A 57,671-nucleotide genomic window follows, 5' to 3' on the forward strand; every position below is an offset into this window, starting at 1 on the left:
CACAGCACCTTCACAAACAAGCCCACATATCTGCCTTCACGTGCAAGCCCACTTCTCCCCTACGAAAACGGCCACCACGCCGTCACAAACAGGCCCACGCCGCCGCCTGCACGGGCAAGCCCGTTACGCACCCTCACGCGAAGCCCACACCCCGTCTCGTGCACGCACGGCACCCCCTTCACCGGAGGAAGGCGAACTCCTTCTGGAACTCCGCCAGACGGCTGCGCAGCGCTTCGACCGAGGGTCCCGCCCGGAGTACATCCCGGGAGACATTCGGTACCGCCGCCCGCCACAGTGGGCGCGGCAGCAGTGCCCGGACCTTCTCCGCGGTGCCGCCCTGCGCCCCGACCCCGGGGAGCAGGACCGGCCCGTTGAGCATGGTGAGATCCGGGATCTCGGGGAGTGTGGCGCCGACCACCACCCCCACCGACCCCGGCTGCCCGGCGGGGTTGAGCTGGGCGGCGTCGTCGACCACCGTCTGCGCGACGGTGCGGCCACCGACCGTCGCCTGTTGTATCTGGGCGGCTTCGGGGTTGGAGGTGGCGGCCAGGACGAACACGCCGCGGTGGTTGGTGTGGGCCAGCTCCAGGGCGGGACGGAGGGCACCGAAGCCCAGGTAGGGCGATACGGTGACCGCGTCCGCGCCCAGCGGACCGTCGGCGAGCCAGGTGCGGGCGTAGGCGTCCATGGTGGAGCCGATATCGCCGCGTTTGGCATCGGCCAGCACCAGGGTGCCCGAGGCGCGCAGCACCTCGATGGTGCGTTCGAGCACCCCGATCCCCGCGGCGCCGTAGGCCTCGAAGAAGGCGACCTGTGGTTTGACCACCGCCACCGTTCCGTCGAAGGCTTCGACGCAGCGCTCGGCGAAGGCCTCGAGCCCGGCGGCGTCCTCGGACAGGCCCCAGGCGCCGAGCAGGGCGGGATGGGGATCGATCCCGACACAGATCGGCCCGTGGGTGTTCATGGCGGCGGCCAGCCGCTCACCGAACGTCGTGGTCGTCATCGCCCGCGCCCTCAGCCGCGCAGCGCCGAGTGCAGTTCCTGCAGCGACCGCACGCCCAGCCCGCCGTTGATACTGGCCTCGATGCCCTGGACGGCTGCCGCGGCGCCCTGGACCGTGGTGATACAGGGGATGTTCACCCCGACCGCGGCGCTGCGGATCTCGTAGCCGTCCACTCGGGGGCCGGAGTTGCCGTAGGGGGTGTTGAAGACCATATCGACTTCCCCGTCGCGGATCTGGTCCACGATGGACGGCTGCGGGGGTGTGTGGCTGCCGCCCGCCGGGGAGACCGGATCCGAGTGTTTGCGGACCTGCTCGCAGGGGATCCCGTTGCGGCGCAGCATCTCCGCGGTTCCGGCGGTGGCCAGGATACGGAAGCCGAGATCGTGCAGGCGTTTCACCGGGAACACCATGGCGCGTTTGTCCCGGTTGGCGATGGAGACGAACACGGTGCCCTCGGTGGGCAGCGACCCGTACGCCGCGGATTGGCTCTTGGCGAAGGCGGTACCGAAGTCGGCGTCGATGCCCATGACCTCTCCGGTGGATTTCATCTCCGGGGAGAGCAGCGAATCCACCTGGCTCCCGTCGGGACTGCGGAAGCGGTGGAACGGCAGCACCGCTTCCTTCACCGCCACCGGAGCGTCCAGTGCGACATGCCCGCCGTCGCCCTCGGGCAGCATGCCCTCGGCGCGGAGTTCGGCGATGGTGGTGCCGAGCATGATCCGCGCGGCCGCCTTGGCCAGCGGTACCGCGGTGGCCTTGGAAACGAACGGAACGGTGCGGCTGGCGCGCGGATTGGCCTCGAGGACGTAGAGGACATCGTCCTTCAGCGCGTACTGCACGTTCAGCAGACCTTTGACGCCGATCCCCTTGGCCAGCGCGATCGTGGAGTGGCGCACCGCCTCGATATCGCTGCGGCCCAAAGTGATCGGCGGCAGCGCGCAGGCCGAGTCGCCGGAGTGGATACCGGCTTCCTCGATATGTTCCATGACACCGCCCAGGAAGACCTCGTCGCCGTCGCAGAGCGCGTCCACGTCGATTTCGATGGCGTCTTCCAGGAACCGGTCCACCAGCACCGGATGTTCGGGGCTGAGTTCGGTGGCACGGGAGATGTAGCCCTCGAGGGACTGCTCGTCGTACACGATCTCCATACCGCGGCCGCCCAGCACGTACGAGGGGCGCACCAGGACCGGATAACCGATCTCGGCCGCGATCTTACGGGCCTGCTCGAAGGTGGTGGCGGTACCGTACTTGGGGGCGGGCAGCCCGGCGGCGATCAGCACGTCACCGAATTCACCACGGTCCTCGGCGAGGTCGATGGCGGCGGCACTGGTACCGACCACCGGCACCCCGGCGGCGGTGAGGCGTTCCGCGAGCCCCAGCGGGGTCTGCCCGCCGAGCTGCACGATGACCCCCGCGACCGTGCCGGACTCGGATTCGGCGTGGTAGACCTCGAGCACGTCCTCGAAGGTGAGTGGTTCGAAGTACAGGCGGTCGGCGGTGTCGTAGTCGGTGGACACCGTTTCCGGGTTGCAGTTGACCATGACGGTCTCGTAGCCGGCCGCCGACAGCGTCTGCGCGGCGTGGACGCACGAGTAGTCGAATTCGATGCCCTGGCCGATACGGTTGGGCCCGGAACCCAGAATGATCACCTTGTCGCGGTCGGGCTGCGGGGCGACCTCGGATTCGGCCGCGGGGTCGAGTTCGTAGGCCGAATAGTGGTACGGGGTCTTGGCCTCGAATTCGGCGGCACAGGTATCGACAGTTTTGAACACCGGTCGCACCCCGAGCCGGTGCCGCAGGGCCCGCACACCGCCCTCACCGGCCAGTTCCGGCCGCAGTTCGGCGATCTGGCGATCGGAGAGGCCCTGGTACTTCGCCCGCCGCAGCAGCGATTCGTCCAGGACGGGAGTCTCCAGCAGTTCCGTGCGCAGGTCCACCAGCCCGGCGATCTCGGCGACGAACCACGGGTCGATCCCGGAGGCTGCGGCGACGTCCTCGATGCCCGCCCCGAACCGCAGGGCGCGTTCCACCTGGTAGATCCGGCCTTCGGTGGGGGTGCGCAGATCCGCCAGGATCTCCGCGATCGCGGCGTCGATATCGGCCTGATCGGTGGAGGCCGGTGCCCATTTCCCGTCGGCGGCCGTCCAGAACCCGACCGCTTTGGTTTCCAGCGAGCGCAGCACCTTACCGAGCGCCTCGGCGAAATTGCGGCCGAGCGACATGGCCTCGCCCACCGATTTCATGGTGGTGGTCAGGGTGGGGTCGGCGCCAGGGAACTTCTCGAACGCGAATCGCGGCGCCTTCACCACGACATAGTCGAGGGTGGGTTCGAAACAAGCCGGGGTTTCCTTGGTGATGTCGTTGACGATCTCGTCGAGCGTGTACCCGATGGCCAGTTTGGCCGCGATCTTGGCGATCGGGAAACCGGTGGCCTTGGAGGCCAGCGCCGAGGACCGCGAGACGCGCGGGTTCATCTCGATGACGATGAGGCGGCCGTCTGCGGGATCCACCGCGAACTGGATATTGCAGCCGCCGGTGTCCACTCCCACCTCGCGCAGGATGGCGATACCGAGATCGCGCATCTTCTGGTATTCGCGGTCGGTGAGGGTGAGGGCGGGGGCGACGGTCATGGAGTCGCCGGTGTGCACCCCCATCGGGTCCACATTCTCGATCGAGCAGACGATCACGACATTGTCGCGTCCGTCGCGCATCAGCTCGAGTTCGTATTCCTTCCAGCCGAGGATGGACTCCTCGATCAGCACATTCGCGGTCGGTGAGGCGGCCAGGCCGCCGCCGGCGATCCGGTCGAGATCGGTATCGTCGTAGGCCATTCCGGAACCGAGCCCGCCCATGGTGAACGAGGGCCGCACCACGACCGGGAAGCCCAGTTCCGCGACGGTTTCACGGACCTCGTCCATGGTGTAGCAGACCTGGGAGCGGGCGCTCTCCCCGCCGACCCGCGCCACGATGTCCTTGAATTTCTGCCGGTCCTCACCGCGCTGGATGGCATCGAAATCGGCACCGATCAGCTCGACCCCGTACTTCTCCAGCACGCCGCGCTCGTGCAGCGCGACGGCAGTGTTCAGCGCGGTCTGCCCACCGAGGGTGGCCAGCAGCGCATCGGGACGTTCCTTCTCGATGACCTTTTCGACGAATTCCGGGGTGATCGGTTCCACGTAGGTGGAATCGGCGAATTCCGGATCGGTCATGATGGTCGCCGGATTGGAGTTGACCAGCGAGACGCGCAATCCCTCGGCGCGCAGCACCCGGCACGCCTGGGTGCCCGAATAGTCGAACTCACACGCCTGACCGATGACGATCGGGCCCGAACCGATGACCAGAATGTGTTCGAGGTCGGTACGGCGTGGCATCAGGCTCCCTCCATAAGACCGGAGAACCGGTCGAACAAGTACGCGGCGTCATGGGGCCCGGCGGCCGCTTCCGGGTGGTATTGCACGGAGAAGGCGCGGCCGTCGATCAGGCGCACCCCCTCCACGACGCCGTCGTTGGCGCAGACATGGCTGACCTCGGCTTTGCCGAACGGGGTGTCGAACTGTTCGCCGCGCTCCCCCTCCAGCGCGAACCCGTGGTTCTGCGCGGTGATGGAGATACGGCCGGTGTCGTGTTCGACGACCGGGATATTGATTCCCCGGTGCCCGAATTTCATCTTGTAGGTGCCGCGGCCCAGTGCCCGGCCCAGAATCTGGTTACCGAAGCAGATACCGAACAGCGGCAGTCCCTTGTCGAGGATGCCCTGGGTCAGGGCGACGGCGGTGTCCGCGGTGGCCGGGTCGCCCGGACCGTTGGACAGGAACGCGCCGTCGGGTTTCAGTTCCAGAATCTCGTCCAGGCTCGTCGAGGACGGAACCACATGCACCCGCATACCGCGGGCGGCGAACATCCGCGGCGTGTTGGATTTGATCCCGAGGTCGACGGCGACCACGGTGAACCGGGGAGCGCCCTCCGGTTCCACGGTGTAGATCCGGTCGGTGCTGACCTCACCGGCGAGATCGGCGCCCAGCATGGACGGCTGGCCGGTGACCCGGGCGAGCAGTTCCTCGGTATCGGCGAGCGCCGGGCCGGAGAAGATTCCCGCCTTCATCGAGCCGCGGCTGCGCAGATGCCGCACCACCGCGCGGGTGTCGATGCCGGCGATACCGACGATGTTCTGCTCTTCCAGCTGTCCCGGCAGGGTGCCGTTGGACCGCCAGTTCGAGGCGCGGCGCGCGGGATCGCGGACCGCGTAGCCCGCGACCCAGATCTGCTGTGATTCGTCGTCCTCGTCGTTCCAGCCCGTATTGCCGATCTGCGGGGCGGTGGCCACCACGATCTGCCGGTGATAGCTGGGATCGGTGAGGGTTTCCTGATACCCGGTCATGGCGGTGCAGAACACCGCTTCGCCGAGGGTCTGGCCCACCGCGCCGTAGGCGGTCCCGCGGAAGACCCGTCCGTCTTCCAGAACCAGGGCTGCGGCCGTTGTTGTCGTCATTTCTCGTCGTCTCCCGTCGTTGCCCGCGCCCAGGCCGGATACACCGTTTTGTCGTCGCCGCGGAACCCGGTGTCGATCTCGGTCCCGGACGGCAGCGTCCAGCGGATCACCAGGACGCCGCCCTCGCTCATGACCTTGCCCGCGTGTCCGCGTTCGGTGCGGATCGCGGAGATGGATTCCTCCGGGATCCAGATCGCGGACGCGCCCTGCCGTTCCAGCAGAATTCCGTGTTCGAAGCGGGTGAGCTCCGCGGTCGCGCGGAAGCCGAGGTCACCGACCGCGATCCGGTCCTGCCAGCTCGGCGCGATGGTGCTGCCGAGGTAGAGGCCGGTGGTCGGGTCCAGCACCTGCGCGCCCGTCTCCGCCGGTACCGGAGGCAGGTCACCGATACGGTCGGCCTGCCGGGCGGCACGGTTACGCCAGCCCCGGTACATCAGATAGACGAACAGTGCCCACAGCAGCAGGCAGCCGATAACCCACAGTGTCCGCTCCATCAGCGCTCTCCTACTCGTACACCCGCGGGGGCGGCGGCCACTCCGTCGCGGGCGGTGATCCGGCCGCGCAGCAGCGTGGTGGTGACCCGTCCCGGCAGTGTCATCGCCTGATAGGGAGTGTTGCTCGCGATACTCGCGAGATCTTCGCCCTGCACGGTCCAGGTGGCCTCGGGGTCGACCAGTACCAGGTTGGCGGGCTCGCCCTCGGCGATCGGACGGCCCTGATCGTCGAGGCCGACGATCTCGGCGGGCCGTTCGCTCATCACCCGGGCGACCCCGCGCCAGTCCAGCAGACCGGGCCGCACCATGGTCTCCACCACGATGGACAAGGCGGTTTCCAAGCCGAGCATCCCGGGCCGGGCCGCGGCGAACTCGCAGCACTTGTCCTGTTCGGCGTGCGGGGCGTGATCGGTGGCGACACAGTCCACGGTGCCGTCCGCCAGCGCCTGCCGCAGCGCCTCGGTATCGGAGCCCTCGCGCAGCGGCGGGTTCACCTTGTTCACCGCGTCATAGGTTTCCAGGCGGGCGTCGGTCAGCAGCAGATGATGCGGCGTGACCTCGGCGGTGATCGAAATACCTTGCGCTTTCGCCCATTTCACCAATTCCACGGTGCCGGCTGTGGAAGCGTGGCAGATGTGGACCCGTGCGCCCGCGTCCCGGGCCAGCAGCGCGTCGCGCGCGACAATGGACTCCTCCGCGGCTCGCGGCCACCCCGCCAGACCCAGCCGGGCCGCCGTCGGTCCTTCGTGCGCCACCGCACCGGAGGTGAGTCGTGGCTCCTCCGCGTGCTGCGCGACGAGTACGCCCAGCGAGCGGGCGTACTCCAGCGCGCGCCGCATGATGAGCGGGTCGTGCACGCAGTGCCCGTCGTCGGAGAACATGCGCACCGCGCCCGCGCCGGTGGCCATGGTGCCCATTTCGGCGAGCTGCGCACCGGCCAGGCCCACCGTCACCGCACCCACCGGATACACGTCGACCAGCCCGACTTCCTGCCCGCGCCGCCACACATGGTCGGTGACCACCTGGGTATCGGCGACCGGCGAGGTGTTGGCCATGGCGAAGACCGCGGTGTAGCCGCCCAGCGCCGCGGCGGCGGACCCCGATTCGATGGTCTCGGTATCCTCGCGGCCGGGTTCACGCAGGTGGGTGTGCAGATCCACGAATCCGGGCAGCAGCACCTGCCCGGCGCCGTCGACGATTTGGGCATCCTCGGCCGGCAGGCCGGTCCCGATCCGCCCGATCACCCCGTCGGTGATCAGCACATCCACCGGTTCCCCCTCGCCGTAGAGCCGCACTCCGGTGATCAGCACGGTGTCACCCGACTCGCTCACGCTGTGTTCTCGGGGCGTGCGCGAGGGCCCGCCGTGGTTACGCTCCGCTGCCGACTCCGGTCCCGACTCGCTCACGCCGCGGCCTCCTGCACGCCGACCAGCAGGCGGAACAGCACCGCCATCCGCATATGGACTCCATTCGTCACCTGTTGCAATACGGCGGCGCGCGGCGAATCGGCCACCGACGACGCGATCTCCATACCGCGCAGCATCGGGCCGGGGTGCAGCACTACCGCCTGTTCGTCGAGCAGCGCCAGCCGGCGTTCCGAGAGGCCGTAGCGGATCGAGTACTCGCGGGCCGACGGGAAGAATCCGCCGTTCATCCGCTCCGCCTGGACCCGCAGCATGAGGACGGCGTCGGCGCCGGGCAGTTCGGAATCCAGGTCCGTCGAGACCCGCACCGGCCAGCCCTCGACGCCCACCGGCAGCAGCGTGCGCGGCGCGACGAGCACCACCTCCGCGCCGAGCGTGGACAGCAGGAACGCATTGGACCGGGCCACCCGGCTGTGCAGGATATCGCCGACGATCACCACCCGTTTACCGGCGATATCACCGAGCCGCTGCCGCAGGGTCAAGGCGTCGAGCAGTGCCTGGGTGGGATGCTGATGGGTACCGTCACCGGCGTTGATCACCGCGGGGACCGAACTGCCCGACTGCCGCGACCAGTCCTCGAACCAGCGGGTGATCTGATGGGCCGCGCCGGAGGCGGGATGCCGCACGATGAGCGCGTCGGCACCCGCGGCGTGCAGGGTGAGCGCGGTATCGCGCAGCGACTCCCCCTTGGCGACCGAGGAGCTGCTCGCGCTCACATTGATCACATCGGCGCTCATCCATTTGCCCGCGACCTCGAAGGAGACCCGGGTACGGGTGGAATTCTCGAAGAAGACCGTCATCACCGTGCGCCCGCGCAGGGTGGGGAGTTTGCGCACTTCGCGACCCAGCAGGGCCTGTTCGAATCGTTCGGCTTCGTCGAGCAACCCGGTGGCGGTGGCGCGATCCAGGTCGGTCACCGTCAGCAGATGTCTCACTGTCCCTCTCCCTGATGCAGGAAAACCCCGTCGCGGCCGTCGTGTTCGGACAACAGCACCGAGACGTCCTCGGTGCGCGCGGTGGGCACGTTCTTGCCGACGAAATCGGCGCGGATCGGTAGTTCGCGGTGGCCACGGTCCACCAGGACCGCCAGCTGGACGGCACGCGGCCGGCCCAGATCGCGCAGCGCGTCCAGAGCGGAGCGCACCGTACGCCCGGAGAACAGCACATCGTCGACGAGCACGACCAGCGCGTCCTCGATGCCGCCCTCAGGGACCGAGGTGCGTTCCAGCGGCCGATGCGGTTTGGTACGCAGATCGTCGCGGTAGAGCGTGATGTCGAGCGAACCGAGCGCGGGCCGGACTCCGGAAAATTCCTCGATCTTGGCGGTGAGCCGATGCGCGAGGGTGGTGCCGCGGGTCGGGATACCGATGAGAACCACCCGGGGCGTAGCGGGATCGCCCGAATCCAGGGCGGTGCGTTCGATGATCTGATGCGCGATCCGCGCGACCGTGCGGCCGACATCGGAGGCGGAGAGCAGTTCGCGCCCTGTCGCAACCCATTCCGGGGTGTGCCGCTCGGGAGGTGGCGTCGCCTCGGCAGCACCGCGTTCTTCGGGCACGGCCATACCGACCTCCTTCCCCGCCTCACTGGACGGTCCGTTAAAGGATGTCTTACGCCGAGCAGCCTATCAGCCGCCCAACGGGGACTTTCACCAGGTGAGGACCGGACTCGAAGTGTGAGTGCGACCACCTCCGCGGGTGCGGCCGGCGGGTGTGACGGCGGTTACCGATCATTCACGAATGGCGAGCACCGTGCCCATTCCGGGAACCTCACCGAGACCGGGGCGCGCGTAGGGAGCGACGAGGTCGTTCCAGGCGCAGAAGGTGGTGTGCCAGCCGTGCATGGTGAACCACGATTCCGCGTCCGGGCCCAGGCCGTTGACCGGCCGTGCGGCGTCGGAGTCGGCGGATACCAGCTCCCGTAGATCCCGATACCGCGCCGCGGCGCTGTCGACCTGGAACCGGCCGATATCGAAGCGACTCCCCGGCGCCGACAACTCGGTCACCGTTTCGATCACCGTCTGCGCGTCCCGCCGGGGAAGGTAGTCGAGGACCCCTTCGTCCACCCACAGCGTCGCCACATCCCGGCGGAACCCGCGCGCCGGCAGAGCTCGCGCCCAGTCGGCACGCAGATCGGCCGCGACCACCCGGCGGACACATTCCGGCCGGGCCCGGTGCGCGGCCAGGACCGGCTCCTTGAAAGCGAATAGTTCGGGGAGGTCCACTTCGAAAAACACCGTCTCGGCGGGCAACCCGAGCCGGAACGCCCGGGTGTCCAGTCCGGCACCGAGCAGGACGATCTGCCCGCACCCCGCGGCTACCGCCGCACCGAAGCTCTCGTCCACGACCTTCACCGCGAGGGACCGGCCTTCGTAGAACTGGTCGGCCAGTACCTCGAGCCGCGCCCAGCGATCGTCGTCGAATGCCGTACGAGCCGCCGCGACGAAGGCCGCGGCGAAGGGATCGTCGTAGAGCCGGTCGGACCGGGCGCTCTCGCGGGCCCGGATGACTGCTACCCCGATCGCGGTCATGGCCACCCCGGCAGTCGGTACCTGGACAAAAGGATCTGCCATCCGAACTCCCCTGAAAACTTACCTGCCGACCGGCTGGTAACCGGTTACAGCGGAGACGTTAGGCTCTGCCCTGCGAACCGTCAACCAGAAGAAGGGGGCGCAGTGGGCACTCGGCGCAGCGATACCCGCGACCGCATCCGTGCGGTGGCAATGGAACTGTTCGCCGAACAGGGCTACGAGAAGACCTCGTTGCGGCAGATCGCCGAGCGGCTCGAAGTCACCAAGGCCGCGCTGTACTACCACTTCCGCACCAAGGAGGACATCGTCGCGAGCCTCTCCGACGATGTCCGCAGTGGTATCGACGAGCTCGTCACCTGGGCCGCGGGCATCCCCGCGGGCCGGGCCCGCGCCGAGGAGATCCTCGACCGGTACGGCGCGCTGCTGCACAGCACGGGCCGCGACATGGTGCGGTTCATGCACGAGAACCAGCCGGCGTTCCGAGAACTCGGTTTCGGGGTGAGCCTGCGCTATCAGTTCCGGCTGCTCGCGGATCTCATGACCGAACCCGCACGGGATCCGCTCGATGTGTTCCATGCCCGCCAGGCCCTGCTCGCCATCAGCTGGAGCACGGCGATGATGGGCGATCTCCCGCTGTCCGACGACGAATGCCACCGCGCCGCCGTGGATATCGCACACGAACTGCTACGCCGCTGCCGGCTCGGGTGACCGCACCGCCGACAGGGCCGCACGGTCGAACTACTCGCCGAGTTCGGCCGGCGAGAACCGGTGCCCTCATTCCTCCGTATGCGTGAGCACGGCCGCGGCCAACTCCTCGTGTACCTCCTCCGGCAGCGTATGACCCATACCCGCCACGATCATCAGTCGTGCCCCGGGGATCCGCTCGGCGATATGCGCGCCGTGGCCGGGTTTGGCCGGCTCATGGCTGCCTTCGACGACCAGCGTGGGCGCCTGCACCCGATGCAGCACGCCCACCGGTTCGAAATCCGGCTGCGCCGCCGCAGCCAGCCGATGGTTGGCCACGGCCGACAGATCGCGGGCGCGATCGTGGATGCGTTCCTGCAGCCGGCGTGCCGCGTCCTCGTCGAACGGCAACCCGGTGCCGTGCAGTACGCGCTGCTCGGCGACCATGCCGTCGATCCGGTCCTGCCGGTTGTCCGGTGGCGAGCCGGCGAGCAGGGTGCGGTAGAACGCGACGAACTCCGGCGTCGGCTCGGGCAGGCTCCCCGCCTGCTGCGGCTCTCCCAGTATCGCCCGCATGAGGACCGCTCCTTCACCGCCGCCGAGCGGCGAGGAACCGATCACGGTCAGCGAGCGCACCCGCTCCGGCCGCTCCACGGCGATGAACTGGCCGAGCAGCCCACCCGCCGAGTGGCAGACCAGATGCGCGCTCCGCAGGCCGTGCGCGTCCAGGACGCGGTAGACGTCGTTTTTGATTTCGTTCCACGTGTACGGATGCGCCGCGAAATCGACGGTGTCCGACCGGCCGGTGTCGCGATGGTCGTACCGGATCACCCGGCGACCCCCGGCGACGAGGCGGCCGACGAACTCGTCCGGCCACAGAATGCCCTGCGACATCGATCCCATGATCAACAGGATCGGCGTTTCCGTCGCGGCGCCGAATTCTTCACTCCAGAGATTCACGTCGTGCACGGGGTGTCCTCTTCTGTAGACGCACCGGTCGCGCCGGTGTCGATTCGAGCTGCGTTTCGCTTCGTACTGCCCCGTCCCGGGCGGGGCGGACTTCCGGCTCCGCCTCAGCGGGCGCCGCGCCGGCCGGTCCGGGGTCCTGCATCGCGAGCGATTGTCCGCGGAGGTACGGGACGAGCCACGAACCGCTGCGGATTGTTTCGAACGGGGTAGGTGCTGCGCTGCTTTCGCATCTCGGTTGCGCCTTTCGTGTACCGGTGTGCACCGGGCCTTCGAGGGGACGGTGCCGGGGGGCTACCCACCGCTACCACCTCAGGTGTAGTACTCTGATCGAAGTAGTTTGAACGGTAGTACTACAGATGGAGTGGTGTCAAGTGGTCCGCACGAATCCCGAACGCCGCCAGGCGTTGCTGGACGCATCGATCGAGGTCCTGGCCCGAGACGGAGCCCGGGGACTGACCTTCCGCGCGGTGGACAAAGCGGCGGAGGTACCCGCCGGAACCGCCTCCAACTACTTCAGCAACCGCGACGATCTACTCGTCCAGGTGGGCCACCGGTACTACGAGCGGTTGATCCCGGACGAATCGGCCATGGCCGCCCTGCACGGACCACGCACCCGCGAGACGGTCACCACGCTCATGACCGAGGTCGTCAGCCGCGTCACCCACTTCCGCACCGGCTACCTCGCCCTGCTCGAACTCCGATTGGAAGCCACCCGGCGGCCCGAACTACAGGCCCTGCTCACCGAGCGCGTGCGCGCCGATCTGAACTTCAATATCCGCAACCACCTGGACTACGGGATGCCCGGCGACGAGGACACCGCCGTCCTACTGTTCCTCGCCCTGAACTGGCTGATTCTCGAACGACTCACCCTGCCCGGCGTATTCACCGAGGAGCGGGCCCGCGAGCTGGTGCGTACGGCCGTGGCGCGCGCTATTCCCGTCACCGCCGATTCCTGATATCCGCCCGTCGGCGCGTCGGTTCCGCCCGGGCCGCGACCACCGCACCCGGATGCGCGCCACAGACCACTCGACGGGCGGCACGGTTCGCGCCGGGGCAGACCGCGCCGAGCCCGGAAGCTCGGCGCGGCCGCGGATCGGCGTTCCGCCGCACGGACGACCGCCGGTCCGGCCCGCGCGGCCGGTGCTCATTCCGCCGGACGAGCAGGATCGTCCTGTCCGCCGCCGAACACTTCGTCGACGAGTCGTCGTGTCGCCTGCTGGAACGCCGCCGAGAGCGACAGCGCGGCATCGTCCACATAGTTCAGCGTGCCGGTCAGTGTCGCGGCGCCGTCGGGCGTGCTGTACATCAGCGCCGCATGCCCCCCGGCGCCGCCGTTGTGCATGACGAGGGTGCCGCCGCCGGCGATCTCCTGAACGAAAACTCCCAGGCCGTAGCCCATCCCGGGGATACCCGTCGGTCGCGGAGCCCGCATCTCGGCCAGCAGGTCGCCCGGTAGGAGCTCGCCGCTGTTCAGCGCGGCAATGAAGATGTGCAGGTCCCGGCTGGTCGAGATCATGTCACCGCCACTGGAGATCCAGGAGGGATTGTGTTCGGTGACGTCGATCGTCCGGTCCGCGCCGGCATCCTCGTAGCGGTAGTAGGCGTGCGCGTGCGGCTCGGGGATCCCGGTCTGCGTGGTCGGGGCTATGGTGCCCGTCAGTCCCAGCGGTCCCGAGATCAGCCGCTGCATCTCCTGGGCGAGTGGGCGTTCGGTGACCTTCTCCACCAGCAGACGCGCCACCACGTAGTTGGTATTGGAATAGTTCCAGTCCGCCCCCGGCTCGAATCGCGCCGGCTTCGACAGCGCCAGCCGGACCAGCCCCTCGGGCGCATAGCTGTGAAACCGGTTGTCCACCCATTCCTTGCCCGAGATGGTGCAGGCGATCCCCGGCACGACCGTGCCGTCGCTGTGATACTCCCCGGTGAAGTTGAAGAGTCCGCTGGTGTGCTGCAACAGCATCCGCACGCTGATCCGGGGGTCGAACCCGAACTCCGGCAGATGGTCCCCCACCGAGTCGTCCAGCCCGATACGTTCCTCACCCACCAGCCGCAGCACCAGGGCCGCGACGAAAGTCTTGGTATTGCTGCCGATCCGGACATAGCCGTCGATCGGCGGCGGCACCGAACCGCCCAACTCGGCCACCCCCGCGCTGCCGGCCCATTCGCCCAACTCGTCGTGCACCCGCACCGTGATCCCGGTGAGACCGGATTCGACGATCTCCTCCAGCGCTTTGCGCAACGCGGGGCGATCCGGCCCGCCGCCCGCCGGCTCACGGGTGACTTCGTGCCGATCGGGCGGGGTGACGGACACGGCAATGCGCTCCTTCGACGGTGCTGCGGCGGATTTCGATCGGTGGGACACCATGTCCGGTCCGGTCGCGCTGTTGGCTGTGCTGCTCATGGGATCACTGTCGCCGGGTCCGCTGACACCGCCCTGACGTCGGTCTGACACCGCCGCTGACACGGCATGAGCCCCGTTCAGAGCAACGGATCGACCCGATGGGAACATACGTTCGAATTGCAGGGTAATCTGTCGGCATGACACTGCAGGGCTCGCTGTTCGACGGTTTCGGGGCGGCGGAACTCGCCCCGCTGACCGGCATCGGGCGCACCCCACTCACCCACGGCGCCTGGGTCGATCTGCGCCCCGGCTGGCTACGCGGCGCCGACGACCTGTTCGAGCAGTTGGCCGCGACCGTACCGTGGCAGGCCGAGCGCCGGCAGATGTACGACCGGGTCGTCGACGTACCACGACTGCTCTGTTTCTACGGCGAATCCGACCCGCTGCCGGACCCTGTCCTGGCGAAGGCCCGCGAAGCCCTCAGCACCTACTACGGGCCCGAACTCGGCGAACCGTTCCGCACCGCGGGACTCTGCTACTACCGCGACGGCCGCGACAGCGTGGCCTGGCACGGCGACACCATCGGACGCGGTGCCGCGCACGACACCATGGTCGCCATCCTCACCCTGGGCGCCCCGCGGCCACTGCTGCTGCGACCCCGCGCCGGCGGGCCGAGCCTGCGCTTCCACCCCGGCCACGGCGATCTGTTCGTCATGGGTGGCTCGTGTCAGCGCACCTGGGAGCATGCGGTACCCAAGACTCGGCGGGCGACCGGACCGCGGATCAGCGTCCAGTTCCGGCCGCGAAATGTGCGCTGAACAATCGCTACGGCGCGCGTAGTACCGCGCGCACCTGCTGATCGATCGCCGCCAGCAAGCGATCGGTCGATCCGGCACGAACCATATCCGGCACGGTTTGGCCCGCCAAGCCGTCCAGCAGCAACCTGCCGACCGTCTCCGCGTCCAGATCCGGGCGCGCCTCGCCCAGCAACGCGGTGATATGGGCGCGCCAGAACCGATGGAACTCCTCGGTGCGCGGATGTGGCGGCACCACCCGGTAGACCTCCATGAGCGACAGATTGTCGATCACCAGCCGGGCCATGGCGGCGAAGAAGGCGAGCAGCCGGTCACCGGCCGGGGCCCCGGGCCCCAACGGCGGGGGGCCGTCGGTCACGGCGGACATCAGGGTCACCGCGCTTTCGGCGACCATTTCGTGCAGCAATCCGGCACGGTTGCCGAAACGATGGAAGATCGTCCCTTTCCCCACACCGGCGGCCGCCGCGACCCGGTCCATGGTGACCGCCTCCGGGCCGTACTCGGCGAGCAGCGCCGCGGTCGCATCCAGGATGGCGCGCCGGTTACGGGCGGCGTCCGCGCGTTCTTTCGGAATTGTCGCACCACCTTCCTTGACAACTTGACCGGCGGTCCATATCTTGAGCATTCGATATCTGGACCGTCAGTCAAGTTATGGAGTTCCAATGCAGGCAATCGTAATGACCGATATCGGCGGGCCCGAGGTGCTGGTATCCCGGGAAGTCCCGGAGCCGACCGCCGGGCCGGGCGAAGTAGTGATCAGAGCCGAGGCGATTCCCGTCCTGTACCCCGAAACCCAGCTGCGGTCCGGCGCGTTTCCGATGGCCGCGCCGCCGCCGGTCGTCTTCGGCTTCCAAGCGGCCGGAGAGGTGATCGCCGTGGGCGAGGGCGTGGGCGCCGAGTACCTCGGGCGGCGAGTGGTAGCCGCCACAGACGGGACGGGAGCGTACGCCGAATCGGTCCGCGCGAGAGCGGACGCCACGACCCGGATTCCCGCGGGCGTCACCGCCGCCGACGCGGCGGCGGTGATGATGAGCGGTTCGGTGGCGCTGGCACTGCTGGAAGCCGCGGCACTCACCGGCACCGAGACAGTGCTTGTCGAGGCCGGTGCCACCGGAGTGGGCGCGCACCTGGTCGAATTGGCCCGCGAATTCGGCGCGGCCCGGGTGATCGCGACCGCGGGCGGCCCGGACAAAGTTCGGCGCGCGAAGGAGCTCGGCGCCGACGAGGTGCTCGACCATCACGACGAGCACTGGCCCGCACAACTGCGCGAAGAGCCGGGCCGCACGATCGATATCGTGTTCGACTCGCTCGGCGGCCCCTCGGCGGCCGCGCTACTCGCGACCATGACACCCGGCTCCGGGCGAATGCTCAGCTACGGCTGGCTGTCCGGGGAACCCGCCCTCGTCTCGGCGGCCGACCTCATCCCGCACGGGCTGACACTCACCGGATGCTCCGGCCCCGCCTGGCACGGACGGGTGGGCCGCGCCCGCACCGCGATCCTCGAGCGGGTGCCGGCCCTGGCGGCGCCGGTCGAGACGTTCATGCCGCTCGACCGCGCCGCCGCGGCCCATGAGCTGCTGGAATCCCGGGCACCGCTCGGCAAGATCATCCTGCGGCCGGGCCGGGCGGCGGACTGATCAGCGCGTCAGGACGAAGAAGTACGGTTCGGCCAGACCGCACATATCCATGACGCCGAGCAACCTGTCGTCATCGAGCCGGCGGAAATGATCGATGATCGGCAGATGGTCGTAGACCATGGCGGCGCTGACCACGCCGCGGTACTCGATATCGCGTAACCGGGCGGTCGCTTTACGGGTACGCAGCAGCGGGCCGAGGGTGCGCAGATTATTACGGACCGGGCGCAGCCAGTGCGCCGGAATCCGGCCCGCCAGGGAGAGCGGCACCCGGCGCGGATCCACCGCGAACACGGTGCCGCGCTCATCGGTGAACAGCAGCGGATGCACCTGGTCGGGCGCATCGAACTGTTTGCCGTACCAACCGGATTCGGACAGAATGCCATCCATCGGGTGACCGGTGGGCAGCTCCGAACCGCGCCAGCGCCCGGTGGTCACCTCGTCCCCCCGTGCGGCCGGCAACCGGTCGAAGATCTCCCAGGCCTCCGCGGCGGTGCATCCGCCGTCGGGCAGGGTGACACGCGCGTTCTCGGTCATGGTCCGCACTCCTCGACATCTGGGACGTTGCGATGAACAGCCTATCGCCCTCTCATCGAGTCGCACGGCGGACCCGGGCCAGAGCGAGGTCCGGTCCGGGCTCAGCCGGTGATCTCCCATTCGTGCACCGTGATCGCCGACGAGCCGGTGGTGTGCAGCGGATCTGCGTACACCGCCGCCTCGGCGGCCGCGAGCGAATCCGCGAGCACGAGGTGCGCACCGCCACTACCGTCCGTGAACGGGTCACTCGACTGCAGCATGTCCTTCGCGCGCAGGTCGGCGAGGAACCGGCGGTGCGGTGCGGCCAGGCCGGAGTCCGGAGGGCCGGCGCCAGGCACTTGCGCCTCTCAGTCCTCCGATTCCGGCTCACCGGCGCGCCCGGCGGCCGCGGCGGCCGCGCGGATCTGCGGAGCCACCAGCACCACCTGCCCGAGCACCCCGTTCACGAACCCCGGTGAATCATCGGTGGACAGCTCCTTGGCCAGTTCCACCGCCTCGTCCACCGCGACGATCGGCGGGACATCGGGCGCGTAGAGCAGCTCCCATACCGCTACCCGCAGGATGGCGCGATCCACCGCGGGCAACCGGGGCAGCGTCCAATCCTGCAAATACGACTCGATGGTCCCGTCCACCCGGTCGAGTTCTTCGGCGATACCGTCCACCAGGGTGCGGGTATAGGCGTGTACCGGCGCCACGCCCTGGTCGCGGGCCGCGAGCTCGATCCGCTCGTCGGCCAGATCGGCGGGATCGACATCGCGGGCCTCGGCCTCGAAGAGTAGGTCCACCGCCCGGCGGCGCGCCTTGTGGCGGGCGCCGAGCTTCTTGTAGGCGGATTTCTTGTCCGCGGACTGATCGGGCACGTCAGGAGTTGACGCGGCCCAGGTAGCTGCCGTCGCGGGTATCGATGCGGAGTTTGTCACCGGTGTTGATGAACAGCGGGACCTGGACCTCGGCACCGGTCTCGACGGTGGCAGGCTTGGTGCCGCCGGTGGAGCGGTCGCCCTGCAGACCGATATCGGTGTGGGTGACCTCGAGCTCGGCGGTGACCGGGAGCTCCACGTACAGCGGCGCGCCCTCGTGCATGGCGACCTGCACGGTCATGTTCTCCAGCAGGAACCGGGCCTGCTCGCCGATGGTGCTCTCCGCGATGGCGATCTGGTCGAAGGTCTCGCCGTCCATGAAGACGTAATCGGAGCCATCGTGGTACAGGTAGGTCATATCGCGGCGGTCGACCGTGGCGGTCTCCACCTTCACGCCCGCGTTGAAGGTTTTGTCGACGATCTTGCCCGACAGCACGTTCTTCAGCTTCGTCCGCACGAACGCGGGACCCTTGCCCGGCTTCACATGCTGGAACTCGACGATCTGCTGGAGATTACCGTCGATCTTCAGCACGAGGCCGTTCTTGAAGTCGCTGGTGTCCGCCACTGTCTTCGGGTCTCCTCGGTTCTCGGGCGATCGTCGTCATCCGACGACGATCAGATCTTTGCTGGTGTTGGTGAGCAGTTCCGGGCCCCCCTCGCGCACCACGAGCGTGTCCTCGATCCGGACCCCGCCGCGGCCGGGAAAGTACACACCTGGTTCGACGGTCACCGCCACGCCAGACTGGAGTGTACCCGTGCCGGTTTTGGCGATTCCGGGCGCTTCGTGGATGCGCAACCCCACCCCGTGCCCCAGCCCGTGGACGAACAGCGGACCGTGACCGGCGGCCGCGATGACCTCGCGGGCGGCGGCGTCCACATCGGCGCACGGCACACCGGGCTGCAGCGCCTCACGGCCGGCCCGCTGGGCGGCGTACACCAGGTCGTAGACCTCACGCTGCCAGGACGCGGGTTCGCCGAGTACGAAGGTCCGGGTCATATCCGAGTGGTAGCCATCCACCACGGCGCCGAAATCGATCTTCACGAAATCACCGGCGACCAGTACCGCCTCGGTGGGCCGGTGATGCGGAACGGCGGAATTCGCCCCGGACGCGACAATGGTCTCGAAGGCGATCCCGGCCGCCCCGCGCTCGAACATCGCCCATTCCAGATCCCGGGCCACCTGACGCTCGGTACGGCCCGGCCGCAGCGCCCCGGTCTCCAGCAGTGCCGCCAAGGCCCCGTCACCGACGGCGCAGGCGCTGCGCAGCCGGTCGATCTCGTACCCGTCCTTGACCATGCGCAACTGCTCGACCAGGCCCGGCGTCGCCACGAACTCCAGACCGGAGCCGAGCTCGAGCAGCGCGCGGTACTGATCGACGGTCACGATATGGCTCTCGTACCCCAGCCGCCCGAACTGCCACTCCCCCGCCAGTTCCACCACCCGGCGCGAGACCGCCCGGGCGATCTCGGCACGCAGATCGGGAACCTGCTCGGCGACCTGGGTGTCGTAGCGGCCGTCGGTCGCGATCACGGTGCGGTCCTCCGCGCCCGGGGTGTCCCACGAGTGCACCAGCAGCGCGGCGTTCGATCCGGTGAATCCGGTGAGATAGCGGATGTTCACCAGATCGGTGACCAGCAAGCCGTCGATCTCGTTCTGGACCAGCAGGTTGCGCAGTGCACCGCGCCGGGCAGCGTAATCGGGCCGGACCCGCGGGCCCCGACCGGCATCAGCAGACATGGCATAAAAGTACCGCCGACCCGGCCTGCGCACACGGGCCGACCGGACCACGGGCGGTTCCGAAGATGAGGACCACTCGCTGTTCACACCTCGGCCACGGCGGCACACGTTATCCACAGATCGCTTTCCCCGCCCCCGGCAGGGCCCGCCGGCGGCGATCGTGGACGGCATGACGACCCTCGGCTTCCTGACGTTGACCGTCTGGTGCGCGGCGCTGAGCGTCGGCGATATCCGTTCCCGACGCCTACCGAACTTGCTCACGGTGCCCGGAGCCGTCGGCGTGCTCGGTTACGCGGCGCTGACCGGGTGCTTCCACACCGCCGCCTGGGGTGCGGCACTGCTCGCGACTCCTTATCTGCTGATCCATCTGACACGCCCGGCCGCGCTCGGGGCCGGTGATGTGAAACTGGCCGTGGGACTGGGTGCGGCCGCCGGGCTGGGTGGCGGGCAGGTCTGGGTCTGGTCGGCCGTCGCGGCACCGGTGTGTACCGCGATCGCCGGAGTGGGCGCACTGCTCGGATCCCGGGCGGGCCGCCGGATGTTCGGCGGCCGGTACCGCTTCGCCGACCCGCGGGCACCCGCACCGGAACACGCCGGACGCACGGTCCCGCACGGTCCGTCGATGTGTGCGGCGACACTTCTCGGACTGGCCCTGTGGTGACCCCGCGGCAATCCCGGCGACGGTGCACTTCCCGGGGCGATGAGCACCGCCGACCGCCTCCCCCGTCCGTCGCGCCGACATGGGAAGATGGTCGGCGTGCTGCGCTGGATAACTGCTGGAGAATCCCATGGACCCGCTCTCGTCGCCATCCTGGAAGGGATGGTCGCCGGTGTCGAGGTGACCTCGGAGGAGATCTCCGCACAGCTGGCGCGCCGACGGCTGGGCTACGGTCGCGGCGCCCGGATGAAGTTCGAGGCCGACAAGGTCACCGTGATCGGCGGGGTCCGCCACGGCCGCACCATGGGCGGGCCGATCGCCGTCGAGATCGCCAATTCCGAATGGCCCAAGTGGACCACCGTCATGTCCGCCGACCCCGTCGACGAGGCCGAACTGGCCGAACTGGCCCGCAACGCCCCGCTCACCCGCCCCCGCCCCGGCCATGCCGACTACTCGGGCATGCTCAAATACGGTTTCGACGACGCCCGCCCGGTGCTGGAACGCGCCAGTGCCCGCGAAACGGCGGCCCGGGTCGCAGCCGGAACCGTGGCGCGGGCCTTCCTCCGCCAAGCTCTCGGCGTGGAGGTCGTCTCCCATGTGATCTCCATCGGTACGGCCGCGAACACCACCGGGGTGGTCCCCACCGGCGCCGATCTGGCAGCGATCGACGAGAGCCCGGTGCGCGCGTTCGACGCCGACGCCGAGGCGGCCATGATCGTCGAGATCGAGGCGGCGAAGAAGGACGGCGACACGCTGGGCGGGGTGGTCGAGGTCGTGGTCACCGGACTGCCGATCGGACTCGGCTCCTTCACCAGCGGCGAGAACCGGCTGGACTCGCGGCTCGCGGCGGCGCTCATGGGTATCCAGGCCATCAAGGGCGTCGAGGTCGGCGACGGTTTCGAGACAGCGCGGCGACGCGGTAGCCAGGCCCACGACGAGATGCGGCCCGGCAGTGACGGCGTCCTGCGCTCCACCAACCGCGCCGGCGGTCTCGAGGGCGGGATGACCAATGGGGAGGCCCTGCGCGTACGTGCGGCCATGAAACCCATCTCCACGGTGCCGCGCGCGCTGGCCACGGTCGATATGTCCTCCGGCGAAGAAGCCGTGGCGATCCACCAGCGTTCCGATGTCTGTGCCGTCCCGGCGGCCGGGGTGGTCGCCGAATCGATGGTCGCACTGGTGGTGGCCCAGGCCGCGCTGGAGAAATTCGGCGGCGATTCGCTCGCCGAGACGGTCGGCAACCTCGATGGCTACCTGAAGCGGATCAGCGGGCGCCCCCACCTGAACCCGGGCGATACCGTCGCCGACCCGGCGTAATGACCGAGCAGACCGGTCCGCACGGCCCGCTGGTAGTGCTGATCGGCCCGCCCGGGGCGGGCAAGACCACCATCGGCCGCAAACTCGCCCGGGAACTCGGCGTCGAGCTCTACGACACCGACGCCGGGATCGAGGAGGCGACCGGCCGGACCATTCCGGAAATCTTCGCCGACGACGGGGAAACCGAATTCCGCCGGATCGAGGAAGAGGTGGTCGGCGACGCGCTCGCCACGCGCCGCGGTGTCGTTTCCCTCGGTGGCGGCGCGGTGCTTTCCGAACGCACCCGGGCCCTGCTCCACGACCGGACCGTGGTGTACCTGGAGATCAGCATCGCCGAGGGACTGCGCCGCACGGGCGCCGGTACCCACCGGCCGCTGCTGGGCGGCGCCGACCCCGGCACGAAATACCGGGAACTCATGCGGGCCCGGCGGCCGCTCTACCGCGAGGTGACCTCGGTCCGGGTGCGCACCGACGGCCGCAGTCCGGGCCGCGTGGTCCGCTCGATCCTGGGGAAGCTCGCACTGGAGTCGGTCCGGGTGGCCGCCGACACGCCCGACCCAGCTCTTCCCGGAGGCGCAGGTACCCCGCGCACCAGCAGGTCCCGGGCCCGTCGGCGAGCCCGGGCGCGGGCGCGCCGGGCCGCGGCACAACGCGCGGCGACCCCCGCCGAGGCCGGTACTCCGGCCGCCACCGGAGACGATGTCGCGGCACCGGACACCCCGGGAAGCAGCCCCGGAACATCACCGGCCACCGAGCCCACGCAGGCCGCCGACAACGATCTGCGCACCCCGGGCAGGTCCCGGCGGGCGCGCGCCAGACGGGCCCGGGCCCGGCGGCAGCAACGAGAACAGGCCGAACAGCCACAAACAGGATCGGAGCAGCACACGTGACAGAACCGACGCGTATCGAGGTCCGCACCGCACAGCCCTATCCGGTGATCATCGGCCGCGGTTTGCTCGGGGACCTCGTCGAGGCGGTCACCGGCGCCGGCGGTGTACGGACCGTCGCCCTGTTCCATCAGCCGTCGCTGGTCGAGACCGCCGAGGTGGTGCGCACCACGCTGGCCGAGGCCGGCCTGGACGCCCACCGCATCGAGATCCCGGACGCCGAGGCGGGCAAGGAACTCGCCGTCGCCGGTTTCTGCTGGGAGGTACTGGGCCGGATCGGCCTCACCCGCAACGATGTGGTGGTGAGCCTCGGCGGTGGCGCGGCCACCGATCTCGCCGGATTCGTCGCCGCGACCTGGATGCGCGGGGTGAAGGTCGTCCACGTACCCACGACGCTGCTGGCCATGGTGGACGCCGCGGTGGGGGGTAAGACCGGTATAAACACCGAGGCCGGGAAGAACCTCGTCGGCTGCTTCCACGAGCCGTCCGCGGTGCTGGTCGATCTGGTGACCCTGGAAACCGTGCCGCGCAACGAGATCGTGGCAGGTATGGCGGAGATCATCAAGGCCGGGTTCATCGCCGACCCGGTGATCCTCGACCTGGTCGAACAGGACCCACAGGCCGCGCTGGACCCGACCGGCGAGGTACTGCCGGAGCTCATCCGCCGGGCAGTGGCCGTCAAGGCGGAGGTGGTCGCGGCCGATCTGAAGGAGTCCGCGCTGCGCGAGATCCTGAATTACGGCCACACGCTGGGCCATGCGATCGAACGCCGGGAACGCTACCGCTGGCGGCACGGCGCGGCGGTGTCGGTGGGCTTGGTCTTCGCCGCGGAATTGGGCCGGCTGGCCGGCCGGCTCGACGACACCACCGCCGACCGGCACCGCAGCATCCTGGAGAGCGTCGGGCTGCCCACCACCTACGATCCCGACGCGCTGCCGCAACTGCTGGAAAGTATGCAGACCGACAAGAAGACCCGTTCCGGCGTGCTGCGGTTCGTGGTGCTCGACGGACCGGCCAAACCCGGCCGGTTGGAAGGTCCCGACCCGGCCCTGCTCGCCGCCGCGTATTCGGCGGTCGCCGGCTCTGGATCCACCGGAGGTAGCGCGATCCTGCTGTGAGACCCGTGGGCCGCGATACGGCGAAGCAGTTGTAGGGCCGCGATCGCGGCCCTACAGCACGGTACGCATCCTGTCCCCGGGGGGACTCGACCGATCCAGGCCCTCATCTCGGTGCCGACACCAACCGGGTGCGGCGGGCGGCGGCCGTGACCCCAGGCAATTCCGCCGGTCCGAGCCCGTCCCGCCCGCCGCAGCGGGCACCTTGCCGGCGGGTGCGGGCTCGTCGGACAGTCAGGCGGGCGAACCGAGTGCGGGCGTGATGCCGCCCGCCGAACGCTCGTTGTCGCGGCTGCCCAGCCGCCGTCCGATGGCCACCCCGACGAGTCCGGGTACGAAGACCAGCAGGACGATGAACGCCGACGCGGCGGTGGCCTCGAACAGCAGGCCGCCGTCGCCCAGGTCGACCTTCGGCAGGAAATCGAGTAGCCAGGACACCAGCCCACTGCCCAGGCCGGCGACCACCGCGGTCTGCAGCCACCGAATCGTCAGATCCGCGCCCTGTTCGGGGTTCGGGTGCTCGTGGCGGTCGGCCCGGCCGTCGCGCACACCCCAGGCCACCGCGGCACCGATCAGCACCACCAGGCACAGCAGCCGCAACCACACACCGTAGGTCGGGATGTAGCCCATCGCGAACCCGAGGAGCACCCGCAGGGCGACGGCCAGCCCACCGAGCGCCAGTGCCCGCAACAACCACGCAGTCATGCCGATCACCATAACGCCCCCGCGCACCGGACTAGAACCCGTTACAGATATTCGCCGAGTCCGGTGCGCTAGCGGTGACCTCCGCCGAGATCGGCGAGCGCGGCGGCCATCGCTTCCCGGGGTGCGGGGCGGCCGGTGAACTGCTCGACCTGACCGTAGGCCTGTTCCAGTAGCATCTGCAGACCACCGATCACCGTATGCCCGGCGGCGGCGACCGCCTCGGCCAGCGGTGTGGGCCACGGGTCGTACAACGCGTCGAGTACCACGGGAGCCGCGGCCACCGATCCGGCGACCGCCGCCGCGGCGGCGTACGGGACGGTACTCACCGCGGCGTCCGCGCGGCGGCAGACATCGGCCAGCTCCGGCGCGTCGAATCCGATCACCCGGACGGCCACGCCGAGCCGCTCGGCGAGTTCCCGCGCACCTGCCGCGCGGCCGGCATCACGGGCGACGATGGTGATGGTCGTGGCGCCGAGTTCGGCCAGCGCCAGCAGCGCGGGCCGGGCGGTGCCCCCGGCGCCCAGCACCACCGCCTCGGACAGTTCCCGCACCCCGCCGCCCCGCAGCGCGCCCAGTACCCCGTCCACATCGGTGCAGTCGGCACGCCAGCCGGTCGCCGTCTGCACCAGAGTGTTGGCCGAACCGACGAGTACCGCGCGTTCGGTGCGCACCTGCGCGTATGCGAGGGCCGCCTCCTTGCCCGGCATGGTCACCGACAATCCGGCCCATTCCGGGCCGAGTCCCGCCACCAGACCGGGCAACCGGTCGGCGGTGCATTCGATCCGCTCGTAGGTCCAGTCCAGGCCCAGGGCACGGTACGCCGCCAGATGCAGCTGCGGGGATTTCGAATGGGTGATGGGGCTGCCGAGCACAGCGGCGCGGCGCGGGCCCGCCGGTTCAGCGCCCACTGTCCAGGATCCCGCTCTCCAACGCCAGTTCGATGTTCTGCAGATGTTCGGAGTAGCTCTGGGTGAACAGCGTCGTCCCTTCCTTGTCGACCGTCACGAAGTACAGCCACGTCCCTGGCTCTGGCTCCTCCATGGCCTCCAGCGCCGCGATCGAGGGCGAGGAGATCGGGGTCGCGGGCAACCCGGCCATGGCGTAGGTGTTCCACGGGGTGGTCTGCCCGCGATCGGCGTCGGTGGTCGCCACCTCGGTTTTGTCGAGTGCGTAGTTGACGGTGGAATCGAACTGCAACGGCTGGTCGATCTCCAGCCGGTTCACGATCACCCGGGCCACCTTGCTCATATCCTGCGGTAGCGCCTCGCGTTCCACGAGGGAGGCGCCGATCAAGGTTTCGTACGGGCTCAGCCCGTTGATCCGGCCGGATTCCAGCAGCCCGGTGGACTCGTAGCTGCGGGCGCTCTCGGTCACCAGCTGCCGCAGGATGTCGAGCGCGGAACCGCTCGGATCGAAATCCCAACTGCCGGCGGCGATGAGGCCCTCGAGCTGGCGGGCCCGGTCGGGCACCGTGCGGACCGACTCCACGGCCCATTCCGGGACGCCGAGCGCGGCCGGATCGGCGGTCGCGCCGGCCTGCTCGAGTTCTTCATAGGTGACACAGCGGCGTTCGGGTTCGGCACCCACACAGCTGGCGGCGGCGATCTTGGTGTAGATGCCCTCCTTGCGCGCGCCGGTATTCACATCGTGCTGATCGTGTAGTTGCCGGCCTTCGGAGACGACGACATTGCCGACCCGTGATCCGGGCGTGACGAGTGCCGCGACCGCGTCCGCGGCCGGACTGTGCACCGGGATCGCGTAGTAGCCGGGCTGGACCGAGTTCATCCCCTCGTCCTGCACGGCGGCCTCGTAGAAGGCGGCGGAACTGGCGACGATTCCCGCCTCCGCCATCGTCGAAGCGATCTCGGTGGCGGTATCGCCGGATTTCACCTGGACCACCACGGGCGCACCGGCGGGCCCGGCGAAATCCTCGGCCGGGGTGTAGCGGTTGACCAGCTTGTACACCCCCGCCCCGACGACCAGCACCAGCAGGACCCCGGCGGCCACCCAGATCAGCCGCCGGCGGCCGCCCTCTTGTTTACGGGCGGCCTTCCGGGCCGCTGCCCGGCCGCCGCGGGCCGGCGCGGTCCGCGGGCCGGCGCGGCGGCGCGGGCGCGGCTCGGGTTCGGGCTCGTCGTCGAAATCGTCGTCATAGTCGTCTTCGTCCACATAGCGGGGAATGACGGCGGTGTCGTCGTCCTCATAGGGATCCCAGCCGTCCTCGGGTTCGTCGGCCCAGTCCGGCTCGTCGGCGACCGGTGTGGCGGAGGCCCGGCGGGACCGCTCCCATGCCTTGTCGTCGCGGCGATATTTTCGCTCGGCCTCACGCTGCCGGAATTGCGCTTCCGCCCGCGCCCATCGATCCGTCATTCATCGTCTCCGGACAACGCGGTACGTGCCGCGTCCTCGGCCGACCTCATCACAGAACTCCGTTCGTCCAACCAGCTCTGCAGGATCGACACAGCAGCAGCCTGGTCGATCACCTGCCGCTGTCCGCGCGCTCGAACACCGCTGTCCCGCAGAGCGCGTGCAGCAGACACCGTAGTCAAACGTTCGTCGGAAAGCCGGATCGGCACTTCGGGCAGCGAGTCGCGCAATCTTCCGGCGAACTCTGTCGCCATGCGCGCCGAGGTCCCTTTCTCGCCGCGTAACGTGCGGGGCAGCCCGACGATGATCTCCACCGCTTCGTACTCGTCCGCGATCGCCGCGATACGCGCGATATCGGCGCCCGGTCCGGCAGTGCCGGCCCGGGCGCCCCGCGGCGGCCGCCCGGCGCGCCGGGAGCCGGTATCGCGGGGCACGGTCTCCACCGGGGTCGCGAGGATTCCGTCGGGATCACTCGCGGCGACCCCGATCCGCACACTGCCCACATCGATGCCCAGCCGTCGGCCCCGGCCCGGATCCGTGGCAGGATCGGGCCGGTCGACGGGCGGGTCGTCCAGCGAGCCCACCGTCATCAGCCGGCGTGCGCGCCGATGTGATCGCGTACCGCCGCCAGACCCGCGTCGATACCCGACGGGTCCGAGCCCGCGCCCTGCGCCATCTCCGGCTTACCGCCGCCGCGGCCGGAGATCCGTGGCCCGAAGACGGCCACCAGTTCACCGGCGGCGAAACCGAGGGCCTGGGCGGGCTTGTTCACGGTCACCACGAACGGCACCTTGCCCTCGTTATTTCCGAGCAACACCACGATGGCGGGGGTGGTACCCAGCCGACCCCGGATATCGGTGGCCAGAGTACGCAGATCGCCCGCCGCGACCCCCTCGGGCGCGGCGGCCGCGACCAGCAGCACATTCCCGAGGCGTTCGGCGGAGTCGGCATAGGAACCCGCCGACGACAGCACGGCCGCGATCTTGGTCCGCTCGAGTTCCTTCTCGGCGACGCGCAGCCGGTCCACCAACTGCTCGACCCGCCCGGGCACCTCGTCCGAGGGCACCTTCAGCATCGAGGCGACCCCGGCCAGCAACGCACGTTCCTTGGCCAGATATTGATAGGAGTCCAACCCGACGAACGCCTCCACCCGGCGCACGCCCGAACCCACCGACGACTCGCCGAGTAGGGTGATCGGGCCGATCTGCGAGGAATGACCCACATGGGTACCACCGCAGAGTTCCATAGAGAACGGTCCGCCGATCTCGACCACGCGGACCCGGTCGCCGTAGTTCTCCCCGAACAGTGCCAGCGCGCCCATTTCCTTGGCCTTGGGCAGATCGGTGACGAAGGTGTTCACCGGGAAATCCGCGCCGACGCCGTCGTTGGACACCGCCTCGATATCGGCCTTCTGCTGCTCGCTGAGCTGCCCCTGCCAGTTGAAGTCGAACCGTAGGTAGCCCGGTTTGTTCAGCGAGCCCGCCTGGACCGCGTTCGGCCCCAGCACCTGGCGCAGCGCGGCGTGCACCATATGGGTACCGGAATGCCCCTGGGTTGCGCCGCGTCGCCAGCCCGGATCGACCTGGGCCAGCACCACATCACCCTCGGTGATCTGCCCCTCTTCGACGGTGCACCGATGCACCCACAGCTTCTTCGCGATCTTCTGCACATCGTTGACGACGAGTTTCGTCCCCGCCGCGGTGATCGTGCCGCGGTCGGCGATCTGACCACCGGATTCCGCGTAGAGCGGGCTGCGGTCCAGGATCACCTCGATATCGGTGCCCGCCGGCGCGGTCGGCACCCGGACTCCCTCGGAGATCAGGGCCAGCACATGGGCCTCGGAGGTCAGCTCGTCGAAACCGGTGAACTCCGTATCGCCGCGGTCGACCAGGTCCTTGTACACCGAAAGATCGGCATGCGCGTGCTTGCGGGCGTGCGCGTCCTCCTTCGCCCGCCGCCGCTGCTCGGCCATGAGCGTGCGGAAGCCGTCCTCGTCCACCGAGAGGCCGGCTTCCGCGGCCATCTCCAAGGTCAGATCGATCGGGAAACCGTAGGTGTCGTGCAGGGTGAAGGCGTCGGCGCCGGAGATGGTGCCGGTGCCGCCACGCGGGGTCGCCGACCTGACCTGCTCCGCTGTTTCGTCGAACAGCTTCGAGCCCGTGCTCAGGGTTTTTCGGAACGCCGTCTCCTCGCCGACCGCGACGGTTTCGATCCGAACGTAGTCGGTGGACAGCTCGGGATACGAGGGCGCCATGAGCTCGCTCACCACCCGCATGAACTCGCTCATCACCGGCTGTTCGGCGCCGAGCAGGCGGGCCGAGCGGACGATGCGGCGGAGTAACCGGCGCAGTACGTAGCCGCGGCCGTCGTTACCGGGGTTGACGCCGTCGGCGATCAGCATGGCCGAGGTGCGCGCGTGGTCGGCGATCACCCGGAACCGGACGTCGTCGGCGTGTTCGACACCGTAGGAGCGGCCGGTCAGTTCCTCGGCCTTGTCGATGATGGGACGCAGCAGATCGGTTTCGTAGACATTGTCGACACCCTGCAGCAGCAGGGCGATGCGCTCGACGCCCATCCCGGTATCGATGTTCTTCTTCGGCAGGACCCCCACCGGCGGAAAGCCCAGTTTCGGGCTGTCCTCGCCGCGGATATCCTGCATGAAGACCAGGTTCCAGATCTCCAGGTAGCGGTCCTCGTCGGCGACCGGGCCGCCGTCGCGGCCGTACTCGGGCCCACGGTCGTAGTAGATCTCCGAACAGGGCCCGCCGGGACCGGGCACGCCCATATCCCAGTAGTTGTCCTTACCGTCGCGGAACTGGATCCGCTCCGCGGGGATACCGGCCACCCGGCGCCAGATCTCGGCGGCCTCGGGATCGTCCTGGTAGGCGGTGACCCAGATCCGCTCCGGGTCGAATCCGTACCCGCCGTCCTCCTGCGCGTTGGTGATCAGCTCCCAGGCGAAGCGGATGGCGCCTTCCTTGAAGTAGTCGCCGAACGAGAAATTACCCGCCATCTGGAAGAACGTATTGTGCCGAGTGGTGACGCCGACTTCCTCGATATCACCGGTGCGCACACATTTCTGCACGCTGGTCGCGCGCGGGAACGGCGGCGTCTGCTGACCGAGGAAATACGGCTTGAACTGCACCATGCCCGCGTTCACGAACAGCAGGTTCGGGTCGTCGAGAATCAGCGATGCACTGGGCACCTCTGTATGCCCGGCACTTACGAAATGGTCCAGGAACCGCCGTCTGATCTCGTGGGTCTGCACGAATATCCAGCCTACCGGTGCCGCGCACCCGAATTGTCACCGAGCCGGGTTTCCGGGGCGCAGCCCGCGCACGATCCGGCGCAGCGTGCTCACCCGGGGCCCGACGGCCCGCTCGTGACCGTGATCGGTGGGGTGGTAGTAGTCCACGCCCACGAGTTCGTCCGGCGGGTATTGCTGGGCGAGGACCCCGCCCGGGTCGTCGTGCGGGTAGCGGTAGCCCTGGGCATTGCCGAGCCGCTCCGCGCCCGCGTAGTGCCCGTCCCGCAGATGCGCGGGCACCGTGCCCGCCTTCCCGGCGGCCACATCGGCCATGGCCGCGCCGATGGCCGCGACCACCGCGCCCGATTTCGGCGCCGTCGCCAGATGGATGGTGGCCTGCGCCAGCGCCAGCCGGGCCTCCGGCAACCCGACCAGCTGCACTACCTGGGCCGCCGCGGTCGCCGTCTGCAGCGCGGTCGGGTCGGCCATGCCGATGTCCTCACTGGCATGGATCATCAGGCGGCGGGCGATGAAGCGCGGGTCCTCCCCCGCGGTCAGCATGCGGGCCAGATAGTGCAGCGCCGCGTCCACGTCGGAGCCGCGGATCGATTTGATGAACGCGCTGATCACGTCGTAGTGCTGGTCACCGGCCCGGTCGTAGCGGACGGCCGCCTTGTCGATACTGGCGGCCACGAGGTCGAGATCCACCGTCCCGTCCAGCGAGGATTCCGCCGAGGCCTCCAGCGCGGTGAGGGCCCGCCGGGCATCACCGCCGGCGATTCGCACGATGTGGTCGAGTGCCTCGCCGGTCACCGTGTACTGCCCGTCCAGACCGCGCGGATCGGCAATGGCCCGCGCGAGCACAGCCCGGATATCGTCCGTCCCGAGTGAGTGCAGCTGCAGCACCAGCGACCGCGACAGCAGCGGGGCCACCACCGAGAACGACGGATTCTCCGTGGTCGCGCCGACCAGCAGCACGATGCGGTTCTCGACGGCGGCCAGCAATGCGTCCTGCTGTGTCTTCGAGAAGCGGTGCACCTCGTCGATGAACAGCACGGTCTGCTCGCCCGCGGTGAGTCGCCGCCGCGAGATATCGATGACCGCCCGTACCTCTTTGACCCCGGCCGACAGTGCCGACAGGGCCTCGAACCGGCGCCCGGTGGCATACGAGATCAGCGACGCGAGCGTCGTCTTCCCGGTGCCGGGCGGCCCGTACAGCAGCACCGACGCCGCGCCCGACCCCTCCACCAGCCGCCGCAGCGGCGAACCGGGGCCCAGCAGATGCTGCTGCCCGACGACCTCGTCGAGCGAGGCGGGCCGCATCCGCACCGCGAGCGGGGCACGCGCCCCGCCGTCCCGTGCGGTCTCGCCCGTGAAGGCGATATCCGGCGCCCCCGCACCGGGCATATCGAATAGACCGTCACTCATGCCAGCGACCGTACCGCCCGACGCCGACACTCCGTCCGGCACGCGTACAGCATCCCGGGGCGGAGCCGGCGCCCATGGAGCGCGGGCGGTGCCGGGGCCTACTCAGCTGAAATGTTCGTCGAGGACCGCGCAGACGGCTTCGGCGAAATCACCGACGGCGTCGTTGCCGAGGCATCGCGCGTCCTCGGCCAGACCGGCCCACCGGTTGAGCAGCGCGTCCGAGCGCGGTACCGACAGGCCGTGTTCGCGGGCGGCGGCGATGCGCGCGTGGTCGGCCGGGAGGAACCAGTAGGTGCTCAGCCATACCCAGATCAGCCGGGCCTCGAGGATCTTGTCCGCGAGCAGCGCGTCGTCGGCGAGGGCCGGCCAGACGCCGACCACTTCGGCGCGCCACGCCTCCACCATCTGCAGGGCTCGTTCGCGGGAGAGTTCGATATCGCAGAGGCATCCGGGGAAGGAGACCAGTGCGTAGGCGATATCGAGGGTGGCGTCCCGGAACCCGCCCCATTCGTAGTCGAGGATGCGGGCGCCTTCTTCGTTGAGGATCACATTGTCGGGGCACAGGTCCGACGGGCTGAACGCCCGGAACCGGCCGCCGGTGAACAGGCGCGCGCCATGCGCGATCTGTTCGCTCACCTCGTCGGGAACCTCCATGCCGAGTTCGCTCCGCAGCAGCGCGGGCATCTCCGCGACCGCGGCCTCCGCCTGCTGGGCGATTCCGTCGACCCGGTGCACGACATCGACACGGCGCAACAGAGCCACGAAATCGGGTTCTCGGCCCACGGTGGCGGCGTGCATCCGGCCGAGCGCCTGCGCGAACGCCATCATGGCATTGCGGGTGGCCGGTTCGGTCCCCGAACGCAGCACATCGGTGAGTTTGGTGTTCTCCCCGAGATCGCTGAGGACGAGCAACCGGTCGGGCAGGCTGTGCGCGATCAGGTAGGCGCCGGGACGCTCCCCGCGACTCAGCGCGGTGGTGAACTGGTAGGACACCGCCTCCCGGAGGAAGGCCGAATCGACGCTCGCCACACCCGGGGTGACGGTCACGTTCTTCGGGTCCGAGACCGACCCGCGCACCTGCTTGATGATCAGGGTGCGGGGTAGCGAGAAAGCGTTCTCGGCGACCCGGACGCGGAGGACGGTCGTCCGTCCACTGCCGCTGAGTTCGGTGGGGTCGCTCAGCTTCACCGGAGCACCCATTCGCTTTGTGAGCAACTGCTGTGCTGCGGATACGACTTCGGTGGCTCGTTCGGCCAGTAGTGCAGTCATCGCACCTCAAGTTACTCGCATTCGGTCACTTCTAGCGAGCGGTTGAACAACCTTTCCGTGTCGTTCGGCGTGTCCGCCGCGCTCCCCGCCGCTCGACCGGCCTGCTTGACACTGCTGTGCCGGTCGGGTTTTCTCGATCTGAACTGCTGTGCGCCACACCGGAAACCAGCTGCGTCGAAAGGTATGCCAGCGTGACCGACACACCGCGTTCCGCCCCGGCCTCTCCCGGCGATCCGGCAGGTGAGCAGCCCCCCGCCCCGGGTGGTCGGCGGCCCGCCCCCGTGCCCCCGGGCGGCAGCGCCGTGGTGAGCAGCGACACCCCGCTCCCCGGTACGCCACCACCGGCCGGCAAACCGCCCGCGACCGGGCAGGGCACCGGGGCGGAAACGTCCGGCGCCCCGGGCCACGCCCCACCGCCCGGGGCCGGCGGCACACCGGGCCCAGCGGGCACCACACCACACGGCACCACCGAAGCCGGCGATGTCTCCGGTCAGCCGGTGTACGGCCCGCCCGGCACCGGACCGGATCCCAACACCCGGACCTACGGCTATCAGGCCTATGGCACCGGGTTCCCGGGCCGGCTCGATATCGGCCATGCGCTCAGCTACGGCTTGGAGAAGTTCAAGCTCAACCCGGGCCCGTGGGTCGCGGTCACCTCGCTCGGCCTGATCATCTATCTGCTGGTCTGTCTGGTCGTGCGGACGGTGGAGCCGCGCTCGGCACTCGCCTTGTTCCTGATATTCGCCGCTGTCATGGCCGGATTGTGGCTGCTACAGGCTGCCATGGTGCGGGGGGCCCTGTACGAAACCGACGGTTATCGGCCGGGTTTCGGCTCCTACTTCTATCTGGGCAGTATGGCGAACGCGTTCCTGACCGCGCTGCTCGCCTTCCTCGCGACCACCCTGGCCTCCGCGCTGTGCCTGCTCCCGGGGATCGCGGTGGGGATCGGCTGCATGTTCTCGCTGCACTTCGCGATCGAACAGGGACAGAGCCCGGTGGAGGCCATCAAGTCCAGCTTCCTGCTCGTGCTGCGGGACCCGGTACGGGTGCTGCTCCTGGTGCTCACCGTGATCGTGGTGACGGTACTGGGTCTGCTGGCCTGCGGGCTCGGCCTGCTGGTTGCGGGCCCGGTGGCGACGATGGCGGTCACCTACGCGTATCGCACGCTCACCGGGGGCCCGGTTTCACCCGTGTAGCGCCCTAGGCGCCGCCGGCCGGAGCCGCGGCGTGCACCGCGCCGTTGCTCTCCGCCCCCTTCTCCTTGACCTGGGGTGCGGCGTCGAGACCGGCTTCCTTGCGCTGCAGCGCAGTGATCGGCGCCGGCGCGTCGGTGAGCGGGTCGACACCGCCGCCGGTCTTCGGGAAGGCGATCACCTCGCGGATGGAATCGAGGCCGGCCAGCAGTGCGACGATGCGGTCCCAGCCGAAGGCGATGCCGCCGTGCGGCGGGGCGCCGAAGGCGAACGCGTCCAGTAGGAAGCCGAATTTCTCCTGCGCTTCGGCTTCACTGATGCCCATCACCCCGAACACGCGCTCCTGCACGTCCTTGCGATGGATACGGATACTGCCGCCGCCGATCTCGTTACCGTTGCAGACGATGTCGTAGGCGTAGGCGAGCGCGGCGCCGGGATCGGTGTCGAAGGTGTCCAGCGATTCCGGCTTCGGCGAGGTGAACGCGTGGTGCACCGCCGTCCACGCCGAATGGCCGAGCGCGACATCACCGCTCGCGGTGGCGTCGGCGACCGGTTCGAACAGCGGGGCGTCCACGATCCAGACGAACGACCAGGCGTTCTCGTCTATCAGCCCCACCCGGTGGGCGATCTCGGAGCGGGCCGCACCCAGCAGCGCCCGCTGCGCCTTGGCCGGACCCGCGGCGAAGAACACGCAATCTCCCGGTTCGGCGCCGACGTGCGCGGCCAGGCCGGCGCGTTCCTCCTCGGTCAGGTTCTTGGCCACCGGTCCGGTGAGGGTCCCGTCCTCGCCCACCAGTACATAGGCCAGGCCCTTAGCGCCGCGCTGTTTGGCCCAGTCCTGCCAGGCGTCGAGCTGCCGCCGCGGCTGGCTCGCACCACCCGGCATGACGACCGCACCGACATAGGGCGCCTGGAACACCCGGAACGGGGTGTTCGCGAAGTAGTCGGTGCACTCGGTGATCTCGACCCCGAAGCGGAGGTCCGGTTTATCGCTGCCGAACCGCCGCATCGCCTCGGCGTAGGTCATATGCGGGATCGGCGTGGGGATCCGGTACCCGACGAGGTCCCACAGCGCCACCAGGATGTCCTCGGCCAGCAGGATGACATCCTCCTGCCGGACGAAGCTCATCTCCAGGTCGAGCTGGGTGAACTCGGGCTGGCGGTCGGCGCGGAAATCCTCGTCGCGGTAGCAGCGCGCGATCTGGAAGTAGCGTTCGATACCGCCCACCATGAGCAACTGCTTGAACAACTGTGGGCTCTGCGGCAGGGCGTAGAAGTTACCGGGCTGCAGCCGGGCGGGCACCAGGAAGTCGCGGGCGCCCTCGGGGGTCGACCGGGTGAGCGTCGGAGTTTCGACCTCGACGAACTCGTGCCGGGCCAGCACCGCGCGGGCGGCGGCGTTGACCTTGGACCGCAGCCGGATGGCATGGGCGGGACCCTCGCGGCGCAGATCCAGGTAGCGGTACCGGAGCCGGGCCTCCTCGCCGGGCTGTTCGTCGAGCTGGAACGGCAGCGGCGCGCTCTCGTTGAGGACTTCCAGTTCTTTGACATCGACCTCTACCGCGCCGGTCGGGAGTTCCGGGTTCTCGTTACCCGCGGGCCGCTCTTCCACCACGCCGACGATCCGCACACAGTATTCCGCCCGCAGCCGGTGCGCCTGCTCCGCCGCCGGACCTTCGCGGAACACGGCCTGCGCCACCCCGGACGCGTCGCGCAGATCGATGAAGATCACGCCACCGTGGTCCCGCCGCCGTGCCACCCAACCGGAGAGGGTAACGGTCTGACCGGCCTGTTCACTTCGCAATGAACCGGCCAAGTGGGTGCGCAGCACGGTATTCCTTTCGACGGTCGGAGCACACCGGGACGGCCTCCGGATGCGGTTGCCATCGTAGTGGGCCGCGCCGAGCGGACGTAAACGGATATATTGCGAGCACCCGAGCACGCCGCGGTGAACACGTTCACAGACGGGATCAGCCATGACCTTCAACGAGGGATCACAGATCGACCCCGGTCGCGCCTCATCGGGCCCGGGCCCGGGCCGGGGCGGGAAAATCGCCCTCGGTGGTGGCGCCGGCGGCCTGATCATTCTGGTGCTGGCCCTGCTGCTGGGCGGGGATCCAGGATCGATGCTGGGCCAGTTCACCGGGGTCGAGGATGCGCAGCAAGGCACCGGGGAGACCGCCGGAACTCCCGAGCACTGCCGCACCGGCGCCGATGCCAACAAGTACGTGGACTGCCGGGTGGTGCTCACCGCGCAGAGCCTGGACTCGGTCTGGTCGGCGGAACTGCCCGGACAGACCGGTGTCGCCTACGCCGAACCCGCTATCCGCCTGTTCACCGGAGGCATTTCCACCGGCTGCGGGTACGCGAGCAGTGCAGTGGGCCCGTTCTACTGCCCCGGCGACCGGACCGCCTATTTCGATGTCGGTTTCTTCCAGGAGCTGGTGGAACGGTTCGGGGCGAGCGGTGGGCCGCTGGCCCAGGAGTACGTGGTGGCGCATGAGGTGGGCCACCACATCCAGAACCTGCTCGGCGATATCGGCCGCGCGCAACAGGATCCCCGGGGCCCGGAGTCCGGCGCGGTGCGCACCGAACTGCAGGCCGATTGCTACGGGGGTCTCTGGGCCCACTACGCGGACAAGACGCCCGCGCCGGGGTCGGATACACCGCTGCTGATGCCGCTGGCCGATACCGATATCCAGGATGCTCTGTCGGCCGCCTCCGCGGTCGGTGACGACCGGATCCAGGAAGCCGCGACGGGCCGGGTGAACCCGGAGGCGTGGACACACGGCGCCTCCGACCAGCGCCAGAAGTGGTTCCTCGCCGGATACCGCACCGGCGAGGTGGCGGCCTGCGACACCTATTCTGCCGGCGATCTGAGCAACCCGGCGGGCCTGCGCTGACCCGCCGGGACGGCCGGCTCAGAACTGGTTGTCGTAGCCCGCGTCCGCATCGGCGTCCACCGCGCCGATGACCTCCGGCGCGGATTCACCGAGCGGTCCGGTGAGGTCGTCGTTACCGGTGGGACTCCGGTAGGGATCGACCGTGCGGGAGTGTTCGTCGTCGTTGTTGCGCTGCCCCGCGGCGCCGCCCGGTGACCCCATGAACGAACTGGACGCGGGCGTGGTGGCGGCGGAAGGCATACCCGTCACCGGCACACCGGGGCGGACCACACCCGTCAGCGGCGTCTGGCTCGCCCCGGGCAGCCCGGGCAGCGACGGCGAACCGGGCGTACCCGGTGTCCCGCCGGGCGAACCGGTGGACAGGCCCGGGCTTCCCGTGGTGAGTCCGGGGCCGCCGGGCGTGGTGCTCGGGCTCCCGGAGTGCAGGCCGGCCAGGGTGGTGGCGGCCGGGTCGTCGCCGGCGCCCAGTGCCGATTCGAGTGCCGAGGTGTCGGAGGCCATGCTCTGCGCCTGCTGCATGATCGGCTCGCCGACGCTCTGCGCCACATTCTGCGCGACCTCGGCAGCCTTCTGCCCGTCCACACCGAGCAGGTTCTGCACCATTCCGCCCAGTTCCGCCGTCTTCCCGGCGAGATCGCCGCGGGTGGCGTTGGCGACGATCACGGCCTGTCCCAGATGCTCGGTCGCCGAGGCGATGAGGGCGGTCTGGGCGGGCGGCGTCATGACCACCGGGGCGAGTGCGACCGCCTGTCCCAGGAACGAGGTGGCGATGGTGTTGAGCTGTGCGTTGCCCTGCTGGACAACCGCGGCGGCGGCCTGGGTGAGGGCGGCGATATCGATACCGCGCCGACTGGTCTGCAGCCCGGAGTTGTTGGCCTCCTGCCCGGCGGTCTGCGCGGTCTGCGCGGCGTCGCTCTCCCAGACCTGTCCCATGGCGGTCAGGCTGCTCTTGCCCACGCTCATGGCGACCTCGATGATCTGGGAGGACTGGCTCAGGATCGCGGTGGGATCCAGGGCGCCGATGACCCCGGTGCCGAAACTGCTCAGCAGGTCGCGGATCGGCTGGAACAGCACATCGATACCGGGCAGGGCGGGTAGGGCGGCGCCACCGAGCAACGCTCCCACCGGATCGGCGGGCAATGCCGGGGCAGCCGCCGCCGGTGTGGCTCCGGCCGCGGCGGCGGCACCGGCGGGGGCGCTCCCGCCGGTGGCCGTGTTCAGCACCTGCCCCAGCACGCCCTCGGCGGTCTCCAGCACCGGCGCCGCGGCCTCGTTGACGACTCCCAGCAGCTCGTTCGCCCGGGCGGAGGCCTCCGTGGCGGCACCGGAAAGGATGTCCTGCACTCCGGACGCCTCCCCGCCCGCACCGGACAGCCCCGGCAGACCCACCGCGGGTACGCCGGTCTGTGCCGCATCGTCGGAGATTCGCCGGGAGAGCACGAATTCCGGTGCGTCGACGGGCTGCTCGCCCTCGGGCAGCCGAGCGAGCGGAATATCCTGAACGGCGGCAGCCGGGTCGGGCGCGACAGCCGGCACAGCCGTTTCCGGAACATTCACGGGGACGTCCGGGGCCGCCTGCCGGAGCTCGGGGGCGATCAGGCCCGCGGAGGCGGTGGTGTCGAGCGGTTTCACAGGCCGCCCCCGGCCGCGCCCAGCACACCGGCCGTACCGTCGTCGGTGGCGTCGTAGTTGAAGGCGGAGGTGAAGGCGGCCTCCGAGAGCTTCTGGTATTTGGCCGACAGATCGTTGATATCGCGCGCCTGCAACACCTGGGCGGCGGCGAACATGGCCAGATAGTCGGCACCGATCAAACCGAAAACCGGTGTGAGGGCGGCGACATTGGCCACGGCGTCGATATTGCCGGCCGCCGCGATCTCGGTCCCGATTCCGGAATTCGTGATTCCGAACGCTCGCAGCGCTTCGGTCGCTACCGAGAGATCACTCATCGGGCTCCCCCCTGATTCTTCGTGAACATCATTGTGGTCACCGTGTGGAACGTGTCGTATGCCGCAACGACGCACACCCCTTGCGGCACCGAATGGTTGCCGCCCGAATATAGCCCACTCGACCTGCCGCACACGAGACACGACGGCCGCGCTAAACTAGAACCTGTTGCAAATTAGAACGAGTTCTATATTCTCGTCCCATGAAGGTCGCAGTGACCGGCGCAGCCGGCTACCTGGGTACGAATCTGCTCCCGCTGCTCGCCGAGCGGGGTGACGAGATCGTCGCCATCGACCGGGTGGCGCCTCGGCAACCCGGTGCGGCGAACATCTCCTGGGTGAGCGCCGACGTCCTGGACCCCGAATCCATGCGGGCCGCGCTCGACGGCGTCGAGATCGTCTATCACCTGGTCGCGGTGATCACCCTCGCCGACAAGCACGATATGGCCTGGCGGGTGAACACCGAGGGCGTGCGCGTGGTCGCCGAGGCCGCCCATGCGGCCGGAGTACGGAGGTTCGTGCACGCCAGCTCGATCCACGCCTTCGACCAGTACAGCTGCGGCGGCAATATCGACGAGACGACACCGCGGTCCACCGACGCGGGCCTGCCCGTATACGACCGCTCCAAATGGGCCGGCGAGATCGCCCTGCGCACGGTGGTCGACGCCGGTCTGGACGCGGTGATCTGCAATCCCACCGGCGTTTTCGGCCCGGCCGATCACGGCAGCCCGCTGTCGCGTATCAACCGCTCGCTGCGCGACGCCGCGCGCGGCCGCATCCCGGCCATGATCGACGGCGGTTTCGACCTGGTGGACGTCCGCGATGTCGCGCGCGGCCTCGTCCTGGCCGGTCAGCACGGCCGGACCGGGGAGAACTATCTGATCGGCGGCGAGATGATCTCCATGCTCGATCTGTGCCGGATGGCCGCCCGGCACGGCGGGAAGAAAGGGCCGCGCTTCTCCATCTCCCCGAGACTCGTTTCGGGCCTCATTCCCGTGATGGAGCCGATCGGTAAGCGGCTGGGCACCGATATCGTCTCCAAGGCCGCGCTCGGCGCGCTGGTTTCGGCGCCGCTGGTCGACCACGGCAAGGCCGGCCGGGAACTCGGCTACCGACCGCGCCCCATCGATGACACGGTACGTGACCTGGTCGCGTTCTTCGCCGACCCGCACGGCCCACTGCCGGATTTCACCCCGACTGCTTGACAGCACATAGAACGCGTGTTCGACTGGTCCGGTGCGGTGGCAGAACCAAACCCTGGACGCCGACGACGGCGCGCTGCCCGGACTGGACCGGGCCGGATTCGCCCGCACCGTACAGACTCCCGAATTCGACGGCATCACCTTCCATGAAGTGCTCTGCAAGAGTGCGCTGAACAAGGTCCCCGACGAATCGAATCTGCCGTTCCGGTGGACGGTCAATCCGATGCGCGGGTGTTCGCACGCCTGCCGCTACTGTTTCGCGCGCGGGTCGCACGAATACCTGGATCTCGACGCCGGAACGGATTTCGATACCCAGATCGTCGTAAAGACCAATATCGCCGCCGTGCTGCGGCGCGAGCTCACCCGCCGGTCGTGGCACCGCGAGAAAGTGGCGCTCGGCACCAACACCGATCCCTACCAGCGCGCGGAGGGCCGGTATCGGCTGATGCCCGGAATCATCCGCGCGCTCACCGATTCCGGGACGCCGTTCTCCCTCCTCACCAAGGGAACCCTCCTGCACCGGGATCTGCCGCTGCTGACACCGGCCGCGCGGGAGGTGCCGGTGGATATCGGTATCTCGCTGGCCCTACTGGAACCCGAGCTGCATCGCGGATTGGAACCGGGCACCCCGTCGCCGCGCGCCCGGCTGGACCTGGTGCGCGCCTGCAGCGACGCGGGTTTCGCGGTGAACGTCATGGTGGCGCCGGTGATCCCGTACCTCACCGACGGCCGGTCCCAACTCGACGAACTGTTCGGTGAGCTGGCCACGGCCGGTGCGGCGTCGGCGGTCGTGCTGCCGCTGCACCTGCGCGGCAGCACCCGGGGCTGGTTCCTGGGCTGGCTGGCCGAACACCATCCGGCACTGCTGCGCCGCTACCGCCAGCTGTACCGGCGCGGCGCGATGGTCGCCCCCGAATACGCCGGCTGGTTGCGCGAACGAATCGATCCGCTCCTGGAGCGGCACGGCCTACTCCCCGAACGCGAAGCCGAACCCCGCATTCCTCCCCCGGCCGAGCCCCGGACGGCCCCCCAGCTCGAGCTCTTCGCCTGACCGGGCCCGGTGCCGCGTCTCCCGGCCACTGCGGGTGGGCGAGTGCGGTCACGTCGTGGGGCACAACCTGCCGACACACCGGATAGACCGGCCTTCGAACACGCCGACGTACCGTTCGAACGTGCGCGTGCCGCGGACGAGGTCGGTGATCCGCAGCGGTATCGACCGGCCTCTCAGGGCGGAGAAGCAGCCCATGCCCGGGAGGCGGGCTCCTCCGATGGGCCGCATACGGCGGGGCCCAGGTCGTAGCACCTCCCGCCTCGGCGCATCTACCCTGGTGGTATCAGACAAGCACGACGCAGGAACACCTCGTTCCGCTTCCGCCGCCGACCCGGCCGTACGCTTTTCCGGCGCGGCGACCCCGCGCCGGGGTAGGTTGGCGACCGGCAGCTCATTTCGACGAGGAAGTGAAGCACGCATATGGTTTCGCACCACGACAACATCGGCCGCCCCGAGACCGAATCCCCCGGGAACGATTCCGGCACAGCGGTATTGGACCGTGTCGTCATCCGCTTCGCGGGCGACTCGGGCGACGGTATGCAGCTCACCGGCGACCGGTTCACCCATGAGGCGGCGGCCTTCGGCAACGATCTGGCCACCCAGCCCAACTTCCCGGCCGAGATCCGGGCACCGCAGGGGACGCTGCCGGGTGTGTCGTCGTTCCAGATCCAGATCGCCGACCACGATATCCTCACCGCCGGCGATCAGCCGGATGTACTGGTCGCGATGAACCCGGCGGCGTTGAAGGCCGATCTGGGCGAGTTACCGCGCGGCGGCACCGTCATCGTCAACACCGACGAGTTCACCAAACGCAACCTCACCAAGGTCGGGTACACGACCGATCCGCTGGCCGACGACAGCCTCGGTGAGTTCGTGGTCCACCGGGTACCGATGACCTCGCTCACGCTGGCCGCCACCGAGTCCACCGGGGTCGGCAAGAAGGACGGCCAGCGCGCCAAGAACATGTTCGCACTGGGTCTGCTGTCCTGGATGTACGGGCGCCCCATCGGCGGTACCGAGAAGTTCCTGCGGGAGAAGTTCGCCGCGAAACCGGATATCGCCGAGGCCAATATTCTCGCCTTCCGGGCGGGCTGGAACTACGGCGAGACCACCGAGGCCTTCGCCACCACCTACAGCATCGCCCCGGCGGTCCTGCCCACCGGCACCTACCGGCAGATCACCGGTAATACGGCGCTGGCGTACGGCCTGATCACGGCCGGTTCGCTGGCGGGCCTGCCCGTGTTCCTGGGGACCTATCCGATCACCCCGGCCTCCGATATCCTGCACGAGCTGAGCAAACACAAGAACTTCGGCGTCACCACCTTCCAGGCCGAGGACGAGATCGCCGGGATCGGTGCCGCACTGGGCGCATCCCTCGGTGGCGCACTCGGGGTCACCAGTACTTCGGGTCCCGGCCTGGCACTCGAGAGCGAGACCATCGGTCTGGCCGTGATGACCGAACTTCCGCTGGTGATCATCGATGTGCAGCGCGGCGGCCCGTCCACCGGGCTGCCCACCAAAACCGAGCAGGCCGACCTGCTGCAGGCGCTGTACGGACGAAACGGCGAGTCGCCGGTGGCCGTGCTGGCGCCACGCTCACCCGCCGACTGTTTCGCCATCGCGGTGGAAGCCGCGCGGATCGCCCTCACCTACCGGACCCCGGTGCTGTTGCTGTCCGACGGTTCGATCGCCAACGGTTCCGAACCGTGGGCCATCCCGTCGGTCACCGACCTCGATCCCATCGACCCGGGCTTCGAGACCGACACGGAGGGCGAGTTCCGGCCCTATGCCCGTGATCCGGAAACTTTGGCGCGTTCGCTGGCGGTCCCGGGCACGGCGGGCCGGGCCCATCGGATCGGGGGTCTGGAGAAGGCCGACGGTAGCGGCGATATCTCCTACGATCCGGCCAATCACGATCTGATGGTGCGGTTGCGGCAGGCCAAGATCGATGGGATCACCGTGCCGCCCGCCGAGGCGGACGACCCCGACGGTGCGGCCGAGGTCCTGGTGGTCGGCTGGGGCAGCTCCTACGGACCGATCGGTGAGGCGTGCCGGCGGGTGCGGCGCCGGGGCGGCCGAGTGGCCCAGCTGCATCTGCGGCATCTCAACCCGCTGCCGCCCGGTCTGGGTGAGCTTCTGCGCCGGTACCCCACAGTGGTCGCCCCGGAGATGAACGGCGGCCAGCTGGCCATGCTGCTGCGCGCGAAGTACCTGGTGGACGTCCAACCGTGGACCAAGGTCGCCGGTACGGCGTTCGCCGCCCAGGAACTGGTGGGCGTCATCGACGCGGCACTGGACGGCACCCTGGCCGGACTCGAGCACGACAAGGCCCGCGCCGCACGGGCCGGGGCCACGTATCGCACGAACGGGGGCGCATCATGACCATTATCGAAACATCGCTGACCGGCACCGAGCTGGGACTCACACCGGTCTCCGGGCTGTCCGGGGTGCCGACGGCCGACGGCCCGCAGAAGGCCAAGGACTACACCTCCGACCAGGAGGTGCGCTGGTGCCCCGGCTGCGGCGACTACGTCATCCTCGCCACCGTGCGCGGTTTCCTCGCCGACCTCGGCCTGCGCCGGGAGAATTTGATGTTCGTCTCCGGAATCGGCTGTTCGAGCCGCTTCCCCTACTACCTCGACGCCTACGGTATCCACTCCATCCACGGCCGCGCGCCGGCCATCGCCACCGGTCTGGCGGTAACCCGCCCGGATCTTTCGGTCTGGGTCGTCACCGGCGACGGTGATGCCCTCTCCATCGGCGGCAACCATCTGATCCATGCGCTGCGCCGTAACGTCAATATGACGATCCTGCTGTTCAACAATCGGATCTACGGCCTGACGAAAGGCCAGTACTCCCCCACCTCGGAACCGGGCAAGGTGACCAAATCGACCCCGATGGGTTCGGTGGACCACCCGTTCAACACCCTATCGGTCGCCCTGGGCGCCGAAGCGACCTTCGCCGCCCGCGCCCTGGACTCCGACCGCACCGGCCTGAACGAGGTGCTGCGCGCCGCGGCCGCACACCGCGGCACCTCCTTCGTGGAGATCCTGCAGGACTGCCCGATCTTCAACGATGGCTCCTTCGACGTGCTGCGCCGCGGGGACAGCGAATCCCGGCTGATCCGCCTGCGCCATGGGGAACCACTGCGGTTCGGTGCCGACGGTGAATACGCCGTGGTGCGCAGAGGTTTCGGTCTCGCCGTGGTGCCGTCGGCGAATGTGCCCGAGGACGAGATCGTGGTGCACGACGCGGATACCGACGATCCCGAGTACGCCTACGCGCTGTCCCGGCTCTCCGATCAGGACCTGGACCATGTGGTCACGGGTGTCTTCCGGGCGGTGGACCGGCCCACCTACGACGACGGCGTCCGGGCCCAGACCGCGGCGGCGCGGGAACGGTTCCCGGTGGCCGGCGATTCGCTGCAGAACCTGCTCACCGGTTCCGAGACCTGGACGGTGGGCTGAGCGCACGAGGCCGCGCTCAGTACAGGGTCGCGATCTCCTGGTCGGTGAGCACGATGGGAGCGACGTAGTCCTTGGCCCGGGTCAACGTCACCGCCCGGTACAGCGGCCGCTGCGGCAGCGGTGCGTCGCGGGCCTCGGCGCGGAGCTGATGGACGAGTAGGTCGGCGACCGCGAGTGCCGCGGGCAGTGCACTGCGCGTCAAGGCGTCCGCCAGCCGCCGCAGTCCCAGCAGGTGCAGCTCGCGGCCGCTGCCGGCGTCGGTGTACATGGCCAGCGGGACGATCTGCCGGTCGGGACCGGCGGTGAGACGCAGTACCAGGCGGCTGAGCCGTCCCGGGTACACGAGCAATTCCACGCCGGTGACGGCCGCGATATCGAGTGACCGGGTACCCAGCAGGGTGCGGGCCTCGACGACGGCCCCGTGCAGCGACAACCGCCGCCGCTGGACTGCCACGACATATCCGACAGCCGGTACCGCCACGACCAATGCCGCCACCAGCCCCACCGGCGGGCCGAACAGCAATCCGGCGAGTACGCCTGCCCCGAGAGCGAGCGCGACCGCGACCAGCGCCAGCCGCCGCAGCACCGGGCCATAGACCTCGGGGGCGACAAGGTCCAGCCCGATTCGCTGGTCGGGGTCGGGTGGGGGTGCATCGGTCACGGCGCGCATTTCGGTCCGGGAACAGGGTCCACCGGACAGTACTACGAGCCTTCGGCCCGCGCGTATTGCACAATCGCTCGGTTCCGGCGACCGGTGTTCCGCCGGACGATTCCCCCGGGGCGGGTGCCGGAGCTCGCTCCGGCCCCGTGGCGGCCGATCGGACTACCGCGTGGTCAGCGTGGCGACGATCGCGTCGAGGGCGATCTGCCGCTGGTCCCCGGTCCGCATATCCTTCAGTCCGATGGTCCCCTCGGCCAGATCGCGATCGCCCAGGATCAGGGTGGACTGCGCCCCCGACCGGTCCGCGGCCTTCATGGCGCCCTTCACCCCGCGGTCGCCGTAGACCAGATCCACCCGGACCCCCGCGGCGCGCAGTTCACCGGCCAGCACCACCATGCGCTGTTTCGCCGCCTCGCCGAGTGGGACACCGAACACCTCACAGCGGGCCGGATCACCCGCCGTGACCCCCTCGGCGGCCAGCGCCAGGATCGTGCGGTCGACGCCGAGACCGAAGCCGATCCCGGACAGTGCCTGCCCGCCCAGCTCGGCCATGAGTCCGTCGTAGCGGCCGCCGCCACCGATCCCGGACTGGGCACCCAGGCCGTCGTGCACGAATTCGAAGGTCGTCTTCGTGTAGTAGTCCAACCCGCGCACCATGCGCGGATTCAGGACATAGGGCACACCGAGCGCGTCGAGGTGCGCGAGCACCTGGTCGAAGTGGGTTTTCGCGGATTCGGACAGGTGGTCGATCATGAGCGGCGCCGTCGCGGTCATCTCCCGGACCTCGGGCCGCTTGTCGTCGAGCACGCGCAGTGGGTTGATCTCGGCGCGGCGCCGGGTCTCGGCATCGAGGTCCAGTCCGAACAGGAACTCCTGCAGCCGCTCGCGGTACTGCGGGCGGCAGGTCTCGTCACCGAGCGAGGTGATCTCCAACCGGAACCCGCTCAGGCCCAGGCTGCGGAATCCGGCATCGGCGATCGCGATGACCTCGGCATCCAGGGCGGGATCGTCTACGCCGATGGCCTCCACACCGACCTGCTGCAACTGCCGGTACCGGCCCTTCTGCGGCCGCTCGTAGCGGAAGAAAGCGCCGGCGTAGCTCAGCTTGACCGGTAGCTGGCCGCGGTCCAGGCCGTGCTCGATCACCGCACGCATCACTCCGGCGGTGCCCTCGGGGCGGAGAGTGACGCTGCGTTCGCTGCGATCGGAGAAGGTGAACATCTCCTTGCTCACCACATCGGTGGACTCGCCGACACCCCGGGCGAACAGTTCGGTGTCCTCGAAGACCGGCAGCTCGATATGCCCGTACCCGGCGAGTCGGGCGGCCCGGAGCAGACCGTCGCGTACCGCGACGAACTCGGCCGAACCGGGCGGAACGTAATCCGGCACCCCCTTCGGGGCGGAGAAGCTGCTGGTCTTGGTCACGGTGAACCAGTTTCCCCCACCCGCCCCGGTCGAGTCCAACCGGTTCCGCCTTACCCGCGCCCCGAGGCGGCCGGTCCGGTCGATATCCGGGTGCCGGGCGCCGGAGATGGCAGACTCTAGTGCCGGAAGCAACAGACCAGCCGCGACCGGCCGGGCCTGCCGGCCCGGCCGCCGCACGGGAGGAACGTGGTAGTGCCCAGCAACGAACAACGCCGAGCGGCGGCGAAACGCAAGCTGGAACGACAGCTCGCCAACCGGGCCGAACGCGCGCGCAAGCGTAAACAACTGACCATCGCCGGATCGGCGCTCGGGGTCGTCGTGGTGATCGCCGCGGTGACCGGGGTGTACTTTCTGACCCGCGGCGGCGAGAGCGCCGATACGGCCTCCAATGCCTCGCAGACCCCGGATGCCTCGCTGTCGAGCACACCGGGCGCGGCCCCGCCACCGCCCGCGGCCGCCAAACCGGCCAGCGTGAACTGCACCTACCGGGACAGCGCGGAACCTGCCTCCAAGCCGGTGGAGAAGCCGCGCGCGGAGGGCATCCAGACCGGTGACGGCAACTCCGCACTGAGCATCAGCGTGGATACCAACCAGGGACCGCTGGGGCTGACGCTGAACAACGCCGAGTCGCCGTGCACGGTGAACAGCTTCGCCAGTCTGGCCGGCCAGGGCTACTTCGACGGCACCGATTGCCACCGGCTCACCCAGGGTGAAGGTCTGAAGGTGCTGCAGTGCGGTGACCCGACCGGCACCGGCACCGGCGGCCCGGGGTACGAATTCGACAACGAGTACCCCACCGATCAGTTCGCGCCGAACGATCCGGCATTGCAGCAGCCGATCAGTTACGGACGCGGCGTGCTGGCCATGGCCAATGCCGGACCGGGCACCAACGGCAGCCAGTTCTTCATCGTGTACGGCGATTCGATGCTCCCGCCGAACTACACGATCTTCGGCACCGTGGACGAGGGCGGCCTGGCCACCTTGGACAAGATCGCCGGTCAGGGCCAGGACGAATCCAACGGTCCCGGCGACGGTAAACCCACGCAGCCGGTCACGCTGAAGTCGGTGCGAATCGACTGATTCCGGCGGCCCCGGCGCCGGGCGCGTTCCGCTCACCTCGGTTTCCGGCGATATATGCTGGTCGGCGCAACGTTGCGAAGACTGAGCCCCCATTTCTCGGGTAATCTCGAAAAAGGGAGTGCGCGTGACCAAGTCGTGTTCTCCGGCCGCAGTTCCGGGCCGGGGCACCGCTCGCGAGTTCTCCCGGTGCTCACGTCGCGCCGGGCGTACCTTCGCCGGGCGGTTCCGCGGGCCGGCCGGTGGATCCCGATCCGCCGGCACGGTCCGTTACGCCGGAGCACCACAACATCCAATAGTGCACACCGCAGTATCGGGGAGCAGCCATGTCCGAGGAACTGGACGACATCGGCCGGGAAACCGCGGCCATGATGAAGACGATGTTGCAGATCGCGACATTGGTCGCGCTCAAGGCCCGGGAACGCGGCCAGCGTGAAGCCGAGATGCGGGTCAAGATGACCGAGGCCCGGGTGAAAGAGGCCCGGGAGCTGCAGATCCGGGAGGCGCGCGACGCCAAGGCCAAGGATCCGCGCAACCTCGCCCTGGCCCAGACCATTTCACGGTCGGTCGCGGAGGTCGGGCCACCGGGTACCTCGGTACCGCACCGGGAAACGCCCGGTTATCGGGGCGTCCAACTCGAGAAGGACCGCTTCTCGATGAGTTCGTTCGCCGAGAAATCCGATCAGGTGAGCAGCGCGGCGGACGCGGTGCGCTACGACTCGGTGGAGCGGCGGGCGGCCCTGGCCGCGCATCTGGCCAAGATCGGTGTCGCACCCGAACTGGCCGCGGCCCGGATGCTGGTCGAGGTCGGACAGGCCACCCCGCCGAGCGAGGCGGTACGCAACCGGCCCGATCGGGCGCCGTCGGTGCAACGCGCCCGGGAGCAGGAGCTCGCCCGAGGCCTCGAACGCAGCCGCTAGACAGGGAGTTCCGGTCGGGATACGGAGAACGCCCGTCCAGCTGGACGGGCGTTCTCGGTATCCGGTGCCGGCGGGTCGTCAGCTCTTGACTTCGCTACCGGCCGGCCGGGCGGGAACCTCGGTCTCCTCGGTGCTGTCGAACGGATCACTGAACATTCCATCGGGTGGAGCCGTCAGCGGCAGGGGCACCAGCATGTCTTTGTGCCCGTTGCGCACACTGCAATATTTGAACGGGCCCTTCGGGTCGAGGAGTACGGCCATGTGCTGGTCGGCGTGGTCGAGGAACCATACGCTCATACCGGTGGCGCCGTCCTGCCGCAGATGCTCCCAGGCCCGCCACATCGCGTCCAGGCGCGCGATGGCCTCCGTATGCTTCCACCACTCGGGGCACCACACGGTATCGCTGAGATCGCTGACCTGCCGGCGGTAGACGACGCTGAGGTAGTTCTCGACGAACTCCACCACGTTCTTGTAGGTCGGTATCTGCTGCTCTCGCGAAATCTCGGTCACAGCGGTCGAACCTCCTGCCTCTCTCCCGGCCCGTTCTCCGGACCCGGTGGTGTTCCGCCCGGACCGTTATCCGGTTCCGTCTGTGCGCCCGCCGGCTTCTTGTCCAAGATCGTCGGCGCGCCCGCCGGGCCGTGGTTCGGCTCCGCGGGTTTCTCCTTGACCAGCGCGGGGGAACCGATGAGATCGGTGACCAATGTCTTGCGCTGTGGGTCGTGCTGTTCGATGGACTTCTTCACCGCGGACGCGTAATCGCCCTCCCACCAGGGCACCGTGCGCACCAGCACCGGTGGGGCCCCGGAGGAGAACACGATGGCACGGCCGCGCGGCAGCGTCGCCAGCGCCTGCACGGTGAAGGTCTTGGAGGACCCCAGCGACCGCGAATAGCTCTTACCGCCCTTGGATTCGGAGACCGAGGCGGAAATGGCGGAGTGCTCGCCGATGGCCTCGGACCGTTCCCGCAGGAAGTTGGTGTCGTCGACACCGCTGCCGAGCACCTTGATATTGGCTGCCGACCACAGTGCGTTCATTCCGTCGTCACCCCAGCACCGAGCGCCCTGCGCCCAGGACTGCAGCACGGTCATGACCACGATGCCGCGCGAGCCGAAGTGGCTGTACTGCTTGGGCAGGTCCTTCCACCGGACCACGTTCGCGGCCTCGTCCAGCACCGCCAGCAGTGGAATCGGCAAGCGTCCGTAGGCCGAACGCGACGCCTTGCGCATGGCCACATCGATCACGGCCTCGGTGAGCGCGCTCACCAGCGGGGCCGCCGAACCGCGGCCCTCCAGCGACAGGCTGTAGAGGGTGCCGTTCTTCTCGATGAACTCCAGCTCGTCGAACTGGGCCCGGGCCGGCTCGTGCTTCTCCGGGTCGTGGGGGGTGACCCACTTGTGCACATTGCGCAGTTTCAGGCAGCGCACCATCTTCTTGGCGGTGCCGAAGATACCGCTGCGGGTCCGCGGGTCGGCGTTGTACTGTGCCGCCAGACCGGAGGCGGAGAAATCGTGGCCCGCATCGCGCAGGAACTTGATCGGTTCGATGTTCTGCGGATCGGTCACCCATTCCCAGATCTGGGTGATCGGCTTCTTCGCGATCGCGGCGGCCAGGAAGAGTCCGGCCAGCAGATCCTCGGCTTCCGGATCGAAGAAGGCGTCGTTGCGGGAATCGGAACCGCTGTCGCTGTCGGCGAAATGGCCGGCCAGGCGCGCGGCCCGCATCTCACAGCCGTCGCTGTTCGCGTCCACCCAGGCCAGCGGATTCCAGTACCAGGTGGGGTCTTCGGCGGCCACACCCTGCGGGTCGAAGACGAAGGTGCGGCTGCCCTTGGCCTCGCGGACATCGCGGGTCGCGTCCACCACATCGCGTTTGTTCGAGGTGGCCAGGACCGGGCCGATGGCGGTGAGAATCGCCGGGATGACCCGTGAGGTCGATTTACCCTGCCGCGGGCCCCAGATGTCCAAATGCAGATCCTCATAGGAGCCGTAGAGCATCGTGCCGTCGGCCACGGCGACGCCGATCGGCACCCCGGGTGCGTCGTTGTAGCCGAGCTTGACGCCCATGTTCTGGGCCTTCTCCCGGACGCCGGCCTCGGTCAGGGCGGCGATGGCGCCGCCGTTGCCCATCACGTCGGCCTTGTCGTCCACCGCGAGGCGCCCCACCAGGCGTCTGGCCGTGGCCCGGCGCCGGTACAGCACGAAAAGGGCCAGCGCGAGCAGGACGAGCAGCAGGATCACCGTCGTACCGGTGGGCCAGTGCAACTCACCCTTGACCATCCCGGCGATGATATCGATCGGGTTGACCGGCATGTCCTGCTTCCGCAACGAGAGCATATTGCCCAGATGCAGGGCCACCCAGAGGGTTCCCAGGACGGCGCCGCCGACGTAGATCGCGATGAGGGTCAGATCGGGCCCGATCGCGGCCGGGTCCTTCACCGGTTTCTTCTTGGCCATTACTGCCTCCTGAATGATGCCTGCCGGGTCACCGGTAGCCGTCCAGACGCCAACCCTGCGGCGTACGAACGACGGTCGCGATGACAGTGGACGGCGCCAGGGGTTCCTCGCGGCCGTCCGGATAGACGACGGTCTGCTCGATTCCGATCTTGAATTGCTGCACACCGGGATCCGGCCCGGCCGGCGGCCGGTCGCCGGAGGCGAAGGTGAAGGCCTCCACCCGCGCCCCGGCCGCCGCCCAGTCGCCCCACCGCAGTGAGACTGCCGGCGCGCCGGCGCGGGCGGTCGACGCGTCCAGCACCCGGACCAGACTGGGGCCCAGCCATTTCCGCGCGCGTTTCAGCGAGTCACCCGGAACCTCGGTGGCGGGCTCCCACTGATAGATCTCGCGCAGGGCCACCACCGCGACCCCGTCCGGGGTCACCGGGTCCGGGGCGGGCACGGCCTCGAGCCGCCGGGGGGTAGAGGTGGCCACGGTGCCACCCGATCCCACGTCCTCGCCACTGCCGCCGCATCCGCTCAGTACCGTGATGCCCAGCATCAGCACCACCACCAGTCCCGCACCAGCACTCGTCTTCTCGTTCCAGGCTAACCGCCCGGACCTCGGAAACGGCGCCGATCTGCGCGTGTTCACAGCACCCTCCTCATCCGGGCGTCGCCGGGTACGGCGGTTTGGGCCACCCCACCGGGAGAGTCCGCGGTCAGCGCGGGCGCCGCCTGGATCATCTGCCCGTTCCCGCTGTAGATCCCGACCCGCGCGGGTCCGCGCGGGCCGAATTCGCTGAACACCAGATCCCCCGGTTGCGCCTTGGCGACCGGCACCTCGGTCCCGGACTCCCACTGCTGCTCGGCGGTGCGCGGCAGCGAGACCGCACCGGACGAGGCGGCGAATATCGCCGCCGAGGTCAGGCCCGGCCCGTCGAGCCCGCCGCCGCTGGGCCCCTGCGGGCCACCGCCGCCCCACACGTAGGGCGTGCCCAGCCATTCGTGCGCGGCCTGGACCACCTGGTCACCGACCGACCCCTCGGTGTCGGGAGTGAAACGGCCCGCGGCTCCCGGATCGCGGTATTCCGCTTCCATGGCCAGGATATTGGTGACGTAGGGCTGCGTTTCGGAGTAGTGCGCGGCCACCTGGTTCGGCATACCGCCGGATGCCAGCACCGCGCCCTCGCCCGCGTTGTAGGCGGCCAGCGTCAACGCCACCACATCGCCCTGCACCCGCCCCTCGCCGAGCCAGCCGGTGATCTTGTGCGCGATCGCGCACATGTACCGGCCCTGCCCGACGATGGCGTCACCGTCGTCCCATACGCTGGCCACCCCGTTACCGTCGGCATCGATCACATACGGCTGACCGTCGTCGGGATTGATACTCGCGGCGGTGCCGGGCAGGAACTGCGCGAGCCCCTGCGCGCCCGCGGGCGAGGTGAGCCCGCGCCGGAAACCGGACTCCTGCCGCCCTTGCGCGGCCAGCAGGGACGGGGTGACCTCGGGGCACAGCGACCCCGCCCGGCGGTACCAGATCTCCAGTTCCGGCGGCACCTTCCCATTCGCCAATGCCCCACCCGGCGTGCCGAAACCGCGCACACAGGCCGGATCGGTGGAATAGGCACGGGCACCACCCAGATCAGGGGTGGGTGCGCCGTCGAGCCAGGGCAGCGGGTCGATCTGCCGGCCGCCCGTGAACCGGCCACCCGGCACGATCTCGAAATGCAGATGGGGCCCGCTGGATTCACCGGCCGATCCCACCGCACCGATATGCTGGCCGGCGTGCACGGTCTGGCCGACCCGCACCAGCACCCCGCTGTCCCACATATGTCCGTACACCGCGGAATACGCGCGCCCGTTGCCCGCGTCGACCGAATCCACGACGATCCAGTTCCCGAAACCGGAGGCCGGTCCCGCGGCCACCACGACTCCGTCGGCCACCGAGAAGATCGGGGTGCCGTCCGGCGCGGCCAGGTCGACACCCTTGTGCCCGCCACCGCGCGAACCGAACACATCCGAGACCGAATAGGTGCCGGCGGCCATCGGCCAACTGCGGCCCAGCGGACCCGCGCCGGCGGCCAGCGAGGGCGTCGCGGTCGCGGTGGGGTTGACGGTGGCACCGTCCGGTATTCCTGTCGCTGCGGCCGCACGCGGGTCGCCGGGTGGGTACCCGCCCAGCGGCGGCAGCGTCGCCCGGCTCGGGTCGATAACCGATCCGCCCTCACACGGGTCGTCCACGGCGGGCATCACGATGACGAGGATGACCGTCATCAGACCGAGTACCAGACCGAGGCAGGTCCACAGCACCGATTTCGCGTTCACCGCGCTCCCGCGGGGTTCACGTCTCGCGCCGGGTTTCGTTGAGGGTGTCGGCCAGGGCGCGGTTCACCTCCGCGGCCGCCGCCAATTGCTGCTGTAACGCGGCGACCTTGCGGCGCAGGGCGGCCGCGTCCATCCGCTCCAGGCTCGGTCCCTCCGCCGCGCGCACCCAGTTGCGTACCGAATTGGTGTGTACCCCGATCTGTTCGGCGACCAACCGGCACGCCTCCGATTCGCTGCGCAGCTTGCCGGTGAGCGCGAGCACCTGTTCCACCGCGGCGGCCCGGACCTCCGGCGAGACCCGGCGATAGGACCGATGCGGCATCATGAATTGCTCCCGCCTACCGGATACGTACTGTCCGGCGCCGCGGCCTGCTCGGCCGCATAGCGCCCCGGATAGGAGGTGAATTCCTCGAAACGCTGGTTGGTGTCGTGGATCCCGCTGAGTTTCTCGGCCGCGGTGAATTCCATATGGAAGGGAATTCCCGGCCGCCGGTCCTCACCGATCTTCAGCAGGAACTTGCCGGTGCCCGGTGGCGACGGTCTGACCTGTCCCGGCCTGAGGGCCTCACCGGTCAGCGCCTGTGGCGCCGACCAGCTGGTCACCATCTCCTCTTCGGCCGCGGTGAACGGCACCGTGCTGTCCAGCCGTTTGATCTCCTCGGCGGGCAGGGCGCCGAAGATCTTGGCGCGGGCCCGTTCCAGGAAACCGAGGGCCTTGGCGATGGCCGCTTCCGAACCCAACGACTGCAGGTCCTTGATGGTGTGGCTGATCATGATCAGGGCGGTGGCGATACCGCGCTGCAGACGGGTGAGTTCGTCGACCCGGTCGACCATGAAATCGCCCAGGCCCAGCACCTGCCACAGCTCGTCCATCACGACCTGGAAGTACCGCTGCGGGGCCATCCCCGCGTCGGTGAGCGTATGCGCTGCCTCCACGGCGGCGAATCCGTCGGCCCAGCAGGCCAGCATGACGGCGGCCTTGAGCTTCTTGTCCCCGTTCGGGATATGGGACACATCGATGCATACCGCTACCGAATCGGTATCGATCGGTACCGAGGTCTGCCCATTGAACACCGCGCCGAACGGACCCTGGGTGAGGGCCCGCAGCGACCGCCGCAATCCGCGGATCGCCTCGTGGTACTCGGTGGGGCTGTCGGCACCGGCATCGAGCATCATCTCCTCGCCGCCGGCGACAATGACCTCGAGCAGATTCTCCATGATCGGCGGCTGGTCGGGGGTGAATCCGCTGCCCGGCCGGTACAGGATCCGCAGAGCGGTGGAGATCAGTGTCTCCTCGTAATCGCGTACCCGCGCGCCACGCACCAGTTCCACCAGCCCGGCGATCAGTGTCACCTGCCGGGCCCGCAGATCCTGCAGCACCTGCACCTGCAACTCGGGATGCTCCCCCAGCCGCGGCACGATATCGCCGAGCACGCCGCCCGCCAGCGGGTTGAGTTTGCCGTGGCCGTACCCGAGATCGATCACCTGACCGCCGACCAGTTCCACCAACCGCCGATAATCGGGTTTCACATCGGCGAGCACCAGCGGCGTAATGTTCTGCGCGACCCCACCGAGCACGATCCGCCGCACCAGCGACGATTTACCGAAGCCGTTGAGGCCCAGCACGAACAGGCTCGGCGCGGTGATGAAGCTACCGCGCATGAACCAGTTCATCGGATCGAAGCACACCGGAGCCCCGGTGTGCAGATGGGAACCGAGCGGTGTACCGATCAGCGGTGCGCCGGCCCCGACCGACCACGGCCACAGCCCCGCGACCTGCGCGGTGGTGGCCCGGTACTCGACCGGGCGGCCCACCACGTTCATCCGGCCACCGCCGGCCCCGGCGAACCCGCGGTCGGTCAACTGGGCGGTCTGGCGGTCGAATCCGTCCTGGTATTCCTGTTCGGCGCGCGCGGCGTAGTTACGGCGGCGGATATCGTCGGTACGGATCCGGAAGGTGGCCCAGGCGGCCCGGATACCCGCGCCTTCCCGGCTCACCTCCTCGAGCCGCGAGCGGGTGGCCGCGTCGAGCAGCGGCGGGCCCTGTTGCCGGCGCTTCTCGGCCCGCGCCTTCGCCCGGCGGGCCGCCTTGTCGAACTCCGGTGTGCCCATCGCCCGGTCGGCGGCCGTATCGACCCGGTTGCGGCGGGCCCGTTCCCGGGTGCCCGCCGAGCCGTCACGCCCGGTGCGGGTTCGGCGATCGGCCCGCGAGCGTTCGGGATCGTGCCCTTCGGCGGCGCCGGATCCGCGCCGGCCGTCCCGGATATGCCGTTCGTCGTCCCGGCCGGACCGCGCCCGGTCGCCGGTGGCGACCCGGGTTCTGTCGCGCTCCCGTACGGGTGGCTCGTGCTCGCGTGCCATCAGTCGTTCACCCCGCCAATGCTTTGGGAATGGTCGCGTGCTCGGGCAGGATCACCCCGCAACCGAGCGATGCCGCGAAGGCCGCCGCCTGGTAGCGGTAACAACGGCGGATCTTCAGCCGGGCCTGCGTGGACAGGTCGCGCGTGATCGCCTCGATCCGCGGCAGGTCACCGCGATTCGGCTCGGTGATGGTGACCAGGGCGCCGAACCGCGTGACACCGTGACCGCGCGCCTGCTCCTCCCGGGCCTGCTGGGTCGCGCCGACCCGCAGGGTCGCCGACGCCGACACCACACCCCGTTCGCTCTGCTGGGCGACCAGGGCGTTCTTGAAATCGTCGTCGACGATCTCGGCCGCGTCCGCCGCCGAATGCGGCCGGTACACAATGGCGATTCGTTTCCGCGGCACCTCCGGATTCGGCGCCAGCAGCCGCTGCAGCACCCGCTCGTCCACCGCGCCCTCCGGTGCGGTGTCCATTTCCCAGGTCACCGACCGGCCGCCGTCGTGGATGAGGTGATCCCATTTCTCGTCGTGCGAGACCGGCCCGGCATCGGCCCAGTCCAGGCCGTGGCCCTCGGGCTCGCCCGCGGCCACCTCGAGGTCGGCCTGGGAGGCCGGATCGTAGCTGCGCCGGATGAACGAGATCACCTCGTCGGCCGACATGGGCTGCGCCCGGACCCCGGCTTCGGCGAGCGCGGCGCAGATACCCGGTAGCCGGCGGCCGATCTCGACCGCTTCCTCCGCCGGATTCTTGCGCCGCTCGGCGGTGGTCGCCTTGAAGGTGATGGCGACCCGGGGCAGCAGTTGCACCCGCTCCTGCGGCAATTCGGTGGCCAGCTCGTACATCACCTGCTGTGCCAGATCCGGCGCCTCCGGCCGGGTAATGGTGGAAACCTCGGTGAGCAACCGGTTCCCGGTCTCCGGGACAGTATCGATCACCGGCACCACGGCGACGATATCGCTGGTCTGGCCGACCGAGGCGAGGAAGGTTCCCCAGGCCGACACCCACCGGTCGATCACCGGCTGGTCCACCGCCTCATGACCCTGCGGCCACGCCCGCAGCACCACCGTGTACTGCGCGAACTGCGGCAGGTGGATCATCCCGAAGCTGTAACCGCCGGCGTCGATCCCCTCGTAGAGCTTGGAGGGCGCGAGCAACCCCGGCAGCCGGGTGAAACCACCCGGCACCCGGGAGAACCGGCCGCCGCGGTACACGTGCTCACCGCGGTTACGCGAACGCATCCAGTGGAACATCATCAATCCCGTCTCGTAGCCCGAACGCCCACCGCGCCGCATGACGAGGGGGGCCATGATCACCACACCGACCCCGCCGACGACAGCGCCCCATTGGAAACCGCCGATCATAGCGGTGAGCAGCGCGGTGATCACCACCACGAAGCCGAGCACGGTCTCTTCCCACCGCAGCCCGAAAAGTCCGGCGCTGCGGGGCTTCTGCCACAGACCGTAGGAACGGCGTTCGTAGATTTCGGTGCTCGTCATCGCGGGATGGTGCTCCTACCGAGGTCGGGGGAACGGTTGGTCCAGCGGTCGCCCGCCACATCACCCATGGTCTGGTCCGCGCGGGTCATCCCGGCGGTCGCGGCACGGGTCGCGCCCATTCTGTTGGCCACACGGGACGCACCGGACGGTACACCGCCCGGCGACCCACTCGACCGAGGTCCCTGCCCACCGGCCGGCGCGCCGCCGCCTCCGCCACCCCGCGGCGGGGGCATCGGCCGGGGGGCGCCACCACCGCGGCCGCCGCCGGGCGGCGGCGGACCGGCCGCACCGCCCACATAGCCGGCCCGGCCGGGCGCCGCGGCGCCCTTCGCACCGACTGCCTTGGTACCCATGGCGCCCAGACCGGCTGCCGCGATGAGGGTTCCGCCGGTCGCAGTCAGACCCGAACCGCCGCTGCCGACAATGGCGACCGCCGGCGTCACCAACCGCATCAGCGCGGGCAGGACGAACGCGACACTGCACAGCAGCACGATGGCCACCAGCATGCGCTGGGCTTCCTCCGCCTCGGGTAGTCCGCCCGCCGGGGTCATCCCGTCCACGTGCCCGGCGGTGGTGAACGCGATCATGTAGACGATCGCCGCCACCGGTTTCCACAGCATGAAGGCGATGATCCAGCCGACGAGTTTCTGATACGACTGCTTACCGGTACTCATCCCGGAGGCGGCGGCCGCCAGC

52 protein-coding genes and 1 pseudogene (1 of these 53 running past the window's edge) are annotated in these 57,671 nt (G+C 69.2%); 17 read left to right on the forward strand and 36 right to left on the reverse strand.

Annotated elements, in window-relative coordinates; genetic code table 11:
* Nucleotides 1–178: 178 nt before the first annotated feature.
* The 8 genes from pyrF to NGR01S_RS22310 all read right to left on the reverse strand — a co-directional run bounded on the left by pyrF (nt 179) and on the right by NGR01S_RS22310 (nt 9,982).
* A complete protein-coding gene (pyrF, locus tag NGR01S_RS22275; RefSeq protein ID WP_063039946.1) occupies nt 179–1,003 on the reverse strand; it encodes an orotidine-5'-phosphate decarboxylase in 825 nt (274 codons plus the stop codon).
* Between the two features lie 11 nt (nt 1,004–1,014).
* Nucleotides 1,015–4,374: a carbamoyl-phosphate synthase large subunit gene (gene carB / locus NGR01S_RS22280; RefSeq protein ID WP_063039948.1), complete on the reverse strand. Its 3,360-nt coding sequence runs from the start codon at nt 4,372–4,374 to the stop codon at nt 1,015–1,017.
* Entirely contained in the window at nt 4,374–5,492 is a 1,119-nt protein-coding gene (carA, locus tag NGR01S_RS22285) for a glutamine-hydrolyzing carbamoyl-phosphate synthase small subunit (RefSeq protein ID WP_063039950.1), read from the reverse strand. Before carA ends, carB begins: the two co-directional genes overlap by 1 nt.
* Nucleotides 5,489–5,986: a PH-like domain-containing protein gene (locus NGR01S_RS22290; protein ID WP_063039953.1), complete on the reverse strand. Its 498-nt coding sequence runs from the start codon at nt 5,984–5,986 to the stop codon at nt 5,489–5,491. The genes carA and NGR01S_RS22290 overlap by 4 nt, the downstream gene beginning before the upstream one ends.
* Nucleotides 5,986–7,317, reverse strand: a complete 1,332-nt coding sequence (locus NGR01S_RS22295) for a dihydroorotase (protein WP_063039955.1) — start codon at nt 7,315–7,317, stop codon at nt 5,986–5,988. Before NGR01S_RS22295 ends, NGR01S_RS22290 begins: the two co-directional genes overlap by 1 nt.
* A gap of 71 nt (nt 7,318–7,388) precedes the next feature.
* Nucleotides 7,389–8,345, reverse strand: coding sequence for an aspartate carbamoyltransferase catalytic subunit (locus NGR01S_RS22300; protein ID WP_063039957.1), 957 nt, complete (start codon nt 8,343–8,345; stop codon nt 7,389–7,391).
* The gene (gene pyrR, locus NGR01S_RS22305) at nt 8,342–8,974 is read right to left on the reverse strand and encodes a bifunctional pyr operon transcriptional regulator/uracil phosphoribosyltransferase PyrR (protein ID WP_063039959.1); all 633 of its coding nucleotides are present in this window, start codon (nt 8,972–8,974) and stop codon (nt 8,342–8,344) included. Before pyrR ends, NGR01S_RS22300 begins: the two co-directional genes overlap by 4 nt.
* Before the next feature lie 165 nt (nt 8,975–9,139).
* Nucleotides 9,140–9,982, reverse strand: a complete 843-nt coding sequence (locus tag NGR01S_RS22310) for an SAM-dependent methyltransferase (RefSeq protein WP_063039960.1) — start codon at nt 9,980–9,982, stop codon at nt 9,140–9,142.
* A gap of 102 nt (nt 9,983–10,084) precedes the next feature.
* On the opposite strand from NGR01S_RS22310, the gene NGR01S_RS22315 reads away from it, so the two are divergent.
* Complete coding sequence (locus tag NGR01S_RS22315; RefSeq protein WP_245664713.1) at nt 10,085–10,648, forward strand: TetR/AcrR family transcriptional regulator; 564 nt, start codon at nt 10,085–10,087, stop codon at nt 10,646–10,648.
* 66 nt (nt 10,649–10,714) lie between these two features.
* On the opposite strand, the gene NGR01S_RS22320 is transcribed toward NGR01S_RS22315, so the two are convergent.
* Nucleotides 10,715–11,593 (reverse strand): alpha/beta fold hydrolase, encoded by an 879-nt coding sequence (locus NGR01S_RS22320; RefSeq protein ID WP_063039963.1) that lies wholly within the window; start codon nt 11,591–11,593, stop codon nt 10,715–10,717.
* A 371-nt stretch (nt 11,594–11,964) separates the two neighbouring features.
* Between NGR01S_RS22320 and NGR01S_RS22325 the strand changes: the two genes are divergently transcribed.
* On the forward strand, nt 11,965–12,549 hold the full coding sequence (locus tag NGR01S_RS22325; RefSeq protein WP_063040102.1) for a TetR/AcrR family transcriptional regulator: 585 nt from the start codon (nt 11,965–11,967) through the stop codon (nt 12,547–12,549).
* 188 nt (nt 12,550–12,737) lie between these two features.
* Here the strand turns inward: NGR01S_RS22325 and NGR01S_RS22330 are convergent, their stop codons facing one another.
* Nucleotides 12,738–13,904, reverse strand: a complete 1,167-nt coding sequence (locus tag NGR01S_RS22330) for a serine hydrolase domain-containing protein (protein WP_063039965.1) — start codon at nt 13,902–13,904, stop codon at nt 12,738–12,740.
* A gap of 4 nt (nt 13,905–13,908) precedes the next feature.
* On the opposite strand from NGR01S_RS22330, the gene NGR01S_RS32905 reads away from it, so the two are divergent.
* Both NGR01S_RS32905 and NGR01S_RS22335 read left to right on the forward strand, forming a co-directional pair.
* The gene (locus tag NGR01S_RS32905) at nt 13,909–14,031 is read left to right on the forward strand and encodes a hypothetical protein (protein ID WP_281179792.1); all 123 of its coding nucleotides are present in this window, start codon (nt 13,909–13,911) and stop codon (nt 14,029–14,031) included.
* Nucleotides 14,032–14,131: 100 nt separating this feature from the next.
* Nucleotides 14,132–14,752, forward strand: coding sequence for an alpha-ketoglutarate-dependent dioxygenase AlkB (locus NGR01S_RS22335; protein WP_063039967.1), 621 nt, complete (start codon nt 14,132–14,134; stop codon nt 14,750–14,752).
* A gap of 7 nt (nt 14,753–14,759) precedes the next feature.
* Here NGR01S_RS22335 and NGR01S_RS22340 read toward each other — a convergent pair whose 3' ends face one another.
* Nucleotides 14,760–15,374 carry a TetR/AcrR family transcriptional regulator gene (locus tag NGR01S_RS22340; protein WP_063039969.1) on the reverse strand — a complete coding sequence of 205 codons (615 nt, stop codon included), beginning with the start codon at nt 15,372–15,374 and terminating at the stop codon, nt 14,760–14,762.
* A 37-nt stretch (nt 15,375–15,411) separates the two neighbouring features.
* Here NGR01S_RS22340 and NGR01S_RS22345 point away from each other — a divergent pair, with 37 nt between their 5' ends.
* Nucleotides 15,412–16,386: a quinone oxidoreductase family protein gene (locus NGR01S_RS22345; RefSeq protein WP_063039971.1), complete on the forward strand. Its 975-nt coding sequence runs from the start codon at nt 15,412–15,414 to the stop codon at nt 16,384–16,386.
* Here NGR01S_RS22345 and NGR01S_RS22350 read toward each other — a convergent pair whose 3' ends face one another.
* From NGR01S_RS22350 to NGR01S_RS22370, 5 genes are all read right to left on the reverse strand, one after another.
* A complete protein-coding gene (locus tag NGR01S_RS22350) occupies nt 16,387–16,920 on the reverse strand; it encodes a DUF4334 domain-containing protein (protein ID WP_063039973.1) in 534 nt (177 codons plus the stop codon). It lies immediately after the preceding gene.
* 101 nt (nt 16,921–17,021) lie between these two features.
* Nucleotides 17,022–17,258 (reverse strand): YciI family protein, encoded by a 237-nt coding sequence (locus NGR01S_RS22355; protein ID WP_157107389.1) that lies wholly within the window; start codon nt 17,256–17,258, stop codon nt 17,022–17,024.
* 9 nt (nt 17,259–17,267) lie between these two features.
* Nucleotides 17,268–17,780 (reverse strand): transcription antitermination factor NusB, encoded by a 513-nt coding sequence (gene nusB, locus NGR01S_RS22360; protein ID WP_063039975.1) that lies wholly within the window; start codon nt 17,778–17,780, stop codon nt 17,268–17,270.
* A gap of 1 nt (nt 17,781) precedes the next feature.
* Entirely contained in the window at nt 17,782–18,345 is a 564-nt protein-coding gene (efp, locus tag NGR01S_RS22365; protein ID WP_063039977.1) for an elongation factor P, read from the reverse strand.
* A gap of 36 nt (nt 18,346–18,381) precedes the next feature.
* Nucleotides 18,382–19,518 (reverse strand): M24 family metallopeptidase, encoded by a 1,137-nt coding sequence (locus tag NGR01S_RS22370; RefSeq protein ID WP_063039979.1) that lies wholly within the window; start codon nt 19,516–19,518, stop codon nt 18,382–18,384.
* A gap of 169 nt (nt 19,519–19,687) precedes the next feature.
* Here NGR01S_RS22370 and NGR01S_RS22375 point away from each other — a divergent pair, with 169 nt between their 5' ends.
* The 4 genes and pseudogenes from NGR01S_RS22375 to aroB all read left to right on the forward strand — a co-directional run bounded on the left by NGR01S_RS22375 (nt 19,688) and on the right by aroB (nt 23,498).
* A complete protein-coding gene (locus NGR01S_RS22375) occupies nt 19,688–20,179 on the forward strand; it encodes a prepilin peptidase (protein ID WP_063039981.1) in 492 nt (163 codons plus the stop codon).
* A 96-nt stretch (nt 20,180–20,275) separates the two neighbouring features.
* Nucleotides 20,276–21,493, forward strand: coding sequence for a chorismate synthase (gene aroC / locus NGR01S_RS22380; RefSeq protein WP_063040104.1), 1,218 nt, complete (start codon nt 20,276–20,278; stop codon nt 21,491–21,493).
* Nucleotides 21,493–22,011: pseudogene (locus NGR01S_RS32665) on the forward strand (shikimate kinase); the annotation flags it as partial. The gene aroC and the pseudogene NGR01S_RS32665, both read left to right, overlap by 1 nt.
* A 368-nt stretch (nt 22,012–22,379) precedes the next feature.
* Nucleotides 22,380–23,498 carry a 3-dehydroquinate synthase gene (aroB, locus tag NGR01S_RS22390; RefSeq protein ID WP_063039985.1) on the forward strand — a complete coding sequence of 373 codons (1,119 nt, stop codon included), beginning with the start codon at nt 22,380–22,382 and terminating at the stop codon, nt 23,496–23,498.
* Between the two features lie 231 nt (nt 23,499–23,729).
* Here the strand turns inward: aroB and NGR01S_RS22395 are convergent, their stop codons facing one another.
* From NGR01S_RS22395 to NGR01S_RS22425, 7 genes are all read right to left on the reverse strand, one after another.
* Complete coding sequence (locus tag NGR01S_RS22395; RefSeq protein WP_245664714.1) at nt 23,730–24,200, reverse strand: B-4DMT family transporter; 471 nt, start codon at nt 24,198–24,200, stop codon at nt 23,730–23,732.
* Between the two features lie 68 nt (nt 24,201–24,268).
* Complete coding sequence (locus NGR01S_RS22400) at nt 24,269–25,108, reverse strand: shikimate dehydrogenase (protein WP_063039989.1); 840 nt, start codon at nt 25,106–25,108, stop codon at nt 24,269–24,271.
* Nucleotides 25,098–26,570 (reverse strand): endolytic transglycosylase MltG, encoded by a 1,473-nt coding sequence (locus tag NGR01S_RS22405; protein ID WP_063039991.1) that lies wholly within the window; start codon nt 26,568–26,570, stop codon nt 25,098–25,100. The genes NGR01S_RS22400 and NGR01S_RS22405 overlap by 11 nt, the downstream gene beginning before the upstream one ends.
* Entirely contained in the window at nt 26,567–27,157 is a 591-nt protein-coding gene (gene ruvX / locus NGR01S_RS22410; protein ID WP_063039993.1) for a Holliday junction resolvase RuvX, read from the reverse strand. Before ruvX ends, NGR01S_RS22405 begins: the two co-directional genes overlap by 4 nt.
* Nucleotides 27,157–29,835: an alanine--tRNA ligase gene (gene alaS, locus NGR01S_RS22415; RefSeq protein ID WP_063039995.1), complete on the reverse strand. Its 2,679-nt coding sequence runs from the start codon at nt 29,833–29,835 to the stop codon at nt 27,157–27,159. Before alaS ends, ruvX begins: the two co-directional genes overlap by 1 nt.
* A 36-nt stretch (nt 29,836–29,871) precedes the next feature.
* On the reverse strand, nt 29,872–31,242 hold the full coding sequence (locus tag NGR01S_RS22420; protein ID WP_063039997.1) for a replication-associated recombination protein A: 1,371 nt from the start codon (nt 31,240–31,242) through the stop codon (nt 29,872–29,874).
* Nucleotides 31,243–31,344: 102 nt separating this feature from the next.
* Nucleotides 31,345–32,511 carry a hypothetical protein gene (locus NGR01S_RS22425; protein ID WP_063039999.1) on the reverse strand — a complete coding sequence of 389 codons (1,167 nt, stop codon included), beginning with the start codon at nt 32,509–32,511 and terminating at the stop codon, nt 31,345–31,347.
* A gap of 191 nt (nt 32,512–32,702) precedes the next feature.
* Here NGR01S_RS22425 and NGR01S_RS22430 point away from each other — a divergent pair, with 191 nt between their 5' ends.
* Nucleotides 32,703–33,707 carry a hypothetical protein gene (locus tag NGR01S_RS22430; protein ID WP_245664715.1) on the forward strand — a complete coding sequence of 335 codons (1,005 nt, stop codon included), beginning with the start codon at nt 32,703–32,705 and terminating at the stop codon, nt 33,705–33,707.
* 4 nt (nt 33,708–33,711) lie between these two features.
* On the opposite strand, the gene aspS is transcribed toward NGR01S_RS22430, so the two are convergent.
* Nucleotides 33,712–35,535 (reverse strand): aspartate--tRNA ligase, encoded by a 1,824-nt coding sequence (gene aspS, locus NGR01S_RS22435; RefSeq protein WP_063040001.1) that lies wholly within the window; start codon nt 35,533–35,535, stop codon nt 33,712–33,714.
* Nucleotides 35,536–35,680: 145 nt separating this feature from the next.
* Between aspS and ypfJ the strand changes: the two genes are divergently transcribed.
* On the forward strand, nt 35,681–36,607 hold the full coding sequence (gene ypfJ, locus NGR01S_RS22440) for a KPN_02809 family neutral zinc metallopeptidase (RefSeq protein WP_063040002.1): 927 nt from the start codon (nt 35,681–35,683) through the stop codon (nt 36,605–36,607).
* Between the two features lie 18 nt (nt 36,608–36,625).
* Here the strand turns inward: ypfJ and NGR01S_RS22445 are convergent, their stop codons facing one another.
* Both NGR01S_RS22445 and NGR01S_RS22450 read right to left on the reverse strand, forming a co-directional pair.
* Nucleotides 36,626–38,239 carry a hypothetical protein gene (locus tag NGR01S_RS22445; protein WP_063040004.1) on the reverse strand — a complete coding sequence of 538 codons (1,614 nt, stop codon included), beginning with the start codon at nt 38,237–38,239 and terminating at the stop codon, nt 36,626–36,628.
* Nucleotides 38,236–38,553, reverse strand: coding sequence for a type VII secretion target (locus NGR01S_RS22450; RefSeq protein WP_063040005.1), 318 nt, complete (start codon nt 38,551–38,553; stop codon nt 38,236–38,238). Before NGR01S_RS22450 ends, NGR01S_RS22445 begins: the two co-directional genes overlap by 4 nt.
* Before the next feature lie 200 nt (nt 38,554–38,753).
* Between NGR01S_RS22450 and NGR01S_RS22455 the strand changes: the two genes are divergently transcribed.
* The 4 genes from NGR01S_RS22455 (at nt 38,754) to NGR01S_RS22470 (ending at nt 44,270) form a co-directional block, all read left to right on the forward strand.
* A complete protein-coding gene (locus NGR01S_RS22455) occupies nt 38,754–39,755 on the forward strand; it encodes an NAD-dependent epimerase/dehydratase family protein (protein WP_063040007.1) in 1,002 nt (333 codons plus the stop codon).
* A 31-nt stretch (nt 39,756–39,786) separates the two neighbouring features.
* Nucleotides 39,787–40,803 (forward strand): Rv2578c family radical SAM protein, encoded by a 1,017-nt coding sequence (locus NGR01S_RS22460; RefSeq protein WP_063040009.1) that lies wholly within the window; start codon nt 39,787–39,789, stop codon nt 40,801–40,803.
* Nucleotides 40,804–41,223: 420 nt separating this feature from the next.
* A complete protein-coding gene (locus NGR01S_RS22465) occupies nt 41,224–43,185 on the forward strand; it encodes a 2-oxoacid:acceptor oxidoreductase subunit alpha (protein ID WP_063040012.1) in 1,962 nt (653 codons plus the stop codon).
* Entirely contained in the window at nt 43,182–44,270 is a 1,089-nt protein-coding gene (locus NGR01S_RS22470) for a 2-oxoacid:ferredoxin oxidoreductase subunit beta (protein ID WP_063040014.1), read from the forward strand. Before NGR01S_RS22465 ends, NGR01S_RS22470 begins: the two co-directional genes overlap by 4 nt.
* A gap of 16 nt (nt 44,271–44,286) precedes the next feature.
* Here NGR01S_RS22470 and NGR01S_RS22475 read toward each other — a convergent pair whose 3' ends face one another.
* Both NGR01S_RS22475 and hisS read right to left on the reverse strand, forming a co-directional pair.
* Nucleotides 44,287–44,931 carry a hypothetical protein gene (locus NGR01S_RS22475; protein ID WP_373861457.1) on the reverse strand — a complete coding sequence of 215 codons (645 nt, stop codon included), beginning with the start codon at nt 44,929–44,931 and terminating at the stop codon, nt 44,287–44,289.
* A 162-nt stretch (nt 44,932–45,093) separates the two neighbouring features.
* Nucleotides 45,094–46,356 carry a histidine--tRNA ligase gene (hisS, locus tag NGR01S_RS22480; RefSeq protein WP_063040107.1) on the reverse strand — a complete coding sequence of 421 codons (1,263 nt, stop codon included), beginning with the start codon at nt 46,354–46,356 and terminating at the stop codon, nt 45,094–45,096.
* 192 nt (nt 46,357–46,548) lie between these two features.
* On the opposite strand from hisS, the gene NGR01S_RS22485 reads away from it, so the two are divergent.
* Both NGR01S_RS22485 and NGR01S_RS22490 read left to right on the forward strand, forming a co-directional pair.
* A complete protein-coding gene (locus NGR01S_RS22485) occupies nt 46,549–47,436 on the forward strand; it encodes a peptidylprolyl isomerase (protein ID WP_063040018.1) in 888 nt (295 codons plus the stop codon).
* 323 nt (nt 47,437–47,759) lie between these two features.
* Nucleotides 47,760–48,353, forward strand: a complete 594-nt coding sequence (locus NGR01S_RS22490) for a hypothetical protein (protein WP_063040019.1) — start codon at nt 47,760–47,762, stop codon at nt 48,351–48,353.
* 78 nt (nt 48,354–48,431) lie between these two features.
* Here NGR01S_RS22490 and NGR01S_RS22495 read toward each other — a convergent pair whose 3' ends face one another.
* From NGR01S_RS22495 to NGR01S_RS22530, 8 genes are all read right to left on the reverse strand, one after another.
* Nucleotides 48,432–48,863: a DUF4913 domain-containing protein gene (locus NGR01S_RS22495; RefSeq protein ID WP_245664716.1), complete on the reverse strand. Its 432-nt coding sequence runs from the start codon at nt 48,861–48,863 to the stop codon at nt 48,432–48,434.
* Nucleotides 48,860–50,809 (reverse strand): type IV secretory system conjugative DNA transfer family protein, encoded by a 1,950-nt coding sequence (locus NGR01S_RS22500; RefSeq protein WP_084481595.1) that lies wholly within the window; start codon nt 50,807–50,809, stop codon nt 48,860–48,862. Before NGR01S_RS22500 ends, NGR01S_RS22495 begins: the two co-directional genes overlap by 4 nt.
* 28 nt (nt 50,810–50,837) lie before the next feature.
* On the reverse strand, nt 50,838–51,443 hold the full coding sequence (locus NGR01S_RS22505) for a hypothetical protein (protein WP_245664717.1): 606 nt from the start codon (nt 51,441–51,443) through the stop codon (nt 50,838–50,840).
* Nucleotides 51,440–53,065: a peptidoglycan DD-metalloendopeptidase family protein gene (locus NGR01S_RS22510; protein ID WP_373861458.1), complete on the reverse strand. Its 1,626-nt coding sequence runs from the start codon at nt 53,063–53,065 to the stop codon at nt 51,440–51,442. The genes NGR01S_RS22505 and NGR01S_RS22510 overlap by 4 nt, the downstream gene beginning before the upstream one ends.
* Nucleotides 53,066–53,132: 67 nt before the next feature.
* Nucleotides 53,133–53,441: a transposase gene (locus NGR01S_RS22515; protein ID WP_063040026.1), complete on the reverse strand. Its 309-nt coding sequence runs from the start codon at nt 53,439–53,441 to the stop codon at nt 53,133–53,135.
* A complete protein-coding gene (locus tag NGR01S_RS22520) occupies nt 53,438–55,477 on the reverse strand; it encodes a putative type IV secretion/conjugal transfer ATPase (RefSeq protein ID WP_063040028.1) in 2,040 nt (679 codons plus the stop codon). The genes NGR01S_RS22515 and NGR01S_RS22520 overlap by 4 nt, the downstream gene beginning before the upstream one ends.
* 7 nt (nt 55,478–55,484) lie before the next feature.
* Nucleotides 55,485–56,975 (reverse strand): SCO6880 family protein, encoded by a 1,491-nt coding sequence (locus NGR01S_RS22525; protein ID WP_063040030.1) that lies wholly within the window; start codon nt 56,973–56,975, stop codon nt 55,485–55,487.
* Nucleotides 56,972–57,671 carry the 3' end of a hypothetical protein gene (locus NGR01S_RS22530; protein ID WP_157107390.1) on the reverse strand. 863 nt of this gene lie beyond the right edge of the window, so only the last 700 of its 1,563 coding nucleotides appear in the window; the start codon falls outside the window, past its right edge; it ends in the stop codon at nt 56,972–56,974. Before NGR01S_RS22530 ends, NGR01S_RS22525 begins: the two co-directional genes overlap by 4 nt.

It is taken from the genome of Nocardia grenadensis NBRC 108939 (assembly GCF_001613445.1).
GTDB classification, from domain to species: domain Bacteria; phylum Actinomycetota; class Actinomycetes; order Mycobacteriales; family Mycobacteriaceae; genus Nocardia; species Nocardia grenadensis.

Excerpts from the sequence above, each read along its gene's own strand:
- NGR01S_RS22405 (WP_063039991.1), bottom strand. The coding sequence starts at position 26,570 with ATGACGGATCGATGGGCGCGGGCGGAAGCGCAATTCCGGCAGCGTGAG.
- NGR01S_RS22470 (WP_063040014.1), top strand. The coding sequence starts at position 43,182 with ATGACCATTATCGAAACATCGCTGACCGGCACCGAGCTGGGACTCACA.
- pyrF (WP_063039946.1), bottom strand. The coding sequence starts at position 1,003 with ATGACGACCACGACGTTCGGTGAGCGGCTGGCCGCCGCCATGAACACC.
- NGR01S_RS22525 (WP_063040030.1), bottom strand. The coding sequence starts at position 56,975 with ATGACGAGCACCGAAATCTACGAACGCCGTTCCTACGGTCTGTGGCAG.
- NGR01S_RS22465 (WP_063040012.1), top strand. The coding sequence starts at position 41,224 with ATGGTTTCGCACCACGACAACATCGGCCGCCCCGAGACCGAATCCCCC.
- ruvX (WP_063039993.1), bottom strand. The coding sequence starts at position 27,157 with ATGACGGTGGGCTCGCTGGACGACCCGCCCGTCGACCGGCCCGATCCT.
- NGR01S_RS22450 (WP_063040005.1), bottom strand. The coding sequence starts at position 38,553 with ATGAGTGATCTCTCGGTAGCGACCGAAGCGCTGCGAGCGTTCGGAATC.
- carB (WP_063039948.1), bottom strand. The coding sequence starts at position 4,374 with ATGCCACGCCGTACCGACCTCGAACACATTCTGGTCATCGGTTCGGGC.
- pyrR (WP_063039959.1), bottom strand. The coding sequence starts at position 8,974 with ATGGCCGTGCCCGAAGAACGCGGTGCTGCCGAGGCGACGCCACCTCCC.
- NGR01S_RS22510 (WP_373861458.1), bottom strand. The coding sequence starts at position 53,065 with ATGACGGTCATCCTCGTCATCGTGATGCCCGCCGTGGACGACCCGTGT.
- NGR01S_RS22425 (WP_063039999.1), bottom strand. The coding sequence starts at position 32,511 with ATGACTGCACTACTGGCCGAACGAGCCACCGAAGTCGTATCCGCAGCA.
- NGR01S_RS22515 (WP_063040026.1), bottom strand. The coding sequence starts at position 53,441 with ATGATGCCGCATCGGTCCTATCGCCGGGTCTCGCCGGAGGTCCGGGCC.
- carA (WP_063039950.1), bottom strand. The coding sequence starts at position 5,492 with ATGACGACAACAACGGCCGCAGCCCTGGTTCTGGAAGACGGACGGGTC.
- NGR01S_RS22370 (WP_063039979.1), bottom strand. The coding sequence starts at position 19,518 with ATGTCTGCTGATGCCGGTCGGGGCCCGCGGGTCCGGCCCGATTACGCT.
- NGR01S_RS32905 (WP_281179792.1), top strand. The coding sequence starts at position 13,909 with ATGCGCTCCTTCGACGGTGCTGCGGCGGATTTCGATCGGTGGGACACC.
- NGR01S_RS22455 (WP_063040007.1), top strand. The coding sequence starts at position 38,754 with ATGAAGGTCGCAGTGACCGGCGCAGCCGGCTACCTGGGTACGAATCTG.
- NGR01S_RS22290 (WP_063039953.1), bottom strand. The coding sequence starts at position 5,986 with ATGGAGCGGACACTGTGGGTTATCGGCTGCCTGCTGCTGTGGGCACTG.
- NGR01S_RS22310 (WP_063039960.1), bottom strand. The coding sequence starts at position 9,982 with ATGGCAGATCCTTTTGTCCAGGTACCGACTGCCGGGGTGGCCATGACC.
- NGR01S_RS22335 (WP_063039967.1), top strand. The coding sequence starts at position 14,132 with ATGACACTGCAGGGCTCGCTGTTCGACGGTTTCGGGGCGGCGGAACTC.
- NGR01S_RS22420 (WP_063039997.1), bottom strand. The coding sequence starts at position 31,242 with ATGAGTGACGGTCTATTCGATATGCCCGGTGCGGGGGCGCCGGATATC.
- NGR01S_RS22395 (WP_245664714.1), bottom strand. The coding sequence starts at position 24,200 with ATGACTGCGTGGTTGTTGCGGGCACTGGCGCTCGGTGGGCTGGCCGTC.
- NGR01S_RS22375 (WP_063039981.1), top strand. The coding sequence starts at position 19,688 with ATGACGACCCTCGGCTTCCTGACGTTGACCGTCTGGTGCGCGGCGCTG.
- NGR01S_RS22345 (WP_063039971.1), top strand. The coding sequence starts at position 15,412 with ATGCAGGCAATCGTAATGACCGATATCGGCGGGCCCGAGGTGCTGGTA.
- NGR01S_RS22350 (WP_063039973.1), bottom strand. The coding sequence starts at position 16,920 with ATGACCGAGAACGCGCGTGTCACCCTGCCCGACGGCGGATGCACCGCC.
- NGR01S_RS22500 (WP_084481595.1), bottom strand. The coding sequence starts at position 50,809 with ATGGCCAAGAAGAAACCGGTGAAGGACCCGGCCGCGATCGGGCCCGAT.
- ypfJ (WP_063040002.1), top strand. The coding sequence starts at position 35,681 with ATGACCTTCAACGAGGGATCACAGATCGACCCCGGTCGCGCCTCATCG.
- NGR01S_RS22340 (WP_063039969.1), bottom strand. The coding sequence starts at position 15,374 with ATGCTCAAGATATGGACCGCCGGTCAAGTTGTCAAGGAAGGTGGTGCG.
- NGR01S_RS22490 (WP_063040019.1), top strand. The coding sequence starts at position 47,760 with ATGTCCGAGGAACTGGACGACATCGGCCGGGAAACCGCGGCCATGATG.
- NGR01S_RS22520 (WP_063040028.1), bottom strand. The coding sequence starts at position 55,477 with ATGGCACGCGAGCACGAGCCACCCGTACGGGAGCGCGACAGAACCCGG.